Below are 41222 nucleotides of genomic sequence, written 5' to 3'. Positions count from 1 at the left end.
CCAAGCCAATGAACGCGCTAGCCTCGCCGAAGCACAAGCTACTCAAGCCAACGAACGCGCTAGCCTCGCCGAAGCACAAGCTACTCAAGCCAATGAACGCGCTAGCCTCGCCGAAGCACAAGCTACTCAAGCCAACGAACGCGCTAGCCTCGCCGAAGCACAAGCTACTCAAGCCAATGAACGCGCCAGCCTCGCCGAAGCACAAGCTACTCAAGCCAATGAACGCGCCAGCCACGTAGGTCAATTGTATGAAGCTGTGGTGAACAGCCGCTCGTGGAAAATAACAAAACCATTAAGACTTGCACGAAGATTTACCCAATGGTTCGTTCGCGGTAGTATCGCGTGGATTACTTTTGCACCCGGCAGTAGACCACGCCGGGTAGCGCGCTCATTTTTGGTAAAAGCAATTGATAAGGTTCGCTCAAACTCTGCTCTCAAACCAAGAGCAGTTAGAATTTTGAATCACTTTCCAAAGTTGAAACAACGTCTCCGAAACACTACCTTTCCGCAATCCTACCTTAGCAGCACTCAACAAGCAACGCCACCAAATCCACCGCATAGTGAAGCTATGGCTTCGCTATCCCCCCGCGCGCGCCAGATTTACGCCGATCTAAAGTCGGCGCTGGCGAGACGGCAGCAGGAGAAGACTTGATGCGCAGCGGCTTTCCAATATGCCTCGAAGATAGACATGCCTGAAATTTGCCGCTTCCTGGGTATCATCATTGCCATGTACTACAATGAGCACAACCCGCCGCATTTCCATGCGCGGTACGGCGACGCCCAAGTAGAAATTGCCATTGAAACACTGTCTGTATTGGCCGGGAAACTGCCACCCCGTGCCATGGGCCTAGTCATGGAATGGGCCAGTCGTCATCAAGACGAGTTGATGGTCGACTGGAACCTGGCGCGCCAGCAGGCCGAACTGAAGTGTATCGAACCCTTGGAGTAAACCATGTTTCTGATTGACATTACCGCTGTGCGCCCTTTGCAAAACCGAGCGCTTGAGTTGACCTTTGCCGATGGCCTGAAAGGGATTGTCAACCTGAATCAGATCGTCCGGCAATACACTGGAGTGTTCGCACCGCTGCTGGATGATGATTTTTTTCGACAAGTCAGCCTCAATCGGGAATTGGGAACAATCGTCTGGCCCAATGGCGCTGATATTTGCCCGGATGTGCTGTATTCCTACGCGTCCGGAAAGCCGGTCATGATCAATGGTCAGCGGGTGCTCAACTGAGATGGGCGGCCACAGCGTGATGCTCCAGCCCGTTGCACCACTGCTGGCCCCACTGGAGTAAATGTAATGCGCATCGTTATCGACATGCAGGGCGTGCAGGCCGAAAATCGCCTTCGCGGCATCGGGCGTTTTACGATGGCTCTCGCCCAAGCGGTCGTGCGCAATCGGGGCGAGCACGAAGTCATCGTTGCCTTGAGCGGCATGTTCCCCGACACCATCGAACCCATCCGCGCCGCGTTCGATGGCTTGCTATCGCGAGACAATATTCGTGTTTGGATCGCTCCCGGACCATTGGCAAGTGTTGACTCATCCAATGGCTGGCGCCGACAGACTGCAGAATTGCTGAGGGAGGCCTTTTTAGCAAGCCTGCGGCCAGATATCATTCTTGTGACGAGCTTGTTTGAAGGTTTTTGGGATGATGCAGTTACCAGTATTGGGCTGCTAACCGGCAATATCCCGGTCGCTGTAATCTTGTACGACCTCATACCCTACATCCACCGCAAGCCGTATCTGGAAAACCCGGAGGTCGAGTCTTGGTATCTAAAAAAGATCGAATTTCTCCGGAAAGCCGATCTTCTATTGGCCATATCCGAATCAACGCGGCAGGAAGGTGTCAGCCAACTAGATTTCACGGCTGCTCGAGTGGTCAATATAGCCTCTGATGTCGATACGTGTTTCCGGAAGCTTGATGTTTCTGCGGATGCTGAAAGCTTGCTGCGAGAAAAATATGGGCTGCCGCGCCCGTTCGTGATGTACACCGGCGGAATTGACCATCGCAAGAACATTGAAGGTCTGATACGAGCCTATGCAAGGTTGCCCCAGCAATTGCGTGAGGCGCACCAGTTGACCATCGTCTGCTCGGTGCAACCCGGAGATAGGCAACGTCTGGCGCAGCTCGCAACAAATCAGGGGCTGGCTGAAGGCGCGGTCGTCTTTACTGGCTTTGTCCCCGAAGAGGACTTGATTGCCCTCTACAACCTTTGTGCGCTTTTTGTATTTCCTTCTTGGCACGAAGGCTTTGGCTTGCCAGCCTTGGAGGCTATGCGTTGCGGTGCGCCGGTGATTGCGGCCAACACATCCAGCCTGCCCGAGGTTGTCGGCCTGCAGGAAGCCTTGTTCGACCCGCATTGCGATGCGGCGATTGCAGAGGCCATGCAACGCGGCCTGATCGATAACGCTTTCCGTAGCCGTCTTGTCGAGCATGGGAAAACTCAGGCAACGAAATTTTCCTGGGACGAAACTGCTCGCCGCGCTATTCAGGCCATGGAACGGGGCGTCGCAGAATATAGAAACAAGCCTGTACCCACGGCGTCGAGCAGGCTCAAAATGGCTTATGTGTCGCCGTTGCCGCCTGAACGTTCCGGTATTGCCAGTTACAGCGCCGAATTGTTGCCCAAGTTGGCACGCCACTACGATATCGAGGTCATCGTCGCCCAAGACGAGGTGGCCGATCCTTGGATTAAAGCCAACTGCCCGACTCGATCTGTAGATTGGTTCATAGAGAACGCCGATCATTACGATCGCGTCTTGTATCATTTTGGCAACTCGGCATTTCACCGGCATATGTTTGGAATGCTTAAGGATATTCCGGGCGTTGTCGTACTGCACGATTTTTATCTGGCCGGCGTGCTTCACTATATGGAAGCACTTGGCTATGAGCCCGGAATCTTCACGCATGAGCTTTTTAACTCTCACGGCTACACTGCCCTCCGTGATCGGTGTTGCAGTGATGATATTAGCGATATCATCTGGAAGTATCCTTGCAATTTATGCGTCATTCAACGCAGCCTGGGAATCATTGCACATTCGGCAAACACACTGCGCTTGGCAAAGCAATGGTATGGCTTGGGTGGAGAGGACTGGTCTGTTATCCCCCACATGCGTGCCCAAGAAAAGAGATGGGAGAAATCATGCGCGCGAAAAACTCTGGGTCTGAAAGAGGGGGTTTTTGTTGTTTGCTCCTTTGGCATGTTGGGGCCGACAAAACTGAATCATCGCCTCCTGCAAGCTTGGCTTGATTCAAGTTTGTCGCAGTCCGGTCAGTGTCATTTGGTGTTTGTAGGCGAGAATCATCCCGGTGAATATGGTCAACATTTAGCAAAAATTTCTGGTAGAAACCGGAATATCCAAATTACTGGATGGGCCGACGAAGACTTATATTTCCAATACCTGGCGGCGGCAGATATCGGCGTGCAATTGCGCACGCTATCGCGTGGCGAGACATCAGGTACAGTTCTTGACTGCATGAATTACGGACTTGCGACTATTGTAAACGCCAATGGCAGCATGGCGGATTTAGATAGCGAGACTGTATGGATGCTGCCGGATGAATTTCGCGATGACGAACTCGCTACCGCCCTGGAAACGCTGTGGCGTGATACAGCGAGACGACAGCAGTTGGGTGAGAACGCCCGACAAGTTATTATCAGCCGCCACAACCCGTCCCGCTGTGCCGACCAATACAGGGTAGCGATTGAGCAGTGCTATGCCAGTGAAAACAACCCGCTTCCCGCGCTCAACGAGGCCATCGCCCGTATCCCTGGTGTTACTCCGAAGCAAGTCGAATGGTTTGGCTTGGCCAGCGCAATGGCGTCTAGTTTTCCAGCCGCAAATGCCCAACGGCAATTGCTGGTGGATATCTCCGAACTCGTGCAGCGTGATGCCAAAAGCGGCATTCAGCGTGTGGTCCGCAGCATCCTCAAGGAATGGCTGGCGAATCCACCGGAAGGCTATCGCGTTGAGCCAGTCTATGCCACAGTCGATCATGGTTATCGCTATGCGCGATGCTTTACGGCGGCTTTTATGGATTGCCTGCTGGATGGTTTGAGCGACGAGCCCATCGACTTTGCGCCGGGCGATGTGTTCTTTGGGCTGGATTTGCAACCGCAGGTGCAGGTAGCTCAGCGTGGCTTTTATCGTGATCTGCGCAACATGGGGGTGCGCACCGTATTTGCCGTGTATGACCTTTTATGTGTCCGGATGCCGGAATTCTTCGTTCCACACGCCGACGAAGGGTTTGCTCGCTGGCTGGAGGTCGTTGCTGAAGGTGATGGCGCGGTGTGCATATCTTCAGCGATTGCCGATGAGTTGGCTGAGTGGGTAACTCAACACGCTTCCCAGCGCCAGCGCCCTTTCAAAATAGATTGGTTCCACTTGGGGGCAGATGTAGCTAGTTCCGCCCCCCCCACCAAAGGATTGCCGGCGGAGGCAGAAAGCGTTTTCGGCCAGTTTCGCGCGCGCCCCGGCTTTCTCGTGGTCGGCACGCTGGAACCGCGCAAAGGCCATGCCCAAGTCCTCGATGCCTTCGAACAGCTCTGGCAGGCCGACACCGACGCCAATCTGATCATCGTTGGCAAACAGGGCTGGCAGGTGGAAGCACTGGCCGAACGACTGCGCAGCCATCCCGAACGCAACAAACGCCTCTTCTGGCTCGAAGGCATCAGTGACGAATATTTAGAAAAAGTCTACGCCGCCAGCACCTGCCTGATCGCCGCCTCCTACGGCGAAGGCTTCGGCCTGCCGCTGATCGAAGCGGCGCAGCACAAGCTGCCGATCATCGCGCGGGATATCCCGGTCTTCCGCGAGGTGGCGGGTGAACATGCTTTCTACTTCAATGCCGAATCACCAGACGCCCTCGCCGAAGCAGTCAACTCGTGGCTTAGGCTATTTAACTCAAACCAACACCCGAAATCAGATGAGATGCCCTGGCTAACATGGGAGCAGAGTGCGAGGCAACTACTTGCAGCCATCGGCGTACCTTGAATCCAACTTTAACTGGAGAAAAAATGATCACAGCCATTATCACCGGCATCACCGGCCAAGACGGTGCCTACCTGACCAAGCTCTTGCTGGACAAGGGCTATAAAGTCTGGGGCACCTTTCGGCGCACCGCTTCGGTCAACTTTTGGCGCCTAGAAGAGTTGGGCGTGGCGCAGCACCCCAATCTACATCTGGTGGAGTTTGACCTGACCGATGTGGGCTCGGGTATTCGCCTGCTGGAGCGTAGTCAGGCCACGGAGCTGTATAACCTGGCTGCCCAGAGCTTTGTGGGGGTGAGCTTTGACCAGCCGCGCACCACCGGCGAGATCACCGGCATTGGTGCCCTCAACCTGTTGGAGGCCATCCGCATCGTCAATCCCAAAATCCGCTTCTACCAGGCCAGCACCTCGGAGATGTTCGGCAAGGTCCAGGCCGTGCCCCAGGACGAGCGCACGCCTTTTTACCCCCGCAGCCCCTACGGCGTGGCCAAGCTCTACGCCCACTGGATGACCATCAACTACCGCGAAAGCTACGACATCTTTGCCAGCAGCGGCATCCTCTTCAACCACGAAAGCCCCCTGCGCGGGCTGGAGTTCGTCACCCGAAAAATCACCGATGGCTTTGCCAAGATCCAGCTCGGCAAGCTCGATGTGCTGGAACTGGGCAACCTGGATGCCAAACGCGACTGGGGCTATGCCGACGAATACGTAGAGGGCATGTGGCGCATGCTGCAGGCCGAGGCGCCCGACACCTTTGTGCTCGCCACGGGCCGTACCGAAACCGTCCGCGATTTTGTGAGCATGGCGGCCAAGGCGGCGGGGATGACCCTAGAGTGGTGTGGTCAGGGCGAAAACGAGGAGGGCATCGACACCAATACGGGTAAGGCCCTGGTGCGGGTGAACCCACGCTTTTACCGCCCCGCCGAGGTGGAGTTGCTGATTGGTGACGCCAGCAAGGCCAAAACCCAGTTGGGCTGGGCACCCAAGACCAGCTTGGAAGACCTGTGCGCCATGATGGTGGAGGCGGACCTGCGCCGTAACCAAACTGGATTCTCGTTTTAATGAGTCAGCCCGTTGCATTGGTCACCGGCGCAAGCGGATTTACTGGTCGCTATCTTGTACCGGCTCTTCGCAGCAGAGGCTACGTTGTAGTCGGTCTTGGTGAAGGCGCATCTTCTGCGGATCGGGATCTGGTGTGTAATCTAACGGATACTGTCGCAGTCCGTGAGGCAGTTCGTCATGCACAGCCGACGCATGTAGTGCACCTTGCCGCCCTGGCTTTTGTAGGCCATGGCGATGGGCGCGCATTTTACGACGTGAACCTGTTCGGCACGCTGAATTTGCTTGATGCGCTCGCCGCGTTGCCAGAGCCCCCAAATAAAATCTTGATTGCCAGTTCTGCTAATATCTATGGCTCACCAGGTATAGAGGTGATCGATGAGTCAGTTTGTCCCGCGCCGGTCAACCACTATGCTTGTAGCAAGCTCGCGATGGAGCACATGGCGCGCACTTGGTTTGAGCGATTGCCCATCGTGATGACCCGTCCGTTCAATTACACCGGTGTGGGCCAGGATGAGAAGTTTCTGATCCCGAAGATTGTGAGCCACTTCGCGCGCCGCGCCGCGAAGATCGAGTTGGGGAATTTGGATGTCAGTCGCGATTTTTTGGATGTGCGCGACGTGGTGGAGGCTTATATCACATTGCTGGAATCTGATATGCGGTCGGAGATCTACAATGTCTGCTCTGGAAAGGCGGCTGCGCTACGCTCCGTACTAGACATGATGATCAGGCTCACTGGTCACCCCATGGAGGTGGAAGTCAATCCTGCGTTTGTACGGGCAAACGAAATCCCAGTGCTGCGTGGATCGCATCGCAAATTGTCCGAGGCTACGGGCTTTGCTCCGCGTTATGCACTGGAAGACACTCTGAAATGGATGCTACAGGCAGGGACTTCTGCTTGAAGGTTTTGTTCAATCTACAGTCCCTATCCCCTCCCCGCACGGGCATTGGGTTGTACACACAGCATTTGATCGAAGCCTTAGCTGCCACAGGAGAGATAGACACTCTGGCGGGATTTCTGGGCGGGCGCATACTCGAAGGTGAGGCATTCGCTACTCTCCTCAGAACAGAACCTTCAGCTGGCGCAACAAGCTCACGGAAAGGTACCAGCAAGTTGCGCGCGATAAAATCCATGGTGCGCAGAATTCCAGGTGCCTATCCCGTTCGCCAGGCTTTGCTGGAATGGCAGAACCAAAGGCATATTGCCAAGTTAGCGAAAACAGGGCTCATCTATCACGAGCCCAACTACATACCGGTACGCTATGATGGCCCTTTGGTGATTACGGCGCATGACTTATCGCAGGTACGCCACCCTGAGTTTCATCCACCGCAGCGTGCAGCATTTTTGAACAAACACCTCGGCCCCGCACTGCATAGAGCTGACCAGGTAATAACAGATTCCGTTTTTTCTGCCAATGAGATCATGGATGTATACCAAATATCTGCGGAGAAAATTACCGTCACCCATTTAGGTGCTGCAAACATTTTTCGCCCGAGAACCGCGCTGGAAACGGATAAAACGCTTCAAGACCTTGGACTTCGGTATCGCGGATTTGTACTATTTGTCGCCACCCTGGAACCACGCAAAAACATTCTCAGGCTTATTGACGCGCACAGCGCGCTATCTGCGAGCTTGCGGAAGGAATACCCGCTGGTTCTTACTGGCGCTGCAGGTTGGCAGGATTCCGATATTTTGCACAAGGTAAAAGCGGCGGAAGAACGAGGGGAAACCATCCGCACGGGTTATTTACCAATTGAACAACTCGCAGATCTTTTCTCTGCAGCGGCAGTTTTTTGTTACCCCTCGTTATATGAAGGGTTTGGGTTACCCGTGCTGGAAGGTTTCGCCAGCGGTACGCCCGTTTTGACTTCCAATATCACCTCCATGCCAGAAATTTCTGCAAAAGCGGCTATTGAAATTGATCCTTATTCTGTGGAAGCGATTACGCATGGCCTGCAGACGCTCTTGGAAGATCACGCCCTTGCCGATAAACACAGGCAGGCCGGGCTACTCAGATCACAAGACTTTAGCTGGCGTAACTGCGCGGAAAAGACATTGGAGGTCTATAAACGGCTTTCACCATCGGCACGAGGATAGCCAGTAGCTTGAGCAAGCACAAGCCAAAATTGTTCATAGTCGTGGTCAGCGACCGCTTCTTCCTAACGCACTTCCTGGATCGTGCGCTACACGCACAGCGGTCGGGCTACGAGGTCATCGTTGTGGCGCCGGATACTGGGTTCGCGGAGCGCATTCGGGAACATCATTTTTCTTTTTTGTCGATCGACCTCGACCGCCACAACATCAACCCGCTACCCGAACTGCGCACTATCGTGCAGTTAATCAAGCTCTATCGCAAACTTGCGCCGGACGTGGCTTGGCAAATTGGTATCAAGCCGATTGTGCTGGGTACTTTGGCAGTACGCATTGGCGCGCCACGTACCGCCATTGTGAATGCCCCGGTGGGTTTGGGCTACGTTTTCGCGGGCGCGGATGGAAAGGCCCGCACGCTCCGCCCGCTCATTAAAATTGCTTTACGCCGTTTGCTCAACCCCTCCCGCAGTCGTGTGATTTTTGAGAATGCGGAAGACCTAGCCGAGCTGGAGCAGATGGGCGCGGTGCGGCGGGAGGACAGTGTGGTCATCCCCGGCGCTGGGGTAAACCTGCGCCAGTTTCGGCCGCGACCACAGCTTGATTCCGCCAGCCCGGTGGTTTTGCTCGCGGCTCGCCTAATTGAGGAAAAAGGCGTCCGTGTCTTTGCGGATGCCGCGCAACACCTGAAAACCCGGCGACCGAACGTGCGCTTTGTGTTGGCGGGTGGCGTAGACATCGCGCACTCTGCGCCCATTCCGGAAAGCCAGTTACAGCAGTGGGTTAAAGACGGCATCATTGAGTGGCTGGGTGACTGCCACAACATGAGCGAGGTTTTGAGTGCCTGTACCCTATTCTGTCTACCCACCTGGCATCGCGAGGGCCTACCCAAGGTTTTGCTGGAAGCCATGGCCTGCGAACGCCCGGTTATCACCACCGACGTGGTTGGCTGCCGCGAGCTCATCCAACACGGTCGTAACGGTCTGCTTATTCCTCCCAAAGACGCTTGGGCGTTGGCCGATGCCATTGAGACGCTATTGGATGACACCGACCTGCGTGAGCGCCTGGCGCGGCAGGGGTATCACGATGTGCGTGAGCGATACTCCAGCAGCGTTATCGCACGAATGACGGTGCGCGTTTTTGACGCCTTAGTACGGGGGAAAACGATCCCGGATTCCATGCACGCTGGTGCGGGCGCCGCTGTGCTGCCCGCTTCCGCCGCGCAAAGATCTGACCAATCGGGCGCGCCACCCCTGAAGGTGTTGTGCGTGATCCCGAGCCTGAACGCCTGTGCCGATTTGCAACGCCTGCTCCACAGTCTGGAGGAGCAAGATTATCCCCACGATACCTTGGTGGTCGATTCCAGCTCCTCGGATGGCACGGTTCAAATGCTTGCGCAGTACCCTTCCGTGAAGAAGGAGTTTATTGCTAGGGCAGAGTTTGGGCACGGCAAAACAAGACAACATTCATTAGCCACAAACCCAGGCTATGCGGTGTACGTCTATCTTACCCAGGACGCCTATTTTTGCGGCCCCGCCGCTTTGCGCACGTTGCTCACGCTACTGCAAAATCCTCGCGTGGGCGCAGCCTGCGGTCGGCAAATACCCCACCTGAATGCTACGCCTTCCGCTGCCTTTTCCCGTGCCTTTAATTATCCGCCCGTTGCGCAGATCCGTTGCCTTGCCGACCAAGTCCGTTTTGGCATTAAAACGCCATTCTTATCCAACTCGTGCACGGCGTACCGCGCAACTGCATTGGCGGCGGTGGGTGGTTTTCCGCAGGATGTTGTCGTCAGTGAAGATTTGTATGTTGGCGCCAAAATGCTGCAAGCAGGCTGGTGTTTGGCGCAAGGAGCCACCGCCATTGTCTATCATTCCCATAATCATACATTGCGCCAAGATATGCAGCGTTATTTTCTGATCGGCAAGTTTCACGGGCAGCAGCCTTGGATAGCAAAAGCATTTGGCGGAACCGGCGGGGAGGGGCTTCGTTATTTCCGGTGCGAGCTACGCCATCTAGGGCTGCGTCGTGCTTATCTGTGGCCAGCAGTGATTATGCGGAATATCGTGAAGTATGTGGCTTTTCAAGTGGGGAAGATTTCCTAAAAATCTTTATCGCTTCAATTTTCCCGCAATTTCCCGCCAATCCCGCGAAGACCATGCACCACGCCTTTCATCATATAACGAAGAATCGCTAGCCTCTCCGGTGACATGATACACATAAAGATAGCCATTTTAATCATCCTTTGCGTCTCCATGATTTTCCATTTCTTACTGATATTTTCTTGCTTCATAACCAAGATGGCGTTACGAAAAATATAGTAATACCGAAATGGCTTATGGAATGGAATATTGCGCCAACGCCCGAACCAAACTCTTTTCCTAAACTCTCCCAGAGAATGATTTATACATGGACTTTGAAGACTGTAAGACTGGAATCCTGCATGACTTGCCCTCAAAACCCATTCCGTATCTACGTGGTCTATAAACAATTCTTCCCGCATTGGGCCAACCTGATTATAGACCTCCAATGATAGAAACGAACCCGAGGTAATAACAAAATCAACTGGGACAAGCCTGCCCAAAACCAACGGATCATGAACCGGACGAGTTCGAAAGTACGTAAATTTTAAATTATCGGATATTTCTCCATTGCTTATGTCCCGATATCGCGAACCTACTACGGAAGGGTTATAACCCATATGGATGAGTTCCAAGTATGCAGATAACAGCGATTTAACTAGGTTTGTTTCGAGCACGCTGTCCTGATCAAGCGTGATAACATAATCGGCACCCAAACTAATAGCATAATCAAAACCTATGTTCAGGGCAGCCGCGATCCCTAAGTTTTCATCAAGCGCAACAAACACAACACTCTCATACCCCTTTACGATTTGGCCAACAAGACCTGAATTAGAGGCATTATCCACCACTACAATACCATCAACCTGCGAGCAAATACTGGTTAAAAGCCTCTCAAAATAACGCATTTGTGGATTAAAAGTCACGATAACAGCGAAAATCGTCACAGCTTTTCTCGCCTAGATATAACCATCAGCTGTTCGCCAACTATCGGCTTTATCTTCGCCAAAAAATCTTCAATCATAGATCTAAAATGAAAAATAATTGGAAGGTCACTACCAACCTCTTCAAAAGGATCCAGACCAATATTTATACGAAAACTTGCTTCATATACACCCCTAGAGGGCGTCACAGAGTAAATACTATGGATAGCACCGAACCCTGCCAGCCTTAGAATATCATGAAGCGAATTGATATTAAAAATCACCAGATGTCTTGGTGGGTCCAAATTTAGCCAATGCCTTCCAAAGATACAATGACCGATACTATTTATATTGGGTGTCGCTATCCATATCTTCCCTCCCGGCTTCAATAGCCGATAAACCTCCTTCAATGCATCTAGTGGAGAATGCACATGCTCTATCACATGATTTAACGTTATATAGTCAAAGGATTCTGATGGAAGGCCGGTATCTGGAAAACCGCCCACCGACACATTTGCGCCGGTGCGCCTTGCTACCTCGACTGCCTTTTCATCCAGATCAATTCCCCATGCTTCCCACCCAAGTTGTATGGCGGTCTTTAAAAAATGTCCATTGCCACAACCAATATTCAAAACCCTTTTTGACTCGTTATGGCTAGGTAAGTGCCGCACAGATTCGTCAATTCTCCTCCGTTGCGGAAGCATTGGTATCAGCCAGGCCCCGAGCTTATTGCTAGGCTCCAGGGAAGCTTTATAACAGCTGTTCAAATAACCATTACGCAGACTTCTTTTTAGGCGCCGCAATCCGCCATGGGGGACCAGATCTTCTGATTCTTCGTGCGTAAAATACGATTGATAGGCTAAGCCAATCGACGCTGGAGTCGGTCGCGGATTCAAATAAGCTGAGCCACAGCCCTTACATTGGTATAGTGTCCATTTTCCGGGTGCAGAGAAAAATACCCGATCCGTCACGCCTTCATACAGTAGCTTGGATTCATTGCGTCCACAAACAGGACATTGGTCCAAATACTCCAGTTCGTCTTCTGGCCAGTCCCCTAAATCATTCTCCAGATCCGTCATGCTTTTTTACACTCTTTTGATAAATAATTTTTTACTCGATGTTCGAAGTTGCCAACAACATCTGTCAACTCTCGTGGCGCTATCCGGTAGCACCATAGCCCAACAGCCACTACAAGAACGAACGTAAGAACAGCATATGGTATACCCAAGCTCATGGGTAGGTACCAAACCGACACGAATGAAGCCAAGAGTAGCAACGATCCAAAAAGCATGTCCCGTAAAATGTCCATCCCACGAGCAAACCAAAAAAGCAGCAGCGCATCCGCCAAGACACGGATCACCCACGCCCAGGCAGCACCCACCACACCAAACTGTACGATCAACACCCACAGCAAGAGAACGAACGGCACCAACTCCAGCACATGAAGCTTTGCGGGTATATCTGGTCGGCCCGACGCTTGCAAATATGAGAATGGTACAAAGGCCAAGGAATTGACCCAAATCCCCAGCAACAAGATTTGCCCCACCGGGGCGGCGTGGCTGGCAAGCGGTTGGCCTATCCAAAGAAGCAAAAAAGGCTTGATCAGAAACTCCGCCATCGCGATCACCGGGGTAAGAATGGCGGCGATGGTCAAGGTAGCTTGGCGCAGTAATTGTTTGGCAGACGCCTGTTCCACCATGGCAAAGCGGGGAAACAACGCGGTTTGTAGACTTGCAGGAAGCACTGAAAAGTACAGGACCAGATTGTAGGGTACGGTGTACGACGTAACCGCAATCACCCCGAGCTTTGCAGCAATCAGGAAGCGATCGAATACCGTTAGCAACGGACCCACCACGCCCGTTACGGTAATCCAGCCACCGTACCCCAACAGCGGTTTGATGAGCTTGCCAGAAACGCTGGGCCGCAGCGTTAAGGGTACCGATCGGTAGCACCCGTAGAAAAGCACTATTGCACTCAAGAAACGTCCTGCAATGGCTGCCGGAATGAGATAGGCGAGAGAGACCTTGCCACTATAGGCCACCACCAGTGGAAAAATCTGGTAGCCCAGGGTTCCTGCCATTTGTCCCACATTGAGGGCAAGGAAGGCTTGCCGCCCTTCTAGGGCACCGGCCAACAAGGAGATGACAATAATGAGTGGCAGCGCTAAAAGCAGCCACGGCATGGCCTGTTCTACCTCCAGGCGCAACATGGGCGGCGCAGAAAAGACGCTGGCAAAGAGCCAATCCCCCATGAGGTACAACAGTAGCCCCCCCATGAGCCCCGTCGCGACACTGATGAGCAGACCGGTCCAGAATACCTGCTGCCTTTCGGCGGGCTGGGCGTTATACAAAGTCGCCATGCGGTTGGCAACGGCACGGCCGAAGCCCAAATCGAATACGGCAAAATACCCCAGAAGCAGCCAAACGATGGCCAACACGCCGTAGCGTGCCTCTCCAATGCGGTGCAGATAAAGCGGTACAGTGACCAAGAGGAGTCCCGCAGGTAGCAACGCCCCGGCGACATTGATCAAGGTGGAGCGGGCGATGCTCGGGCCGTGTTGCGGGCTTTCGGCGGCATGGGAGGGCTGGGATGAAGGAGCGGGGTCGTTCACTGCCGGGATGCCTTCATGCGCCCGCAGATGCGAGGAGTAAAGCCATCCAGAATGGACGGTGCCTACGCGCTAGCCTGCAGGGCCAAGTGTGATTGGGCGGGGGGCGCAGGGCCTTCCACCCTGCAACCGAAATGCCAGGGCCTCCACGTCCCCGACCAAAAGGCTGTCCAAGGTCCGCCCCCAGGCTGGATGATGCCTGGGCATGGGCCGGTGCCGGCCGGGGATGGGTGTGTAGTTCGCCGGCAATGATCTCACCCACGACGTTTTCGGGTAGATCAAGCAGGTCTTCGTAGGTGGCGTAGCGATGGGCGGCGGTCATGGCGCACTCCTGATCGTATCGTGGCTTTCGGCCTCCAGGACGGACGATAGCCGAGCCAGGGGAAGGTGGTCAATGGCGTGTATGCGTCCCTGTCAACGCCAAACAGAAATGTCCCCTTTTGTGCCAAGCAGGAATGTCCCCTTTGAGCAGATCAGGTAGGGCCGGAAGCGGTGGGTATCGGGGTAGTAGGCTGGGCGTAGCGTCGCCAAGGGTGGTCAGGAGCGGGCTTCCAGATGCTGCGCTGAGCCTGTTCCTGCTGGGCTTGTTCTACCCGCAGGTGCAGGCTCTTTTCGTCTTCCAGGGGGATGGGTGGCTCGCCTTCAGCTAGGAGACGATAGGCTAGTGGCTGCCCTTGATGGAGGAGAGTAACGGTGCCATCGGCGGCCTCGCAGACGGTAACCAGGGCGCCCCGCAGGCGGTAGCCCTTGCCGTATCCCAGGAGCTGGTATTCGCGGTTTTTGAACTGGAAGGTCAAGTTCTTGGAGAGCTTGCGGGTCTGCTGCACGCTGAGGTTCAAGGCGAGATCTTCGGTGCTGTGTAGCAGCGGTCGGTGGGCATCCTGGGGTTGCTGGGGAGGAGTAGCAAAGCGGGCGTTGTAGTCAGCGATGAACTCGGGCAGAAAGGCGTTGGCCGTGTCGCTGTCGGAGATCCCGCGCAGGCGCAATTCCTTAACCAAGCGGTCTTGCAGAGTCTGGTTGGCACGCTCGACCCGGCCCTTGGCTTGGGGTGTGTTTGCATGGATAGCCTGAATATCCAGGGTTTGCAGGGCGCGGGTGAACTGGGTAGGCGTCCCCTCCTGATCGGGGCGGTTGACCCGGAAGACGCTGTGCTTGTCCGAGTACAGGGCAACGGGGCGACCATAGGTACTCAAGTACCCCTTCAAGGTCTCCAGGTAGGCGTGCGTGCTCTCCGCCGGGACGAAGTGCAGGGCCATGAGGCGGCTCGTGGCATCGTCGATGAACACCAGCAGGGTACAGCGTGGGCCCCGATCCTCAAACCAGTCATGGGGAGAGCCATCGATTTGGATCAGCTCCCCGAAGCAGGGCCGGCGCGGGCGCCGTTGATGGATGGCCGCCCGTTTGCGTCCCTTGGGCACCCACAAGGCCTCGGCCACCATCCACTGGCGCAGTGTCTCCACCGAAAGGCGGACACCGTGCTGCTCGACCAGCTTCTCCCGCGCCAGGGTGGGCCCAAAGTCCGCATAGCGGCGGCGCACCAGATCCATGACCGCCGCACGGGTTGCCTCAGGAATCGCATTGTTAGGCTGCCGTCCCCGTTGCCGGGAAACCAGCCCGGCAGCCCCTTCGGCGCGGTAGCGCGCTACCAGCCGTTTCACCTGCCGCACACTGAGGCCCAGGCGCTCCGCTACTTCCCGCTGCCGCAGCTGCTTGCTCAGCAGCGATTGCAGCAACGCCACGCGATCTATCTCTTGATGACTCATTGTTATGCACCCCTTGCCCATCCGCTCCCCCTCCGCCAGTCGAAGGGGACATTCTAGAATGGGACAAAGGGGACATTACTGCTTGGGGCTAACATGGCGTGTATGCGTCCACCACCTTTGGCACTCGATTTGGATGTCTCTACCTATACTAGGTTGTTTCCGTGTATGACTTTGAAGCAGGATCGCCATAGGTGACGAGTATACCAGAGGGGGTGTGCATCGGGGCCAAAGAGGTTTGCGGCGACCTGGCGGGTGAGGCGATCTGCCCAGCGCTGCCCCCCATTGATGTAGCGTGAGGGAGTCTGAGTTTGACACCGCTTACTCGCCCAAAAGGCGCGTTGCGTGTCCCTGAGTGGTGAGCAGTGCAACCGCTTTTTTGTCGAAAGAAACGAAGGTTTCCCCGCCAAGCCAGTGGCCCTCATAGGCAATGACACCGTCGGCAAAATCGCCGCCTGCGTCGAGTACCACCAATCCCGCTTCTACGGCGGGCCGGTTCACCTCCACGTTGGCGGTGGCTATGAGAGCTCGGATCGCAGCAGCCACATCGGCGCGTGGAATACCATATACCCGCAGCAACACCCAAACCAATTCGCATAGGCACGGCAACGCCACGGCGATGACTTCGGCGTCGGTCAAGACGCTGACAGCAAGGCTCGCTTGCACGGGATCGTCGCGGACGACTGCGCGCACCAAGACATTGGTATCTACCGTTACCTTCATTGCTTGCCTGCCCATCCTTGGGCAGCCGCCTCGTTGATTTCCGCAATCGTGGCAACCTTCTGCGTTTTGTTTGCGAGTAGACCGACAAAACCAGCTATCGTCCCAGAGGCGCGCGCCGCCTTGATAACACCCCGACCATCTGGAAGTAGCTCCAGGTCAATTTTGTCGCCTGGCCGGATGCCCATATGTTGCAGTACGTCCTTCCGGAAAGTGACTTGTCCCCGTGCAGTAATCGTCAATATGGCCATAGCGTTATGCCCTCGCAATGCGTGTAGATGGATGTTTTTTATGGTAATGTAAAACAACCTTACCCGCAAGGTCATCCATCCCTATCTCACCTGGGCCCAGAGCACAGAGCAGGTGCTTTTGGTGGTGCTTCAAGAGCAGTGGTACCAAGTGTGGCCTGGGGAGACTGACGGCGGCGCTGTGGCCGGAGATGGCCAAGGGGTAAGAAACCAGGCGCGGCGCCGTTAGCCCTGCGGCCCGAAGAGGTCTTCCAGGCGCTGGGCATCCAGAATCTGGTCCAGCCAGTGGGTCAGGTCCTCGGCGCCGGCTTCCTGCACCTGCGCCTCTACCCGAGAAGGGACATGCTGAAAGCGGCGGTTTAACAGCCGCAGCAGGGTGGCGCGCTCGGCTTGTAACTGGCCTTCGAGGACGCCGCTTCGATGTCCCTGCGCGATACCCCGTTCCATCCCCCGTTCCATCCCCCGTTCCATCCCCAGTTCATAGGAGGGCAGTTCGGTGATTTTGACGTTGCTCAACATGGCTTCGGCCTCCTTGACGGTTTCTTGCAGATCACGGTTTTTGGACAAAAGTTCCAAGGCGGTGAAACAGTTACGGAATCGGACGCTGTCTTCGCCGGTCAGGGCCACCAGACGCTGGACGATGTGCTGAACCAACTCCTGGGCCGGGCGGCCTTTGAAATCACAGAGCACCGCCAAGACCACCGCTTCCGGAGTATCCTCCCGCAGCAGGGATTCGCAGTCAACCTGATGCATATCAACGATTTTGTAGTGATACCGGAGGTCGAATTGGGTGAGGCTATCGGCCATGGTGCAGCGTCTCTTGCCGATGTAGACGACTACCTGGCGGATGTCCTGTTCATCGTAAAAGAGCAGGTCCGACCGGTAACGCAACATGCGCCAGAGCATTTTCGGGTCGTTCGCGTTCTGGATCTCGATGTGGAGGATGAAACTCCCGTCTGGGCCTTGCATCCGCGCCACCAGGTCGGAACGGCGCTCTTCCATCCGCTGGTGGTTGCTTTCCAGAATCTCCGCCTGGTCTACGGGCCAGTGCAGCAGGATGCGGGCAATGTCCACCGCCACCCGTTTGAGCAGGTCTTTGGAGACTACATCGTTGTCAGTCACTGTTTCGCTCCCTCATTTTTGTGTGGGAGGGAGTATAGCCGCGATGCCTTGGGGGTTGAATCACCACCGGCATCCGCGCAAATACCCCACTTGACCCGGGCCTACTAACGGTCTAGGTGTTCGCCTAAGAAGAGTTCCGGTTCCTGTAACTTTGCCTGGTCTGCGCCTGATTCCAGATCCAGATATAGTGATGGCATCTCTACTGCCAGTGCCAGGGTGGTTTTGCTCACCTGCCGAGGGCCAAGCAGGAACAAACCCAGCGCAGCACCTGGACCCGCTTACGGCGACATGGGGAAGAGATCCGCATTGCCTTTTCCCTGCATGATAACTACCATTGGTAGTTGTCACTGAGAGGAGGCTCCTATGGATACCGCTCGCCTTTTTCAGTCAGGGCGCAGCCAGGCAGTACGCCTGCCCAAACCCTACCGATTTTCTGGAGAGGAAGTCATCGTCCGTCACTTCGGTGCGGGTGTCCTGCTGCTGCCCATGGACCGTTCCTGGGATATGCTTGAGGCTGGGCTCGCCGAATTTGAGCCAGGATTTGTCTTGGAACGTGCACAGCCTGATTACCAGGTTAGAGCCAATCTTACAGGCGACTGATGCGGCTGCTGGATACGAACATCTGCATCTATGTCATCAATGTCCGACCACCCCACGTTTTAGCCCGGTTTCGGGAGCACACTCCGGGGACGCTGGCCATTTCCACCATTACGGCTTGTGAATTGGCCTTTGGGGTAAGCAAAAGCGCCTCCGCTCGGAATCAGCGGGCACTGGAGATGTTCTTGACCCCCTTGGAGGTTTTGCCCTTCGACGTCTCAGTGATGTGGCACTATGCACGGCTACGCACAGAGCTGGAGCGCCTGGGCCGCCCGATTGGGGCACTGGATACGATGATTGCCGCCCATGCCTTGGCCCTGGATGCAACATTGGTGACCAACAACACCCAGGAATTCTCGCGAGTGCCTAACTTGCAGATCGAAAACTGGGTGTGACGAGAACTGCGAGCCAAACAGCCCCACCCGCGCTTCCGGCCCGAAGTTGGCGGCGGTGCTTCGGCGGGTGATGGCGATCACTTGGCGGGGGTGTGGGGTAGACAGGGAATGCAACGATGGATATCCTTTTGCCATATACGATTTGGGGGCCTTCATGGAACAAGCGACAGTTTTTCAGATCAACCGCAGCCAAGCGGTACGCCTGCCCAAGGCCATAGCGTTCCCGGCAGACGTGAAGCGCGTGGATGTGCTGGCTATTGGCCGTATGCGGATACTGATGCCAGCCGGTGAGTCTTGGGACAGTTGGTTTGACGGGGCCGGTGTCAGCGACGACTTCATGGAGATCCGGGAGCAAGCGGCCGAACAAGTACGAGATAGCTGGTGATCAACTATCTGCTCGACACCAACATCTGCATCTTTACCATCAAAAACAAGCCAACGGAGATTCGTGAGCAGTTCCGGCGGCATCATGGACAGATGGCTATCAGTACCGTGACCTGGATGGAGCTGGTCTACGGTGCGGAAAAATCCCAGGCACCAGAGCGTAATCTCGCAGAAATTGAGGGTTTTGCGGCCCGACTGGAACTGTTGGATTACGGCAGCGAGGCGGCCAAACATACGGGGCAGATACGGGCGGAATTGGCTAGGCTCGGTACCCCCATCGGTCCCTACGACCAGATGATTGCCGGCCATGCCCGCAGCCTGGGGCTGGTTGTGGTGACCAACAATTTGCGGGAGTTCGCGCGGGTTCCTGGATTACGTGTTCTGGATTGGCTGGAAGTGTGATTGGGCTGGGGCATCCTCCTGCAGCAGAGATTCGCAGTCAGGCTGAGGGGGCTAACAGAGGGGGCTAACAGAGGGGGCTAACAGAGGGGGCTAACAGAGGGGGCTAACGGCTTGCGTCCTAAACTTAGCCAGACTAGACTAGCTCAAATCGTTTCAGGAAATGCGCCATGCCATTCGTCAATATGTTGCAAGCCAAATCTTCGCTATCGCGCTTGGTGGAAGCCATTGAACAAGGCCGGGAGCGTGAGATTATCATCGCCCGCAATGGTCGCCCGGCTGCCAAGCTTGTCCCCCTGGATGCCGTTTCGGTGGGGCCGCGTGTCGGGATTGCCAAGGGCCTCTTTGTGGTGCCTGACAGCATCGACGCGCACAACGAGGAAGTAGCCCGGTTGTTCCTGGGGGGAGCAGAAGCCTGAATCTCCTGCTCGATACCCACGTTGCCCTGTGGGCGATTACCGACAGCCCAAAACTGCCGCCGAAGGCCAGGGAACTGATCCAGTCCACAAAGACGACCGTCTGGATCAGTGCAGCCAGTGTGTGGGAAATGGCTATCAAATACGCGCTGCGTCGGGGAGATATGCCGGTGTCCGGCCATGACGCGGAGCGCTACTTCCGTGCCTCGGGCTATCTTTTTCTGGCGGTCTCGGTCGAGCACACCATGGCAGTCGAGGAGTTGGCTCCGCATCACCAAGACCCTTTCGACCGCATTCTGGTGGCTCAGGCGCTAGTCGAACCCATGCGGCTGATGACCCACGATCCAATCGTGGCGCTCTACAGCGACTCTATCCTCAAAATTTAACGCTGGATAAGACCGTCGCCAAACGCATCACGGCTTTTTTGCGAGAGCGCGTCGCCCTTTTAGACGATCCGCGCAGCATTGGCGAAGCGCTCAAAGGCTCCAAGCTGGGAGACTTCTGGAAGTACCGCGTAGTTGATTGGCAAATCATCGTCAGCATTGAGGATAAAGCCTTGCGTATTCTGGTCGTGCGTATGGGTAACCGCCGAGAGGTGTACCGAAAATAGAAGGACACCGATCGGTTAGCGGTTACGCCAAAAAAGCCGCCGGTCCGATCCGGAAATCGCGCGGGGGCGCGCTTCATGCTACCGTAGCGCAGCAATGGACGGCGATGACCTGCGATAACCCCATGCAAACAAGGAAAACCACCATCGGCTGGCAACGCTGGGTGCCCTACTCCCTGATGTTGGGGGATGCCGTGGCATTTTTTGCGGCCTTTTATTTTAGCCGCCTCTCCCACGCCGTGTACTATGGCCGCAACCCCTTCACTGTGCTCGCTACTTGGTGGGGCAGTGCGGCAGAAATCAACCTGCTGCTGTTTTTGCTGCTGGCGGCCATTGCCATCACCGTTTTTCTGGTGAAGGGGCACTACGCCCGTAGAAAGGTGTTTTGGGACGAGTTTGGCGACATTTTGGGGGTTTTCACCTTGCTATTGGCGGTAAACGCGGGCATTGCCTTTAGCGGTAAGTGGCCCTTGTCGCGGCTTTGGCTGTTTTCCACTTGGCTGCTGGCGCTGCTGCTGGTACCGCTGTTCCGCCGTGGGCTGCGGGCGGTGCTGATACATCTGGGGCTGTGGAGTCGGCCGGTGGCACTGATCGGGGCTGGTGACAATGCGCGCGAGGCCCTACGTGCCCTGCACAGTGATCGTGCGTTGGGGCTACAGGTGCGCTGGATTTTACTGCCGGACAGCGAACCGATGGCAGAGCACCTGTCCTTTGCCGACGGAGTGCCGGTGCAGAGCCTGGGTGCCGATCCTTTGGCCGGTCTGGCGGGCCTTGGCAACCCGCAAGTGGTGCTGGCCCTGGATCAGGAGCAGTGGTATGCCAACGAGCGGCTCTTGCGCACGCTGAGCCTGCATTATCCCAATCTTGCCATTGCCCCGCCCCTGCGGGGATTGCCACTGTTTGGGCTGGAGCTGATGCATTTTTTTAGCCATGAAGTGCTGATGCTGCGGGTGCGCGATAACCTGGGACGGCCCGGACCCCGCCTCATCAAACGGCTTTTTGACTTGCTCACCGCTTCGCTCTTGCTGCTGGTATTAGCTCCGGTTTTTCTGCTACTGGCTTGGCGGATTCGTGCCGAGGATGCCGGCCCGGTCTTCTTTATACAGGAGCGCGAGGGGCGCTTTGGGCGGCCTTTTCCCTGCCTCAAGTTTCGCAGCATGGTGCACGATGCCGAAGCGCGCCTTGCCAAATACCTGCACGAAAATCCGGCGATAGCCGCCGAATATCAACGGAATTACAAACTGCGCAATGATCCCCGCGTCACCAGGATCGGGCGCTATTTGCGGCGCACGAGCTTGGATGAGCTTCCGCAGTTATTCAATGTATTACGTGGGGAGATGAGCCTAGTTGGGCCGCGCCCGTTGCTCGCGCGCGAAGTGCAACGCTATGGTGATACCCTTGGCTTGTACCAAAAAGTACGCCCTGGCATTACTGGCCTCTGGCAGGTAAGCGGTCGTTCGGAAACCACTTTTCATGAGCGTGCCAACCTCGACGCCTGGTATGTCAAAAACTGGTCCCTGTGGTACGACATCGTCATCTTGCTGCGCACGGTAAAGGTGGTGTTTGGACGGGATGGGGCGTATTGAGGCGTGACAATAAAAAAGGCACCTAGCTTTTTCTGCTAAGTACCTGTTTATTATGGTGCGCTCGGAGAGAGTCGAACTCCCGACCTACTGGTTCGTAGCCAGTTGCTCTATCCAGCTGAGCTACGAGCGCTGCGATGGGCGAAGAATACTCATCCTGCCGAGGGGAGTCAATCCTCGTTTTCGGAATCACTTGCGTGCAACGCGCCCATCTCTCGCAAGGAAAGCTCACGCCATTCCCCAGGCCGCAGAGCGCCGAGCTCGAGTGGACCGATGGCAACACGAATCAGCCGTAATACCGCGCAGCCCTGGCTGGCCAGTAAACGACGAATCTGACGGTTGCGCCCCTCAGTCAGCGTAAATTCCAGCCACTGGGTCTTGCCGCCACAGCGGATTTCCGTAATTTTCATGGGCCGAGCCGGTATGCCATCAATCACCGGGCCTGCTGCAAGCGTGGCAACCTGCTCTGCGCCCAGAGGTGGACGGATTTGCACGTGATAGCGCTTGGGTACATGGCTATCTGGATCGAGTAAGGTCTGCGCCCAAGCCGGATCATTGGACAACAAGAGGAGGCCACTGCTGGCCTGATCCAGGCGACCAATGGGCGCCAGCCATTGATCCTGCGGCAAAAGCTCGTAGATGGTCTGACGCCCCTGGTCGTCGCTACGCGTCACCAGACAAGCGCGCGGCTTGTGGAGCACGATGACGCGGCGTTCATTGGAGGTAACGAGGTGCCTATCGATGGCAATGGCGGCCTGATCCAGCGGGAAGCCCTGCTCGGGATCCGTAATGATCTTGCCGGCCACTGTCACCCTGCCCGCGCGAACCCATTGTGCCGCCACGGTGCGCGAACACAGTCCGCGTTTGGACAGGATCCGTGCCAAGCCAAAGCGGCGCGCTGGCGCTGGCTGCGGCCCTCGGCTATGCTTTTGGGACATTCCCTGATACCCGACGGAGATTCCTCATGGCACACGAAGGCCTGCACGAACCCTTGGACAAGCTGAGCCCGGATACACTGGATATCCACCGCGCCATCATTTCTCTAATGGAGGAGTTTGAAGCGGTAGATTGGTACCAGCAGCGCGCCGACGCCTGCCAAGACACCAAACTGAAGGCAGTCATGGAACACAATCGCGATGAGGAAATCGAGCATGCCGCCATGGTACTGGAATGGTTGCGGCGCAAGCTGCCGCGTCTGGACAAGGAGCTGCGAGAATATCTCTTTACCGAGGGTTCCATCACCGGTCACGAGGCCGAGGCGATGGGCCGCGACTGAGTTTTGCCCGTTTCGGGCAGAAACTGGCGGCACAGTTGATTCAGCCAGTTCAGTCCGAGCGGTGTGGGGCGCCAATGGCGCCCTTCTCTTTGCAACAAACCATCCTGTAGTGCACGGCGCAGACGCGCCTCTACCAATAAAAAGCTGACCCCAGTGCGCTCCTCAAAGAGCTGCTCGTCAAAACCTTCCAGCAAACGCAGTGCATTCAGAAAGAACTCGAAAGGTCTCTCTGCTGGCGGCACCCACTGCCCCTCACCCAGACTATCCTTGGCTTTGAGGGCTGCCTCCATGTAGCTTTCCGGACGCGGTGCCTTACGGCTGCGCCAAATCCCCTGCCCCGCCAGGGTAATTTTCCCATGCGCGCCAGCGCCAATACCAAGGTAATCGCCGTACAGCCAGTAGTTTCTATTGTGTCTACATTGCCGCCCGGCCCGCGCATGCGCCGACACCTCATAGCGTTGCAAGCCTGCGTCTGCCAGCGCATTGCGCAAATTTTCTTCCATTTCTGCCGCGCTATCGGCATCGGGTAACTGTGCCGGTATTTGGCTGGCAAAGGGGGTGCCCGGCTCCAGGGTCAGTTGATACAAGGACAAATGCGGCGGTTGATGCGCCAGCGCCGCCTGCACGTCGCGCTGTGCCGCGGCGAGGTCCTGGGCCGGGAGGGCGAAGATCAGGTCCAGATTCCAGTTGTCGAAACCGGCCTTCTGCAAGGCCTCAATAGCCAAATGCGCGGCGCGGGCGTCGTGAATCCGCCCCAAGGCCTGCAAGAAACCGTCATCAAAGGACTGTACTCCGAGAGATAGTCGGTTGATTCCGGCGTCATAAAACCCCTGAAAGGCCGCCGCATCCACGGCGCCAGGATTGGCCTCGAGACTGATTTCCACCTGTGGCGCCAGGCGTAGGCGTGCACGTATCGCAGATAGCAGACGATCAAGCTCGGCTGGCGGAAACAGGCTTGGCGTGCCACCACCAAAAAAGATACTGTGTACTTGCCGTCCCCAGACGCGCGGCAACTCGCGCTCTAAATCGGCTATCAAGGCATCAACATAACGCGCGGCGGGGAACTCCGTGGCGGCATAGGAGTTGAAATCGCAGTAGGGGCACTTGGCCTTGCACCAGGGTAGATGCACATACAACGAAAGGGGCGCTACACTAAGTTCAGGCATAATGGCTTCACAGGGGCAGACAATGACGGCGCAGGGCGATGCGCAAGAATGGTACGACCTATTTTTACTCAGTTCGGTGCTTTTTCCCAATGCCCGTTTGGGACTGCGGATCTTTGAGCCGCGCTATTTCGACATGGTCAGCCGCTCCATGCGCAGCGGCAAACCCTTCGGTATCTGCCTGGCAGAAGCCGATGCGGCGCCGGTACAGGTCGGTACCTTAGCAAAAATCATCGACTGGAACAGCGAAAACGGCTTGCTGCTCCTCGACATCGAGGGTATGCAGCGCTTTACCGTGCAGGAATGGCAGCACGCCCACGACGTTACCGTGGCGCGGATTCATCTCTGGCCGGAGGAACCAACACTTCCCATCGCCTTTGAACATGACTGGCTGAAACCAATCCTGCAACAGATTACCGAAGACCCCAATGCCGGGAATCTGGATGCCAGCCGTGCGAGCATGGTTCTGGCGCAGGCCTTGCCCATCCGGGCGACAGAAAAACAGCAACTACTCCTGCTCCAAGACCCGCTCGAACGCTTGCGGCGTATCGCCACAATTTTGCATAAGAAAGCGTCGGGCTAAAGCGGTTGCTTTTCCCTCCCCAGGGCTTACAATTTGCCCCTTTTCTACGCTCCCATTGAGGAATGTGCAGTGGATATTCGCCTCTCCAGTCGCGTTACGACGGTTCGCCCTTCCCCTACCCTGGCTGTTACCGCCCGCGCGGCAGAGCTCAAGCGACAAGGCAAAGACATCATCAGCCTGGGCGCTGGCGAACCGGACTTTGACACGCCCGAGCCCATCAAGGACGCTGCCAAGGCCGCACTGGATCGCGGCTTTACCAAGTACACGGCCGTAGGTGGCACGCCCGAGCTAAAGGCAGCAGTAGCGGCCAAGTTCACGCGCGACAATGGCCTGGAATACAGCGCCAAAGAGATTCTCGTCTCGGTGGGTGGCAAGCAAAGTTTCTTCAATCTTTGTCAGGCATTGCTCAATCCGGGGGACGAAGTCATCATCCCGGCGCCGTACTGGGTGTCGTACCCGGACATGGTCTTACTGGCCGAAGGCAAGCCGGTAATTCTGGATACCGACCTTAGCGCACAGTTCAAAATCACGGCAGGGCAGTTGGCAGCGGCGATCACGCCGCGCACGCGCCTGCTGGTGCTCAACAGTCCCTCTAATCCCTCGGGAAAGGGCTATAGCCGGGAAGAACTCACTGCCCTGGGTGAGGTCTTACGCGCCCATCCCCAAGTGCTAATCGCCAGCGATGATATGTATGAGAAGATCCTCTTTGCCGGTGCAACTTTTGTAAATATTGCCAATACCTGCCCCGACCTGGTGGAGCGTTGCATCATCATGAACGGCGTCTCCAAGGCCTACGCCATGACCGGCTGGCGTATTGGCTATTGTGCCGGGCCGGCAGCGCTTATCGCTGCCATGGAAACCATACAATCGCAGAGCACTTCCAACCCCTGCTCTATTGCCCAAGCGGCGGCCCAGTTTGCCCTGGATAGTGGCGACACCCTCCTCACCCCCATGCTGCAGGCCTTTGCACGGCGTCACCAATACGTCTATGACCGCCTGCGTGCCCTGAACGGCGTTACGGTACTGCCCTCGGATGGCACATTTTACAGCTTTCCCGGTTTTCAGGGCGTCATGCAGGCGAAGGGTGTCGAATCGGACCTCGTCTTGGCCGAACAGCTTCTGGAGGCGGGTGTTGCCGTCGTACCCGGCAGTGCCTTCGGCTGCCCTGGGCATCTGCGCCTCTCCTTCGCCACCAGTGACGAGCACCTGCGCCACGCCTTGGATCGCATCAGCGCCTTCGTGGAGGCGTAGATTGTTATCCCCCAAGGGTTGCTGATACCGCTGTGACAGCGGCAGCGCCTCTATGCTAGAGTCGCGAAAACTTGCCGCTTCTGGAATCGCCTTGTCGCAAAGCTCGCGCAAAACCTCGGTCTTGCCCTGGCGACTGCTGTGCAGACTTGCCCCTTTGCTGCTCTTCCTGCTATGGGACACGGCGCTTGCCGCACCTCTCGATCTTCTCTGGCACGATCCCTTTGACACGCAGGGATTTACCCCGGAGGGCTTGGGCAAGACCTGGCAGGGTGCGCCACAGCATCTTCCACAGGCACAGCTACCCCGACAACGAGCCATCCATAAACCGCAAAGTTTGGCCGCCCTCACCGCCTACGCACTGGCGCATAATCCACAAACGCGGGTTGCCTGGGAGAACTTACGCGCTTCTGCGACGGGCGTGGGCGTGGCCGATGCTGCGTTTCTTCCAAGCCTCTCGCTTTCCGCCAATGCGGTTCGGTCACAAAGCAACACCACGGCTGGGTTCAGTATTCCGGTATTGAACAGCAGCTCGGAGAGCCTGAGTCTTACCTGGGTCTTGTTTGAATTTGGCCTGCGCGCCGCGCAACACGACAATGCCTTGGCGCAACTCTATCTATCGGGTTTTGAAAACAACCAAGCGTTGAATCAGGTCGCGCTGACCGTAACGCAAAACTATTATCAGGTCATCGGCGAAGAGGCGCTGGTGCATTCCTACCGACAAACCGTGCGCGAAGATCGTGCCAATCTTGATGCCGCACAGCTCAAGCAAAAATCCGGCATGGCGACGATTGCCGATGTATTGCAGGCAAAATCGGCTTTAGCGCAGGCCGTCGCGCAATTGCTCTCCGCCCAGGCCACCTTGCGCTCGGATCAATCGGCACTGGCCGAGAGCTGTGGTCTGCCGCCGAACAATTCCATCCCCTTAGTACCGTTAGACACCCAGCGTCTGCCGCCGAGCATTACCCCTTCTATGCTTTCCCTGGTGCAGCGGGCGGTGCATTCCAACCCGCTGGTGCAGGAGGCTGCAGCGCGCATTCTCGCCGCCCGCGCCAGCGTGCGCGAAGATGAGGCGCAGGGATTGCCGAGCCTAGGATTGTCGGTGAGTGGCGGAAAGCGCTTTCAGAACGGCTTGCAACCTTCGGAAAACTGGGCCATTGGCTTTACCCTCAAGGTACCGCTGTTCACTGGTTTTCAACAGAATTACGCTATTCAGGAAGCACAACACCAAGAGCGCAGCGCCCAGGCGAGCCTGAGCGAGGAGGCGCAGAGCATCGCCCTGACCGTGGCACAGGATTATCAGACGGTGATGGGCGCAAGAGCTGCAGCGCGGGCCTCGCAAATCGCGGTAGAAAGCGCTAAAGCGTCCCTTGCGGCCATCCGTGCCCAGTATCAGGTCGGTTTGGCGACCATGCTCGACCTGTTGTCTGCCCAGGCCACCCTCACCACCGCCGAGCAAACGCGCATCCAGAACATCACCACAGCCTATACGCAACTTGCCAATCTTGCCAATGCCTTGGGAATGATTGGGCTGCCCGAGAAAGGGGTGGAACTTTCGGCCCTCGGCGCGGAGTCCAAAGGATGACTATGCGTGCAGTAATCAACATTCTGTTTTTTGCGACTCTTAGCCTGACATTGGCTGGCTGCGGGCATCAGACGAAACGCCAGCCGCCACCCTTGGCGGTAAGCAGCACGGTGGTACAGCGTGGCGATTTACCGTTGCGAGTGCAAACCTTGGGGCAGGCCATGGCCTCGCACTCCGTCACCATCGTGCCGCAAGTGAGCGGTATATTGCAGAAAGTTGCCATCCGTTCTGGCCAGCAAGTACAAAAAGGGCAATTACTCTTTGTCATCGATCCGGCAACAGCAGCGGCACAGGTAGCGCAGGACCAGGCCAACTTGCAAGGCGAGCAAGCGCAAGAACGCTACGATCGCCAGCAGGTAAATGCCTATCAACCGCTGCTCAAGAAGGATTACGTTACCCGGCAGACCTTCGAACAATCGCAATCCCAACAGCAAAGCGCTGCGGCCGCCATTGCCGCCGACCGCGCCGCCCTGCAAGCAGCGCAAATCAATCTGCGGCATACGCAGATACGCGCCCCCATCAGCGGCGTTGTCGGCCTCTTGCAAATGCGCTCGGGCAATCTGGTCACCGCCAATACTACGCAGCTCCTCACCATCCAACAGACGCAACCGATGCATGTGCAATTCAGCCTGCCGGAGAAATACCTAGGAGATTTGCGGCAGGCGTTAGCGGCAGGCGCTGGCAAGGTGCAGATCTGGGATGAGAACCATCAAAAAATCCTTGCCACTGGCCTGCTTACTGCCATTGATAATACCGTCAATACTGCCTCGGCCACGGTCACGGCGCGGGCGACGGTAGCCAATCAGGACCAGCGCCTGTGGCCGGGGGAGTATCTACAAATCGAGTATACCGCCAAGACCCTGCGCGATGTTGCCGTGATTCCCGCCACGGCTTTGCAACAAGGCGTTTCCGGCCCCTACGTCTACCACATCGTGAAGGGCAAGGCGCAGATGCAGCCGGTAGAGTTTCTCGGCCAGGATGGGAATCGGGTGGCGGTTGGCGCCAAGGGACTGCTTGGCGAGCAGATCGTAGTGGGCGCGCCGGCAAGGTTGCACCCTGGCATGGCGGTCAAGGCCAATAGCACGCAATGAACCTTTCCGCTCCGTTCATTCGTCGCCCGGTAGCCACCACGGTAATCGCCCTGGCGCTTGCCGTGCTCGGCTTGGTGGCGTACCTCCAACTGCCCACCGCGCTATTGCCCAACGTCAGTTTTCCGATGGTGATGGTGACGGCACAGCTGCCCGGCGCCAGCCCCAAAACCATGGCCAGTGCCGTGGCAACGCCGCTGGAGCGACAATTTGCCAGCATTCCCGGCATCAACTCGATGAGTGCAGTGAGCGAGAGCGGGGTGGTGCAGATTACCCTGCAGTTCAACCTCAGTACCTCCGTACTCGGGGCTACCCAGGAAGTATCCAACGCCGTAGCGCAAGCGCAGCATTTACTGCCCCCCAGCATGCCGCAGCCACCCACGGTACGGCAGCTCAACCCCTCGGCGCAGCCAATTTTTTATCTGGGTATGTCGGCGCGCAACATGCCGCTATATACCCTGGATAAATACGCACAGACCAAGGTGGCGACAGCGCTGTCCGGTATTGCCGGGGTCTCCAATGTGCAAATCTACGGCGCTCAGACCTATGCTGTGCGCATCTACCTGAACCCCTACGCCCTCTCCGCCCGTGGCCTGAGCCTGCAGGCGGTGCAAAGCGCGATCGGTAACGCCAACGTCAATTTACCCGGCGGCACTCTCGATACCGGCCCGCAGGCTTTCGCGACCCGCGTACATGGGCAGTTACACGATGCTGCGGCCTTCAATCATCTGGTCCTTGCCTATGCCGGTGGTCAGGCGGTACCGCTGGATGCCGTGGGCAAGGCGAGCAACAGCACCCAGTACAATCAGCAGGAGACCTGGATCAACAAAACACCGGGCATCGTCCTGGCCGTGGTGCGGCAACCGGGTAGCAACACCGTAGCGATCTCGGACAAGATCCGCGCCCTGCTGCCCAAGCTGCAGGCGCAGATGCCTGGGGGGGTAAAACTGGCGCCCGTATTTGACCTGGCCGACTATGTGCGTGCCGCCATACAGGAGGTCTTGCTCACCCTGTTGATAGCGTCCTTGCTGGTTGCGGGGGTGATGTGGTTGTTTCTGCGCCGTCCTTCCGCCACGCTTATTGGTGCTGCAGCGATTCCTTTGTCGCTGCTTGGCAGCTTTCTCGGGATGCGCTTGCTTGGGTTTAGCCTGAATACCCTGACCCTGCTCGCGCTGACCCTGGCCGTGGGCTTTGTGGTAGACGATGCCGTGGTCATGCTGGAAAACATCAATCGCCATATCGATCGCGGTGAAACCGGCATCACGGCAGCTTTGAATGGCAGTAAGGAAATCAGTTTTACCGTGCTTTCCATGACCGTATCACTCGCCATCATCTTCCTACCTCTGATCTTTTTGGGCGGCTTTGTGGGCCATCTGTTTGCCGACTTTGGCGTCAGTATCGCCATGGTGATCCTGATTTCCGGTGCCGTTGCGCTCACTGTCACACCCATGCTCTGCAGCCGCTATCTCAAGCCCAATCATGCGCACGCATTGGCGGGTGTATACGACCCCGATCATTTACCGGAGAACGGCTGGTTTCAGCGTGTTTTCAAACGCAGTCGCGATGGCTATGTCGCCAGCCTGGAAGTCGCTCTGCGACACCGCAACTGGATGCTGCTGCTGGCCTTCGTCTTTCTGCTCGGCAGCCTGGGCATGGCGACTCTGGTGCACAAGGCCTTCCTGCCCTCGCAGAATGCCGGCTTCATCAATGGCAATATCGAATATCCATCCAACATGACCTTCTCCGAGATCGTAGAGGAGCAGGGGCGTATTGCCCGTGCAGTGAAGGCGAATGACAAAATCCAATCGGTGGTTTCTTCGGTGGGACAGGGGCCCGGGGGCTTTGGCAACCGCAGTACCGGGCATATGTTCATTCACATCAAAAATGGCTATGCGCCACAAACCGCGGAGATCATTAGCGCATTGAACCGCGCCAGCAAGCCCTTTCACAACGTGCAGATCGTCTACCAGGGGCCGCAAAGCGGGCATTCTGGTACGGCCAGCGGCAACGGTAGCGTTATCTATGAACTGGTGGGTGGTAGCTGGTCAGAGTTACATGACGCAACGCGCAAAATGACGGCAGCAATGCGGCAAATTCCGCAACTGCGGGATGTAAACAGTAGCCTGCAGAATGACAGCCCGCAAATCAGCATCCAGATTCATCGCGCCCGCGCCACCGCCCTCGGGGTCACGCCGGCAGCCATCGAAAAGACCTTGGGTCTGGCCTTCGGCGGACAAGAGGTGGGCACCATCTATGGGGCGAGCGATCAGTACGAAGTGATCATGGAGTTACAGCCTCAATATCAGCAAGACATCAACGCGTTGTCCACGCTCAGTGTACCGGGTAGCGGTGGCGCGCTGGTACCACTGTCTGCAGTGGCTGGATTCCGCTATAGCGCCGCGCCTGAAAACCTGATGCAACATAATGGCCAGCCCTCCACCACCATTTCTTTTAACCTCACGCCGGGCGCGACCTTGGGCAGCGTGCTGCCCAGCATTCAGAGCACTGCGAAAAATGTATTGCCTGCCGGGATTGTTGGCGAATTTGGTGGAAATGCGCGGCAATTCCAGTCTTCATTCAAAAGCCTACCGTTCTTGCTGCTCGCAACGATACTGCTGATTTATGTGGTGCTCGCCATTCTCTACGAGCATTTTTTGCACCCTCTCACCATCCTCACTGCCCTCCCCTTGGCTGCCTTTGGCGCACTATTTTCGTTATGGATTTTTGGCCTACCGTTGGACCTGTATAGCTTTATAGGCATCATCATGTTGCTTGGATTGGTGAAGAAAAACGGCATCATTCTGGTGGATTTTGCCGTCAGCCGCCGACGTGAAGGTGCGTCGGCACAAGAAGCCATCCTCGATGCCTGCCGTATCCGCTACCGGCCGATCATGATGACCACCTTTGCCGCCATCTTGGGGGTTTTGCCGATTGCCATTGGCTTTGGCGCTGGCGCCAACAGCCGTGTGCCACTTGGCGTCGCGGTAGTCGGTGGGCTCATTTTTTCTCAGTTTTTAACGCTTTACATTACCCCGGCATTTTATTTATGGTTTGACCGTTGGGGGAGACAACGGCCAGCAGCAAACCGTAACCAGGCCGTCAACTAATTTTGCAGCCTATCTAGTCAAGAAAATTGCTCGGGCACTTCCAGTTTTCCAACTCTTCTGCGGGCATTGGCCGGGAAAAGTAATACCCCTGATAGATGGAGCAGCGAAGCTGATGTAGCGCCTTTATCTGCTCTACAGTTTCAACGCCCTCGGCGACTACTTGCAAATTCAACATTTCTCCAACATAGGCGATTCCAGAAACGATTGCGTAGTCTTTCGGGTCAGACAAGATGTCGCGGATAAAACTCTGATCAATCTTTAGCGAGCTGACTGGAAGTTTCTGTAGATAACTTAGAGAAGCATTCCCTGTACCGAAATCATCCAAGGCCAACTTACAACCCAATGCTTGGCATCTGATCAACGTCTCACGAGCACGCTCAAAATCCAACATTGGCGCAGTTTCCGTAATCTCTAATACGAGGTTCTGGCGCAAAACATCGCCATACTCCTCCAGTGCAGTTTCCAGGTCTTCGAGAAATTTCGGGTCTAATAAGTATTGCGCGCTGATGTTAATAGAAATTTTTGGATAAAATCCACGCGATGCCCATTGCTGCATCTGCTCCAGCGCACGATGGAGAACGAGGCGCCCCACGCGCTGGGCCAATTGCGGGTGATCGAGGGCTTGGCTGAATGCGCTTGGCCCGAGCAGGCCACGATGCGGATCTTGCATACGCAACAATGCCTCGGCACCTACCAATCCGTTCGTTGGGTGCACGATAGGTTGAAAATACAGTTGCAAGTAACCTTTGATCAAGGCCTGTTCCATTAGCCGCAGGCTCTCGAGCTGCTTGCTTTGTCGCTCTTCCATATCGCTAGCAAAGATCGACAACGTGTTGCCTCCGCGCCCCTTGCTGGCGTAAAGGGCCAAATCGGCATGTCGTACCAGGTCATCACAAGATTCTGCGTAATCTATCGGATAAACCGTCATACCAAGGCTAGCCCGCGTCGTAAGTTGCTCACCTCGTACCTCTACGGGAAGGCTGATCATCTTCAATATCCGGCGCGCAAGTTGCTCCACTTCAGTGACATTGCGAATATCGTTCACGAAAAAGGCGAACTCATCGCCGCCAAAGCGACATAACATATCTTCGTCGCGCAGTTCTTCACGGAAGCAACGTGCGACATGCACCAACAAATTATCGCCAGCAGCGTGCCCCAAGCGATCATTCACCATTTTAAAGTCATCCAAGTCTAAAAAACCGACGATCAGCAGGGTGTCATGTCGCTTCGCTCTGCGCATGGCCTGCCCCAAGTGCTCCTGAAAGAGCACCCGATTGGGAAGCCCAGTGAGCAGATCATGCGTGGCTTGATAGGACAGGCGGGTCAGAAGATCATGTTTCTCAGTAACATCGTGAAATACGAGTACCGAACCCGATACAACATTGCGCTGATCACGAATAGGAGCGGCTGAGTCTTCGATACTTCTTCGTTGACCATAACGATCAATCAATACCGTATGATTGGCGAGACCAACGATCCTCCCTTCGCGCAGCGCACGTTCCGCCGGATTGGCTACGGGACGACCATCGGCTTCGCCGACAATGTTGAAGACTTGCGTGAGAGGCTTGCCATATGCCTCAGCCAAGGTCCAACCAGTGAGGGCCTCCGCCACCGGGTTCATATTGGTCACCAAAGCACTGCAGTCGGTACTAATGACGCCATCGCCTATCGAGTACAGCGTCACTTCCGCATGCTCTTTGGCCTCCCAGATCTCCTTCTCTGCTGTCGCGCGCTCTAGCTCTCGAGAGCGATTCAGCCGCGCAAGATAGCGATATATAAAAGCACTTAGGAGCAATAACAGCGCGGCCCCCCAGGTGGGCCAGTGCATCTGTTTCCACCAGTTTGCGGCGAGGCCAGAGCGCCCAATACATTGCCCGGCAACGAGATGATATTCAGCAATGGGCCGAGCCGCGCATAAGCGCCAGGCATGCGCCGCAGAGCTGTAACCAGAAAATGCCTGCGTCACCGGCACGGCCCCAAGAAGCCAATGTTTCACCACCGTCCCGGTCTGCGCTGTTGCATAGTCTACCCGCGGAGAATACGGATATCGGCTCAACAACATGCCATCCGAGCGCAACAGAAAAGAGGCCCCTTGGTGCACGACGTTAAGGCCCGACCAAGCGGGGAAAAGCCCGTCGGCGAGGGGAACCCACGCAATCACAAAAGAATTTCTATTGTCGCGCCCTGATAACGGTTGAAATACAGGAAACCCCCAGGAAGAAGATGCCTGCGCCTCGGCTGGATTACGCAGCAGGGGACCAACGCAAAATCCATGACCGTGAATGCAGTGCTGTATCGCCGCCACCTGCGCGGGGTTCCACATGTGGTATTGCGACAAGCTCACCATGTCCCAAACATGACGCAAAAACGCTGGTTCCGCTCCCTCCACCCAGACCTGCGTTGGTGTGAATATGCCGATAGTGCTGATTGGCGCCAGATGAGTTAGATGCAACAGAGACGGTTGTATCGCAATTTTCGACTCGGAAAGCTGGATTGCGAGCAGAGACAAACTGGCTTGCATGCCAGACAGTTGCAGCTCCGTGGTACGCGCTAGCGCAATGGCATTTTCTTGCAGACTTTCATTTTGACGTGCCTTGATGCTATTCCACGTGATGCCGGCGAGGATCACCCAAGCAAAGAAGATGAGCAGAGAGACGGTTAACCACGCTACCCACAGCCATCTTCCGGTATAAACCGTGGCCGAGCGTGCGTCAGCATTCCCCAGCATTGATCCAGGCTCGGCGTTTTGCATGAAAACATCTTTATCAATAGAACCCATGCTGTTTATAGCGAATCTACGGAAAAATGTCCAAATCTCACCAGCAGCCAAGTTGAAGTGGGCTTCATCAAACGGCAAAAAATGATTCCTATCAGTGTTGCGCCCGCAGCGCGGACCGTTTCAGGGGAGCACGGATGAAACAATTATCCTCACGCTGAAAAATTCATCTTTTTGTTTTTACGTAATAAAATTAATTCACATCTGTGGCACTGATCATGCTTCCCCTTCGAGCGAGTGCATTTGGCCTCACGTTCAACAACACAGGAGAGATAAAGTATGGCAGAACTATTTTCCCCCGCGTGGATGGAACAATTTGCAGCAGAGTGGAACAAGGAGCCAGAGTTAGCCGGCGCCTTGGCGCAAATTGACTTTGCGTCAAACATCGCGTACGGGTTTGTGGAAGAGGAAGGGCCGCGCGGCTTTTTACAAGTAAGCAAAGGGCAGGCAGTAGCCGCCGGCGCCTATCAGGGACAAGCCGTCAATTGGGACATCCGTGCCAGCGTCGACCAGTGGATGAAATGGATTTCCAGCCCTCCCGGAATGACCGGCTTGGGTATGGCGTTCACCACCGGCAAGATCAAGTTCAAGGTAGGCGATTACAAAAGCATGCTGAAAGACCCGCGTATGGCAGCTCCATTTGTAAAAAGCTTCTCGGTCATGGGACGCGTCTAGCCACCACAAAAAAAGGGCAGAGCGTGCTCTGCCCATGCTGTTACTGTTCTGAGAGATATTTACTGTGGTGTATTGCTTGCCCCGTAGCCGTCATCCTCTGGACTATGCGACAAGGCCACTTGAACCCTTTGCGCCAAGGCTGGGTCCAACGCACCCAGTACGGGAATGAGGCTGGCAGCCTGCTGCACCTGCCCCTGCTGAATGAGCAGCATGGCAGCGTGTTCAAAGTTATCGGCAGCCTTGTCGCGCTGACCGTCCATGTAATACACATTGCCCAGCTCACCATAGGCAAACGCCGCGTCCGGCACCTCTTTGATCAGGTTCTCATATTTGCTGATCGCGCTGGGGATGTCATGGTGCCAATACGCTGCACGTGCTGACATCAGCTCCTGCTGTTGATCAGAGCTCAGCTTTGGGGCGGGCTGCGCGGTCGCCATACCTGGAGCGGCAATGGGCTCTACTGCCAAGGTTTTTTGCGCCGGCTGTGGCGCTGGCTTTGCCACGGATGTGCTGCTCTGATTGGCAGTGATTCCCCAGATGAACAAAATAATGATGATCACCACCAAGAGGAATACCAGCGCTGGCCAAGAAAATACCCGGCTGGCGACACTCTTTTTCGGTTGTCGGGGTGGCAAGGGGGGATAACTACTTCCCCCCGGCGCTGTGGTTCCTGCGCCACCCGACCCCATATAAGGAGCACTGGTGCTCGAGCTCGCGAAGTTAGGAGCCGTGGTGCCAACGTCGGTATCTATAGGAGGCGCGCCGGTACCAGTGGATGCTTCTGGCTCGGTATGCGCAGGCACCGACACACTCCCCTGCGCCGCAGCAGCAGACACCTCATCACTAGGCTCAGCCTCTACTGCTTCTGTAGGTGGCGAGGCAGCGGCCTTGCCCTCCTCCCCCTCTTCCACCAGCGGTGTTTCGTCTTTCTTCGTCATAGATTACTCCTAATGTTACGAGGGCATTCCACCATGCCGGGAGAGGCCATACCGGTTGGCTAGCGATCTTCCGGGATGGATTGGGATGCTCTTAGCGGTATCCGTAGCCGTATTCCGGACCGTACCCATAGGGGCTAGGGTAGCCATAAGGACCCGAAGGGGGTGCGTACTGTGGTGCTTGCTGCCGGTATTGCGGGGCGGGGCCGGCCGGTGGATATCCGCCACCGTAAGCCGGGTAGGGAGAACGCTGCTGATATTGCGGATAAGCTGGCGGATAGCCGTTGTCGCCTTGACCATATCCACTATCGTAACCATTACCATAGGCGCCACCATAATAGCCGTTGTAGCCCTGACCATAGCCACCATAACGACCACTGTCGAAATTCATAGGTCCACCATGCGGGGCATTCATACTCATCGTCCCCATGTCCCAAGGACCGCTGTTGCCCGTAAAGGGACCGCCATAACTACTGAATGGTCCGCTATTTCCAGAAAACGGGTTGCTATATCCACCACCCCACGGGGATCCACCCCACGGAGAACCACCCCACGGCCCCCAGGCAAAGGCTGGTGCAGCCATCATCAACGCCGATACCCCCACCGCTGCCACTGAGCCAACAATCCACCGCTTTTTCTGTAGTAAAGTCTTCATCGAAGCACTCCTAAGCACACTATGTAAGTCCAACCGAAACCCGGCAACCCAAATCCGGGATCACCGATTTCTTTACAAGCATACTCTATGCCATATTGTAACCATTTGTTATAAATCATTTTATAGAAATCTCTTGCGACGCCTCTGCGCAACGGAAAAATCATATACCTATAATTTTCAATAAATTGCGGAACCGTTTGGTGTTGCGCATGTTGCAAGCATCACTGCGACGCGTAACCAGAGTAATGCTTTATGAAATCCATAATAATAATCAAATAATTGCGAAACATAAGTGGATTTATCCGCAACGCAACAGGTATCCTGCAACAGTCCAGCCCATTGTTTTACAATTGATTCCTGAATTTCCTCGCAACAGCCCCGCCCAGGTGCTCACAACTTAATCATTAATAATCAGTAAGTTACAAATTGGCATGAAGAATGCTTGCGGTCTGCCCAACAAATTTCTTCGAGGAACTGGCCGTGATGACTGCCTCCACATTTTCCTGTTGGCGACTGCTTTCCTGCCTAGCGCTGAGTCTGGCCCCAGGCATTGCCTTTGCTGAGCCGAGCCTGATGCAGGTGCAATCCGCTCCAGCACTGGGGCCACTGCTTGGCGCTCGCGCCATCCCCGGCCAGGTAGTGGTGTTGCGTGCGCAAACCGGCGGCCGCGTCGAGTATGTGGCCGGCCCTGTAGGCACGCCTGTCCGTGCTGACGAAGTAGTGGTAGGCCTCGGCACCGACGCCTTGCGCGCGCAACGGGCGCAGGCGGAAGCCGCCTATCAGGCGGCGCAGGTGGCATTGGGAAACGGTTATTCTCAGTACCAGGTGCAGCTGTATAACTATGGCGGCGGCAACTCGTGGAATCCTTTCTCCTGGTTTGGGCAGGGTCTGGCGGCGATGATGGGTAACCAGCACAATCCGTGGGCTACCTACCTCGCCAACCTTGACAATCGCCGCGCCGCCGCAATGCAGGCACAGGCCAGCCTGCAGTCTGCCGCCTGGCACATTCGCGAAATCGACGCGGAGATTCGCGATGCGTACGGGGTTTCTCCCTTCTACGGCGTCATCTTGCAAAAGGACGTGAATCCCGGTGACGTGGTGCAACCGGGGCAATCTTTGCTGGTCCTCGGGGGCGCGGGTCCAGCGCAAATTCTGGTAGAGGTACCTACCAGCATGAGTGATGGCCTACATTTGGGCGATACCCTGCAGGTACGCGCACCCGACGGCAGTGGCACAGTGATTGCCAGGGTCATCCAAATTGCCCCGGAGGCCAATGCGCAGACCCATACCCTTGCCGTCAAACTCGCACTACCAGGGCACACCGGTATTCGTGCCGGGGATTACGTGACCGTGCGCCTGCCCGCCGCACAATCTGCGGCACTTGGCGTCGCCATTCCGCGTTCAGCGCTGCTCCCTGGGCATAGTTTGCCCTCGGTATTAGTGGACGTTGACGGGGTCACCCAGTTGCGGGTCTTGCGTCTGGGTGAACCGCTCGCCAACGGCATGGTACAGGTATTGGCGGGACTTCGTCCGGGGGAAATCATTGTCAATACCCCCCCCGCCGGCATCGGCTCCGGTTACCACCTGGTCTCAACCGAACAGGCAACGTCTGGAGCCGATGCATGAGCACCCCGCCCTGCAACGGTAACGGACAACACGCTCCGGCGGACCACGCAGCACCCACCAAGAATCTTGGGCTCGCGGGTAGCATCGCGCGGGTATTCATCAACTCACCACTAGCGCCCCTGCTGCTTGTCGTCCTACTAGCAGCGGGCGTGCTCGGTCTGATCTCGACACCACGAGCTGCCAATCCGCAGATCTCCGTGCCTATGGTAGACATTTTCGTGCCCTACCCAGGGCATTCTCCGGCGGAAGTCGCGCGTATGGTTGCCGACCCGTTGCAGCAGTTGATGAGCGAGTTACCAGGTGTTCGCCACGTCTACTCGGTCTCCGATCAAGGGGAGGCAATGGTGACCGTGCGCTTTGACGTTGGCGAGCATATGGCGCCCTCGCTGGTGGCGGTATACAACAAGCTCGCGGCCAACATGAATCGCATCCCGCCGGGTGCCACAAAGCCCTTGGTGCGCGCCAAAGGTATCAATAGCGTGCCGTTCATGACCTTTACCTTGTGGTCGCAAAGTGTAGGTCCCGCCACCCTGAACGAGATTGCCGAGAGTGCGCTAAAGCGTCTAAAGGAAGTCCCAGATTCAGGCGAAAGCTTCATCATCCATGGACCGACCGACGCCCTGAATATCGACGTGCACCCTAGTCGCTTAGCGGCCTATGGACTGACGCCGCAAGCCGTAGCAAAGGTTGTGGAATCGGCCAATCAAGAACTACAAAGTGGTAGCGCCGAAGGAGATAACGCCCACTTAGCGATTCTCAGTGGTGGCTTTTTACGTAGCCCGCAGCAGGTGGAAAATCTCGTTATCGGGGTTTTTCATGGCGCCCCGGTCTACTTGTCGCAAGTGGCAACGGTACGCTATGGACCTTCCACTGCCCATAGCCTGGTTACCTATACCACTGGTGCGGGATCTGCCGGTGCCATGGTAAACAACGCGCCAGCGGTCACCATTGCCCTGGCAAAAACCGCCGGCAGCAATGCCGTCGCTGTTGGCCAAGCCCTGATCAGCAAGATGCACTCGTTGGAAGGAAGCGTCATTCCGGATGACGTTCATGTAAGCATCACGCGCAACGATGGCAAGGTAGCTAACGACAAAGTCAACTCCCTGCTCTTCAAACTCTTTGTTGCCACTGCCGCCGTGACCTTGCTCATCTTCCTCACCCTGGGCTGGCGCGCCGCTGCCGTAGTGGTGATCACGATTCCTTTGATTCTCCTGATCACCGTATTCGCAGCCTGGATTGTGGGTATCACCATCAACCGGGTGAGTTTGTTTGGCCTGATTTTTTCGATTGGTATTCTAGTTGATGACTCTATTGTCATTGTCGAGAACGTCTACCGGCGCTGGCTACTGGAAAATGGTACCTCCACCGACACCCTCATCGACGCCGTGCGCGAAGTCGGCAATCCGACCACTCTCGCTACCTTCACCGTGATTGCGGCGCTACTGCCCATGGGCTTTGTCGGCGGCATGATGGGTCCATACATGGCGCCCATTCCTGTCCTGGGATCGGTAGCGATGTTGTCCTCGCTATTCATTGCCTTTGCCCTGGCGCCTTGGCTGATTCTGCGTTTTAAACCCAGCCTGCAGGCATTGGAAAAAATGCACCATCGGGAGGCCAGACAAGCGGCATGGTTGCGCAAATTCTTCGCGCAAACCTTGATTCCACTGGTGCGGCGCAAGCTCTATGGACGGCTCTTTCTCGGCGGTATCGTGTTCGCCTTTTTTGGCAGTCTCGCCCTATTTTTGGTGGAATGGGTACCGTTCACCATGCTGCCGCACGGCAATTCGGATGCCTTCAATGTGGTAGTGAACATGCCCGCAGGAACTGCCTTGCCAGAAACCGCGAACGCCACCTACGCCATCCAGGACCGTTTGCAGGGAATGCACAACATACTCGCCCTACAAAGCTATGTTGGCACACCAGAACCGTATGATTTCAATGGCATGGTTCGGCATTACTATCTGCGCAACCAACCCTGGCAGGCAATGATTCACGTGCAGTTGGTGGAAGGTGACAAGCGGTCGGCCTCCAGTTCAAGCCTTGCCAAAGAGGCGCGCAAACGCATCGCGGCAGTAGCGGCCAATTGGGGGGCACGGATTCAGGTGGTGCAAACCCCACCTGGGCCGCCGGTGCTTGCACCCGTGGTAGCCGAGGTCTATGGGCCGTCTGCCGAAGTGCGCGACGCCGTGGCGCGGCATCTGACTACTGTATTCGAACACAGCAAAAATCTGACTGACGTCAACAACACCTTGATGGCGCCCCACGACCTGCTCGCCTTTCATGTCGATAGCACCCGTGCCGGTATGGCGGGAATCAGTAACGCGAACGTCAATCAGACCCTGGGCATGGTCATGGGTGGCCACAGCCTGGGCGATTTTCATCCATTCGGCCAGGATTTGGCGGTACCCATGCACCTGCAGGCGCCGTTGTACCTGCGCAGCAACGTGCAGAATCTCGCCAGCTTGCCTGTCCCCTCGCCCTATTATGGCTCGGTACCGCTCTATAGCCTGGGGAATTTC

At 56.2% G+C, this 41222-nt stretch carries 38 protein-coding genes and 1 tRNA gene (1 of these 39 cut by a window edge); 25 read left to right on the top strand and 14 right to left on the bottom strand.

Annotated elements, in window-relative coordinates:
- The 8 genes from AB4090_RS00505 to AB4090_RS00470 all read left to right on the top strand — a co-directional run.
- Positions 1–652, top strand: a 652-nt coding sequence (locus tag AB4090_RS00505; RefSeq protein ID WP_369571894.1) for a hypothetical protein, incomplete at its 5' end; no start/stop codon positions are given.
- A 36-nt stretch (positions 653–688) separates the two neighbouring features.
- On the top strand, positions 689–949 hold the full coding sequence (locus AB4090_RS00500; protein WP_369571893.1) for a DUF4160 domain-containing protein: 261 nt from the start codon (positions 689–691) through the stop codon (positions 947–949).
- 3 nt (positions 950–952) lie between these two features.
- The gene (locus tag AB4090_RS00495; protein WP_369571892.1) at positions 953–1237 is read left to right on the top strand and encodes a DUF2442 domain-containing protein; all 285 of its coding nucleotides are present in this window, start codon (positions 953–955) and stop codon (positions 1235–1237) included.
- 66 nt (positions 1238–1303) lie between these two features.
- Complete coding sequence (locus tag AB4090_RS00490) at positions 1304–4999, top strand: glycosyltransferase (protein WP_369571891.1); 3696 nt, start codon at positions 1304–1306, stop codon at positions 4997–4999.
- A 23-nt stretch (positions 5000–5022) separates the two neighbouring features.
- Complete coding sequence (gene gmd / locus AB4090_RS00485) at positions 5023–6057, top strand: GDP-mannose 4,6-dehydratase (RefSeq protein ID WP_369571890.1); 1035 nt, start codon at positions 5023–5025, stop codon at positions 6055–6057.
- Complete coding sequence (locus tag AB4090_RS00480; protein ID WP_369571889.1) at positions 6057–6956, top strand: GDP-mannose 4,6-dehydratase; 900 nt, start codon at positions 6057–6059, stop codon at positions 6954–6956. The genes gmd and AB4090_RS00480 overlap by 1 nt, the downstream gene beginning before the upstream one ends.
- Positions 6926–8152 (top strand): glycosyltransferase family 4 protein, encoded by a 1227-nt coding sequence (locus AB4090_RS00475; protein WP_369571888.1) that lies wholly within the window; start codon positions 6926–6928, stop codon positions 8150–8152. The genes AB4090_RS00480 and AB4090_RS00475 overlap by 31 nt, the downstream gene beginning before the upstream one ends.
- 8 nt (positions 8153–8160) lie before the next feature.
- Positions 8161–10248, top strand: a complete 2088-nt coding sequence (locus AB4090_RS00470) for a glycosyltransferase (RefSeq protein ID WP_369571887.1) — start codon at positions 8161–8163, stop codon at positions 10246–10248.
- 14 nt (positions 10249–10262) lie between these two features.
- Here AB4090_RS00470 and AB4090_RS00465 read toward each other — a convergent pair whose 3' ends face one another.
- The 8 genes from AB4090_RS00465 to AB4090_RS00430 form a co-directional block, all read right to left on the bottom strand.
- A complete protein-coding gene (locus AB4090_RS00465) occupies positions 10263–11171 on the bottom strand; it encodes a glycosyltransferase family 2 protein (RefSeq protein WP_369571886.1) in 909 nt (302 codons plus the stop codon).
- The gene (locus AB4090_RS00460) at positions 11168–12226 is read right to left on the bottom strand and encodes a class I SAM-dependent methyltransferase (protein WP_369571885.1); all 1059 of its coding nucleotides are present in this window, start codon (positions 12224–12226) and stop codon (positions 11168–11170) included. Before AB4090_RS00460 ends, AB4090_RS00465 begins: the two co-directional genes overlap by 4 nt.
- Positions 12223–13758 (bottom strand): flippase, encoded by a 1536-nt coding sequence (locus tag AB4090_RS00455; RefSeq protein WP_369571884.1) that lies wholly within the window; start codon positions 13756–13758, stop codon positions 12223–12225. Before AB4090_RS00455 ends, AB4090_RS00460 begins: the two co-directional genes overlap by 4 nt.
- A 13-nt stretch (positions 13759–13771) precedes the next feature.
- Complete coding sequence (locus tag AB4090_RS00450) at positions 13772–14077, bottom strand: hypothetical protein (RefSeq protein WP_369571883.1); 306 nt, start codon at positions 14075–14077, stop codon at positions 13772–13774.
- Between the two features lie 151 nt (positions 14078–14228).
- Positions 14229–15539 carry an ISNCY family transposase gene (locus AB4090_RS00445; RefSeq protein ID WP_369571882.1) on the bottom strand — a complete coding sequence of 437 codons (1311 nt, stop codon included), beginning with the start codon at positions 15537–15539 and terminating at the stop codon, positions 14229–14231.
- A 297-nt stretch (positions 15540–15836) separates the two neighbouring features.
- A complete protein-coding gene (locus AB4090_RS00440) occupies positions 15837–16238 on the bottom strand; it encodes a type II toxin-antitoxin system VapC family toxin (protein ID WP_369571881.1) in 402 nt (133 codons plus the stop codon).
- Entirely contained in the window at positions 16235–16486 is a 252-nt protein-coding gene (locus tag AB4090_RS00435) for an AbrB/MazE/SpoVT family DNA-binding domain-containing protein (RefSeq protein WP_369571880.1), read from the bottom strand. The genes AB4090_RS00440 and AB4090_RS00435 overlap by 4 nt, the downstream gene beginning before the upstream one ends.
- Positions 16487–16708: 222 nt before the next feature.
- Complete coding sequence (locus AB4090_RS00430) at positions 16709–17605, bottom strand: Rpn family recombination-promoting nuclease/putative transposase (RefSeq protein ID WP_369571879.1); 897 nt, start codon at positions 17603–17605, stop codon at positions 16709–16711.
- Positions 17606–17968: 363 nt separating this feature from the next.
- On the opposite strand from AB4090_RS00430, the gene AB4090_RS00425 reads away from it, so the two are divergent.
- The 8 genes from AB4090_RS00425 (at position 17969) to wbaP (ending at position 21989) form a co-directional block, all read left to right on the top strand.
- The gene (locus AB4090_RS00425) at positions 17969–18205 is read left to right on the top strand and encodes an antitoxin (protein WP_369571878.1); all 237 of its coding nucleotides are present in this window, start codon (positions 17969–17971) and stop codon (positions 18203–18205) included.
- Entirely contained in the window at positions 18205–18597 is a 393-nt protein-coding gene (locus tag AB4090_RS00420; protein WP_369571877.1) for a type II toxin-antitoxin system VapC family toxin, read from the top strand. Before AB4090_RS00425 ends, AB4090_RS00420 begins: the two co-directional genes overlap by 1 nt.
- Positions 18598–18751: 154 nt before the next feature.
- Positions 18752–18982: a type II toxin-antitoxin system VapB family antitoxin gene (gene vapB, locus AB4090_RS00415; protein ID WP_369571876.1), complete on the top strand. Its 231-nt coding sequence runs from the start codon at positions 18752–18754 to the stop codon at positions 18980–18982.
- Positions 18979–19383: a tRNA(fMet)-specific endonuclease VapC gene (gene vapC, locus AB4090_RS00410; RefSeq protein WP_369571875.1), complete on the top strand. Its 405-nt coding sequence runs from the start codon at positions 18979–18981 to the stop codon at positions 19381–19383. The genes vapB and vapC overlap by 4 nt, the downstream gene beginning before the upstream one ends.
- Before the next feature lie 167 nt (positions 19384–19550).
- Positions 19551–19799 carry a type II toxin-antitoxin system Phd/YefM family antitoxin gene (locus AB4090_RS00405; protein ID WP_369571874.1) on the top strand — a complete coding sequence of 83 codons (249 nt, stop codon included), beginning with the start codon at positions 19551–19553 and terminating at the stop codon, positions 19797–19799.
- A complete protein-coding gene (locus AB4090_RS00400; protein WP_369572160.1) occupies positions 19796–20182 on the top strand; it encodes a type II toxin-antitoxin system VapC family toxin in 387 nt (128 codons plus the stop codon). Before AB4090_RS00405 ends, AB4090_RS00400 begins: the two co-directional genes overlap by 4 nt.
- A 2-nt stretch (positions 20183–20184) precedes the next feature.
- Entirely contained in the window at positions 20185–20406 is a 222-nt protein-coding gene (locus AB4090_RS00395) for a type II toxin-antitoxin system RelE/ParE family toxin (RefSeq protein WP_369572159.1), read from the top strand.
- A 122-nt stretch (positions 20407–20528) separates the two neighbouring features.
- A complete protein-coding gene (gene wbaP, locus AB4090_RS00390; protein ID WP_369571873.1) occupies positions 20529–21989 on the top strand; it encodes an undecaprenyl-phosphate galactose phosphotransferase WbaP in 1461 nt (486 codons plus the stop codon).
- Between the two features lie 53 nt (positions 21990–22042).
- Here the strand turns inward: wbaP and AB4090_RS00385 are convergent.
- Positions 22043–22119: transfer RNA gene (locus tag AB4090_RS00385), tRNA-Arg, on the bottom strand.
- 37 nt (positions 22120–22156) lie between these two features.
- Positions 22157–22924 (bottom strand): pseudouridine synthase, encoded by a 768-nt coding sequence (locus AB4090_RS00380; protein ID WP_369571872.1) that lies wholly within the window; start codon positions 22922–22924, stop codon positions 22157–22159.
- A 26-nt stretch (positions 22925–22950) separates the two neighbouring features.
- Between AB4090_RS00380 and AB4090_RS00375 the strand changes: the two genes are divergently transcribed.
- Positions 22951–23262, top strand: coding sequence for an encapsulin-associated ferritin-like protein (locus AB4090_RS00375; protein WP_369571871.1), 312 nt, complete (start codon positions 22951–22953; stop codon positions 23260–23262).
- Here AB4090_RS00375 and hemW read toward each other — a convergent pair.
- Positions 23232–24428, bottom strand: coding sequence for a radical SAM family heme chaperone HemW (hemW, locus tag AB4090_RS00370; protein WP_369571870.1), 1197 nt, complete (start codon positions 24426–24428; stop codon positions 23232–23234). The genes AB4090_RS00375 and hemW overlap by 31 nt on opposite strands.
- Before the next feature lie 22 nt (positions 24429–24450).
- Here hemW and AB4090_RS00365 point away from each other — a divergent pair, with 22 nt between their 5' ends.
- From AB4090_RS00365 to AB4090_RS00345, 5 genes are all read left to right on the top strand, one after another.
- Positions 24451–25008, top strand: coding sequence for an LON peptidase substrate-binding domain-containing protein (locus AB4090_RS00365; protein ID WP_369571869.1), 558 nt, complete (start codon positions 24451–24453; stop codon positions 25006–25008).
- Positions 25009–25077: 69 nt separating this feature from the next.
- Positions 25078–26259, top strand: a complete 1182-nt coding sequence (locus AB4090_RS00360; RefSeq protein ID WP_369571868.1) for a pyridoxal phosphate-dependent aminotransferase — start codon at positions 25078–25080, stop codon at positions 26257–26259.
- A 52-nt stretch (positions 26260–26311) separates the two neighbouring features.
- Positions 26312–27841 carry a TolC family protein gene (locus AB4090_RS00355; RefSeq protein ID WP_369571867.1) on the top strand — a complete coding sequence of 510 codons (1530 nt, stop codon included), beginning with the start codon at positions 26312–26314 and terminating at the stop codon, positions 27839–27841.
- Positions 27838–28932, top strand: coding sequence for an efflux RND transporter periplasmic adaptor subunit (locus AB4090_RS00350; protein ID WP_369571866.1), 1095 nt, complete (start codon positions 27838–27840; stop codon positions 28930–28932). The genes AB4090_RS00355 and AB4090_RS00350 overlap by 4 nt, the downstream gene beginning before the upstream one ends.
- On the top strand, positions 28929–32036 hold the full coding sequence (locus tag AB4090_RS00345) for an efflux RND transporter permease subunit (protein WP_369571865.1): 3108 nt from the start codon (positions 28929–28931) through the stop codon (positions 32034–32036). The genes AB4090_RS00350 and AB4090_RS00345 overlap by 4 nt, the downstream gene beginning before the upstream one ends.
- A gap of 13 nt (positions 32037–32049) precedes the next feature.
- Here AB4090_RS00345 and AB4090_RS00340 read toward each other — a convergent pair whose 3' ends face one another.
- On the bottom strand, positions 32050–34815 hold the full coding sequence (locus AB4090_RS00340) for a putative bifunctional diguanylate cyclase/phosphodiesterase (protein WP_369571864.1): 2766 nt from the start codon (positions 34813–34815) through the stop codon (positions 32050–32052).
- 276 nt (positions 34816–35091) lie between these two features.
- On the opposite strand from AB4090_RS00340, the gene AB4090_RS00335 reads away from it, so the two are divergent.
- On the top strand, positions 35092–35487 hold the full coding sequence (locus tag AB4090_RS00335) for an SCP-2 sterol transfer family protein (RefSeq protein WP_369571863.1): 396 nt from the start codon (positions 35092–35094) through the stop codon (positions 35485–35487).
- Between the two features lie 59 nt (positions 35488–35546).
- On the opposite strand, the gene AB4090_RS00330 is transcribed toward AB4090_RS00335, so the two are convergent.
- On the bottom strand, positions 35547–36425 hold the full coding sequence (locus AB4090_RS00330) for a tetratricopeptide repeat protein (protein WP_369571862.1): 879 nt from the start codon (positions 36423–36425) through the stop codon (positions 35547–35549).
- A gap of 91 nt (positions 36426–36516) precedes the next feature.
- Entirely contained in the window at positions 36517–37077 is a 561-nt protein-coding gene (locus tag AB4090_RS00325) for a hypothetical protein (RefSeq protein ID WP_369571861.1), read from the bottom strand.
- A gap of 483 nt (positions 37078–37560) precedes the next feature.
- Here AB4090_RS00325 and AB4090_RS00320 point away from each other — a divergent pair, with 483 nt between their 5' ends.
- Both AB4090_RS00320 and AB4090_RS00315 read left to right on the top strand, forming a co-directional pair.
- The gene (locus AB4090_RS00320; protein ID WP_369571860.1) at positions 37561–38703 is read left to right on the top strand and encodes an efflux RND transporter periplasmic adaptor subunit; all 1143 of its coding nucleotides are present in this window, start codon (positions 37561–37563) and stop codon (positions 38701–38703) included.
- On the top strand, positions 38700–41222 hold the 5' portion of the coding sequence (locus tag AB4090_RS00315) for an efflux RND transporter permease subunit (protein ID WP_369571859.1). The gene runs 993 nt beyond the window's last position; only the first 2523 of its 3516 coding nucleotides appear in the window; it begins with the start codon at positions 38700–38702; its stop codon lies off the right edge, out of view. The genes AB4090_RS00320 and AB4090_RS00315 overlap by 4 nt, the downstream gene beginning before the upstream one ends.

The organism is Acidithiobacillus sp. IBUN Pt1247-S3 (assembly GCF_041146875.1).
Taxonomy (GTDB): Bacteria; Pseudomonadota; Gammaproteobacteria; order Acidithiobacillales; family Acidithiobacillaceae; genus Igneacidithiobacillus.
This window is presented reverse-complemented; position numbering and strand designations above follow the sequence as displayed.

Excerpts from the sequence above, each read along its gene's own strand:
- AB4090_RS00500 (WP_369571893.1), top strand. The coding sequence starts at position 689 with ATGCCTGAAATTTGCCGCTTCCTGGGTATCATCATTGCCATGTACTAC.
- AB4090_RS00495 (WP_369571892.1), top strand. The coding sequence starts at position 953 with ATGTTTCTGATTGACATTACCGCTGTGCGCCCTTTGCAAAACCGAGCG.
- AB4090_RS00490 (WP_369571891.1), top strand. The coding sequence starts at position 1,304 with ATGCGCATCGTTATCGACATGCAGGGCGTGCAGGCCGAAAATCGCCTT.
- gmd (WP_369571890.1), top strand. The coding sequence starts at position 5,023 with ATGATCACAGCCATTATCACCGGCATCACCGGCCAAGACGGTGCCTAC.
- AB4090_RS00480 (WP_369571889.1), top strand. The coding sequence starts at position 6,057 with ATGAGTCAGCCCGTTGCATTGGTCACCGGCGCAAGCGGATTTACTGGT.
- AB4090_RS00475 (WP_369571888.1), top strand. The coding sequence starts at position 6,926 with ATGGATGCTACAGGCAGGGACTTCTGCTTGAAGGTTTTGTTCAATCTA.
- AB4090_RS00460 (WP_369571885.1), bottom strand. The coding sequence starts at position 12,226 with ATGACGGATCTGGAGAATGATTTAGGGGACTGGCCAGAAGACGAACTG.
- AB4090_RS00450 (WP_369571883.1), bottom strand. The coding sequence starts at position 14,077 with ATGACCGCCGCCCATCGCTACGCCACCTACGAAGACCTGCTTGATCTA.
- AB4090_RS00445 (WP_369571882.1), bottom strand. The coding sequence starts at position 15,539 with ATGGGCAAGGGGTGCATAACAATGAGTCATCAAGAGATAGATCGCGTG.
- AB4090_RS00440 (WP_369571881.1), bottom strand. The coding sequence starts at position 16,238 with ATGAAGGTAACGGTAGATACCAATGTCTTGGTGCGCGCAGTCGTCCGC.
- AB4090_RS00435 (WP_369571880.1), bottom strand. The coding sequence starts at position 16,486 with ATGGCCATATTGACGATTACTGCACGGGGACAAGTCACTTTCCGGAAG.
- AB4090_RS00425 (WP_369571878.1), top strand. The coding sequence starts at position 17,969 with ATGGATACCGCTCGCCTTTTTCAGTCAGGGCGCAGCCAGGCAGTACGC.
- AB4090_RS00420 (WP_369571877.1), top strand. The coding sequence starts at position 18,205 with ATGCGGCTGCTGGATACGAACATCTGCATCTATGTCATCAATGTCCGA.
- vapB (WP_369571876.1), top strand. The coding sequence starts at position 18,752 with ATGGAACAAGCGACAGTTTTTCAGATCAACCGCAGCCAAGCGGTACGC.
- AB4090_RS00405 (WP_369571874.1), top strand. The coding sequence starts at position 19,551 with ATGCCATTCGTCAATATGTTGCAAGCCAAATCTTCGCTATCGCGCTTG.
- wbaP (WP_369571873.1), top strand. The coding sequence starts at position 20,529 with ATGCAAACAAGGAAAACCACCATCGGCTGGCAACGCTGGGTGCCCTAC.
- AB4090_RS00380 (WP_369571872.1), bottom strand. The coding sequence starts at position 22,924 with ATGTCCCAAAAGCATAGCCGAGGGCCGCAGCCAGCGCCAGCGCGCCGC.
- AB4090_RS00375 (WP_369571871.1), top strand. The coding sequence starts at position 22,951 with ATGGCACACGAAGGCCTGCACGAACCCTTGGACAAGCTGAGCCCGGAT.
- hemW (WP_369571870.1), bottom strand. The coding sequence starts at position 24,428 with ATGCCTGAACTTAGTGTAGCGCCCCTTTCGTTGTATGTGCATCTACCC.
- AB4090_RS00365 (WP_369571869.1), top strand. The coding sequence starts at position 24,451 with ATGACGGCGCAGGGCGATGCGCAAGAATGGTACGACCTATTTTTACTC.
- AB4090_RS00355 (WP_369571867.1), top strand. The coding sequence starts at position 26,312 with ATGCTAGAGTCGCGAAAACTTGCCGCTTCTGGAATCGCCTTGTCGCAA.
- AB4090_RS00350 (WP_369571866.1), top strand. The coding sequence starts at position 27,838 with ATGACTATGCGTGCAGTAATCAACATTCTGTTTTTTGCGACTCTTAGC.
- AB4090_RS00345 (WP_369571865.1), top strand. The coding sequence starts at position 28,929 with ATGAACCTTTCCGCTCCGTTCATTCGTCGCCCGGTAGCCACCACGGTA.
- AB4090_RS00340 (WP_369571864.1), bottom strand. The coding sequence starts at position 34,815 with ATGGGTTCTATTGATAAAGATGTTTTCATGCAAAACGCCGAGCCTGGA.
- AB4090_RS00335 (WP_369571863.1), top strand. The coding sequence starts at position 35,092 with ATGGCAGAACTATTTTCCCCCGCGTGGATGGAACAATTTGCAGCAGAG.
- AB4090_RS00330 (WP_369571862.1), bottom strand. The coding sequence starts at position 36,425 with ATGACGAAGAAAGACGAAACACCGCTGGTGGAAGAGGGGGAGGAGGGC.
- AB4090_RS00325 (WP_369571861.1), bottom strand. The coding sequence starts at position 37,077 with ATGAAGACTTTACTACAGAAAAAGCGGTGGATTGTTGGCTCAGTGGCA.
- AB4090_RS00320 (WP_369571860.1), top strand. The coding sequence starts at position 37,561 with ATGACTGCCTCCACATTTTCCTGTTGGCGACTGCTTTCCTGCCTAGCG.